Origin of the sequence: Inquilinus sp. (assembly GCF_039594555.1) — a bacterium.
Taxonomy (GTDB): domain Bacteria; phylum Pseudomonadota; class Alphaproteobacteria; order DSM-16000; family Inquilinaceae; genus Inquilinus.
Window position 1 is genome coordinate 1 of record NZ_JBCNNF010000001.1, and the last position, 50,223, is coordinate 50,223.

Annotated in this window: 50 protein-coding genes and 1 pseudogene; 33 read left to right on the forward strand and 18 right to left on the reverse strand. The window is 70.2% G+C overall.

Going from position 1 to position 50,223, the window contains the following annotated elements:
• Both ABDW35_RS00005 and ABDW35_RS00010 read right to left on the reverse strand, forming a co-directional pair.
• The coding region (locus ABDW35_RS00005; RefSeq protein WP_343711780.1) for an endonuclease/exonuclease/phosphatase family protein at positions 1-258 on the reverse strand (258 nt) is incomplete at its 3' end.
• Between the two features lie 57 nt (positions 259-315).
• A complete protein-coding gene (locus tag ABDW35_RS00010) occupies positions 316-1,614 on the reverse strand; it encodes an MFS transporter (protein ID WP_343711781.1) in 1,299 nt (432 codons plus the stop codon).
• A 190-nt stretch (positions 1,615-1,804) separates the two neighbouring features.
• Between ABDW35_RS00010 and ABDW35_RS00015 the strand changes: the two genes are divergently transcribed.
• The 9 genes from ABDW35_RS00015 to ABDW35_RS00055 all read left to right on the forward strand — a co-directional run bounded on the left by ABDW35_RS00015 (position 1,805) and on the right by ABDW35_RS00055 (position 9,479).
• On the forward strand, positions 1,805-2,176 hold the full coding sequence (locus ABDW35_RS00015; RefSeq protein ID WP_343711782.1) for an AtpZ/AtpI family protein: 372 nt from the start codon (positions 1,805-1,807) through the stop codon (positions 2,174-2,176).
• Between the two features lie 3 nt (positions 2,177-2,179).
• Entirely contained in the window at positions 2,180-2,902 is a 723-nt protein-coding gene (locus tag ABDW35_RS00020) for a F0F1 ATP synthase subunit A (protein WP_343711783.1), read from the forward strand.
• Positions 2,903-2,964: 62 nt separating this feature from the next.
• On the forward strand, positions 2,965-3,192 hold the full coding sequence (locus ABDW35_RS00025) for an ATP synthase subunit C family protein (protein WP_034834648.1): 228 nt from the start codon (positions 2,965-2,967) through the stop codon (positions 3,190-3,192).
• 82 nt (positions 3,193-3,274) lie between these two features.
• Complete coding sequence (locus ABDW35_RS00030) at positions 3,275-3,766, forward strand: F0F1 ATP synthase subunit B' (protein ID WP_343711784.1); 492 nt, start codon at positions 3,275-3,277, stop codon at positions 3,764-3,766.
• Positions 3,763-4,335, forward strand: a complete 573-nt coding sequence (locus ABDW35_RS00035) for a F0F1 ATP synthase subunit B (RefSeq protein ID WP_343711785.1) — start codon at positions 3,763-3,765, stop codon at positions 4,333-4,335. The genes ABDW35_RS00030 and ABDW35_RS00035 overlap by 4 nt, the downstream gene beginning before the upstream one ends.
• Positions 4,336-4,439: 104 nt before the next feature.
• Positions 4,440-6,248: a translation elongation factor 4 gene (gene lepA, locus ABDW35_RS00040; RefSeq protein ID WP_343711786.1), complete on the forward strand. Its 1,809-nt coding sequence runs from the start codon at positions 4,440-4,442 to the stop codon at positions 6,246-6,248.
• A 262-nt stretch (positions 6,249-6,510) separates the two neighbouring features.
• Positions 6,511-6,822: a hypothetical protein gene (locus ABDW35_RS00045; RefSeq protein ID WP_343711787.1), complete on the forward strand. Its 312-nt coding sequence runs from the start codon at positions 6,511-6,513 to the stop codon at positions 6,820-6,822.
• Positions 6,823-6,916: 94 nt separating this feature from the next.
• Positions 6,917-7,891 (forward strand): MBL fold metallo-hydrolase, encoded by a 975-nt coding sequence (locus ABDW35_RS00050; protein WP_343711788.1) that lies wholly within the window; start codon positions 6,917-6,919, stop codon positions 7,889-7,891.
• A 160-nt stretch (positions 7,892-8,051) separates the two neighbouring features.
• A complete protein-coding gene (locus ABDW35_RS00055) occupies positions 8,052-9,479 on the forward strand; it encodes an MFS transporter (protein WP_343711789.1) in 1,428 nt (475 codons plus the stop codon).
• Positions 9,480-9,483: 4 nt separating this feature from the next.
• Here the strand turns inward: ABDW35_RS00055 and cysA are convergent, their stop codons facing one another.
• From cysA to ABDW35_RS00075, 4 genes are read right to left on the reverse strand one after another with little or no spacing between them, the layout of a single operon-like run.
• Positions 9,484-10,554 (reverse strand): sulfate ABC transporter ATP-binding protein, encoded by a 1,071-nt coding sequence (cysA, locus tag ABDW35_RS00060; RefSeq protein ID WP_343711790.1) that lies wholly within the window; start codon positions 10,552-10,554, stop codon positions 9,484-9,486.
• Complete coding sequence (cysW, locus tag ABDW35_RS00065) at positions 10,554-11,444, reverse strand: sulfate ABC transporter permease subunit CysW (RefSeq protein WP_343711791.1); 891 nt, start codon at positions 11,442-11,444, stop codon at positions 10,554-10,556. The genes cysA and cysW overlap by 1 nt, the downstream gene beginning before the upstream one ends.
• A complete protein-coding gene (gene cysT, locus ABDW35_RS00070; protein ID WP_343711792.1) occupies positions 11,432-12,235 on the reverse strand; it encodes a sulfate ABC transporter permease subunit CysT in 804 nt (267 codons plus the stop codon). Before cysT ends, cysW begins: the two co-directional genes overlap by 13 nt.
• A gap of 34 nt (positions 12,236-12,269) precedes the next feature.
• Positions 12,270-13,268, reverse strand: coding sequence for a sulfate ABC transporter substrate-binding protein (locus ABDW35_RS00075; RefSeq protein ID WP_343711828.1), 999 nt, complete (start codon positions 13,266-13,268; stop codon positions 12,270-12,272).
• Between the two features lie 310 nt (positions 13,269-13,578).
• Between ABDW35_RS00075 and glpD the strand changes: the two genes are divergently transcribed.
• From glpD to ABDW35_RS00110, 7 genes are all read left to right on the forward strand, one after another.
• Positions 13,579-15,099 (forward strand): glycerol-3-phosphate dehydrogenase, encoded by a 1,521-nt coding sequence (gene glpD, locus ABDW35_RS00080; RefSeq protein ID WP_343711793.1) that lies wholly within the window; start codon positions 13,579-13,581, stop codon positions 15,097-15,099.
• On the forward strand, positions 15,096-16,178 hold the full coding sequence (locus ABDW35_RS00085; RefSeq protein ID WP_343711794.1) for an ABC transporter ATP-binding protein: 1,083 nt from the start codon (positions 15,096-15,098) through the stop codon (positions 16,176-16,178). The genes glpD and ABDW35_RS00085 overlap by 4 nt, the downstream gene beginning before the upstream one ends.
• A 4-nt stretch (positions 16,179-16,182) precedes the next feature.
• On the forward strand, positions 16,183-17,268 hold the full coding sequence (locus ABDW35_RS00090) for an ABC transporter ATP-binding protein (protein WP_343711795.1): 1,086 nt from the start codon (positions 16,183-16,185) through the stop codon (positions 17,266-17,268).
• 3 nt (positions 17,269-17,271) lie between these two features.
• On the forward strand, positions 17,272-18,144 hold the full coding sequence (locus ABDW35_RS00095; RefSeq protein ID WP_343711796.1) for a sugar ABC transporter permease: 873 nt from the start codon (positions 17,272-17,274) through the stop codon (positions 18,142-18,144).
• The gene (locus tag ABDW35_RS00100) at positions 18,141-18,944 is read left to right on the forward strand and encodes a carbohydrate ABC transporter permease (RefSeq protein WP_343711797.1); all 804 of its coding nucleotides are present in this window, start codon (positions 18,141-18,143) and stop codon (positions 18,942-18,944) included. Before ABDW35_RS00095 ends, ABDW35_RS00100 begins: the two co-directional genes overlap by 4 nt.
• Positions 18,945-18,956: 12 nt before the next feature.
• On the forward strand, positions 18,957-19,235 hold the full coding sequence (locus ABDW35_RS00105; RefSeq protein ID WP_343711798.1) for a DUF2160 domain-containing protein: 279 nt from the start codon (positions 18,957-18,959) through the stop codon (positions 19,233-19,235).
• Between the two features lie 78 nt (positions 19,236-19,313).
• Complete coding sequence (locus tag ABDW35_RS00110) at positions 19,314-21,101, forward strand: extracellular solute-binding protein (protein WP_343711799.1); 1,788 nt, start codon at positions 19,314-19,316, stop codon at positions 21,099-21,101.
• Between the two features lie 257 nt (positions 21,102-21,358).
• Here ABDW35_RS00110 and ABDW35_RS00115 read toward each other — a convergent pair whose 3' ends face one another.
• Entirely contained in the window at positions 21,359-22,735 is a 1,377-nt protein-coding gene (locus tag ABDW35_RS00115) for an FAD-dependent oxidoreductase (protein ID WP_343711800.1), read from the reverse strand.
• 161 nt (positions 22,736-22,896) lie between these two features.
• Between ABDW35_RS00115 and ABDW35_RS00120 the strand changes: the two genes are divergently transcribed.
• From ABDW35_RS00120 to folE, 3 genes are all read left to right on the forward strand, one after another.
• Positions 22,897-23,400: an OmpA family protein gene (locus ABDW35_RS00120; protein WP_343711801.1), complete on the forward strand. Its 504-nt coding sequence runs from the start codon at positions 22,897-22,899 to the stop codon at positions 23,398-23,400.
• A 53-nt stretch (positions 23,401-23,453) separates the two neighbouring features.
• A complete protein-coding gene (gene apaG / locus ABDW35_RS00125) occupies positions 23,454-23,846 on the forward strand; it encodes a Co2+/Mg2+ efflux protein ApaG (RefSeq protein WP_343711802.1) in 393 nt (130 codons plus the stop codon).
• Between the two features lie 91 nt (positions 23,847-23,937).
• A complete protein-coding gene (gene folE, locus ABDW35_RS00130) occupies positions 23,938-24,576 on the forward strand; it encodes a GTP cyclohydrolase I FolE (protein ID WP_343711803.1) in 639 nt (212 codons plus the stop codon).
• Between the two features lie 126 nt (positions 24,577-24,702).
• Here folE and ABDW35_RS00135 read toward each other — a convergent pair whose 3' ends face one another.
• Positions 24,703-25,629 (reverse strand): TauD/TfdA family dioxygenase, encoded by a 927-nt coding sequence (locus ABDW35_RS00135; RefSeq protein WP_343711804.1) that lies wholly within the window; start codon positions 25,627-25,629, stop codon positions 24,703-24,705.
• 181 nt (positions 25,630-25,810) lie between these two features.
• On the opposite strand from ABDW35_RS00135, the gene ABDW35_RS00140 reads away from it, so the two are divergent.
• Both ABDW35_RS00140 and ABDW35_RS00145 read left to right on the forward strand, forming a co-directional pair.
• The gene (locus ABDW35_RS00140) at positions 25,811-26,518 is read left to right on the forward strand and encodes a phosphatase PAP2 family protein (protein WP_343711805.1); all 708 of its coding nucleotides are present in this window, start codon (positions 25,811-25,813) and stop codon (positions 26,516-26,518) included.
• Positions 26,515-27,402, forward strand: a complete 888-nt coding sequence (locus ABDW35_RS00145; protein WP_343711806.1) for an AEC family transporter — start codon at positions 26,515-26,517, stop codon at positions 27,400-27,402. Before ABDW35_RS00140 ends, ABDW35_RS00145 begins: the two co-directional genes overlap by 4 nt.
• A gap of 141 nt (positions 27,403-27,543) precedes the next feature.
• Here ABDW35_RS00145 and ABDW35_RS00150 read toward each other — a convergent pair whose 3' ends face one another.
• Positions 27,544-27,717 (reverse strand): hypothetical protein, encoded by a 174-nt coding sequence (locus ABDW35_RS00150; protein ID WP_343711807.1) that lies wholly within the window; start codon positions 27,715-27,717, stop codon positions 27,544-27,546.
• A gap of 72 nt (positions 27,718-27,789) precedes the next feature.
• On the opposite strand from ABDW35_RS00150, the gene ABDW35_RS00155 reads away from it, so the two are divergent.
• From ABDW35_RS00155 to ABDW35_RS00190, 8 genes are all read left to right on the forward strand, one after another.
• The gene (locus tag ABDW35_RS00155) at positions 27,790-28,410 is read left to right on the forward strand and encodes an SCO family protein (RefSeq protein WP_343711808.1); all 621 of its coding nucleotides are present in this window, start codon (positions 27,790-27,792) and stop codon (positions 28,408-28,410) included.
• A 79-nt stretch (positions 28,411-28,489) separates the two neighbouring features.
• Positions 28,490-28,972 (forward strand): hypothetical protein, encoded by a 483-nt coding sequence (locus tag ABDW35_RS00160; RefSeq protein ID WP_343711809.1) that lies wholly within the window; start codon positions 28,490-28,492, stop codon positions 28,970-28,972.
• A gap of 172 nt (positions 28,973-29,144) precedes the next feature.
• Positions 29,145-29,894: an electron transfer flavoprotein subunit beta/FixA family protein gene (locus ABDW35_RS00165; protein ID WP_343711810.1), complete on the forward strand. Its 750-nt coding sequence runs from the start codon at positions 29,145-29,147 to the stop codon at positions 29,892-29,894.
• Between the two features lie 17 nt (positions 29,895-29,911).
• Positions 29,912-30,850: an FAD-binding protein gene (locus ABDW35_RS00170; RefSeq protein WP_343711811.1), complete on the forward strand. Its 939-nt coding sequence runs from the start codon at positions 29,912-29,914 to the stop codon at positions 30,848-30,850.
• A 270-nt stretch (positions 30,851-31,120) separates the two neighbouring features.
• On the forward strand, positions 31,121-31,897 hold the full coding sequence (locus ABDW35_RS00175) for a GNAT family N-acetyltransferase (protein ID WP_343711812.1): 777 nt from the start codon (positions 31,121-31,123) through the stop codon (positions 31,895-31,897).
• A complete protein-coding gene (locus ABDW35_RS00180) occupies positions 31,894-33,123 on the forward strand; it encodes an aldo/keto reductase (RefSeq protein ID WP_343711813.1) in 1,230 nt (409 codons plus the stop codon). The genes ABDW35_RS00175 and ABDW35_RS00180 overlap by 4 nt, the downstream gene beginning before the upstream one ends.
• Positions 33,120-33,887 (forward strand): glycosyltransferase family protein, encoded by a 768-nt coding sequence (locus tag ABDW35_RS00185; RefSeq protein WP_343711814.1) that lies wholly within the window; start codon positions 33,120-33,122, stop codon positions 33,885-33,887. The genes ABDW35_RS00180 and ABDW35_RS00185 overlap by 4 nt, the downstream gene beginning before the upstream one ends.
• An 8-nt stretch (positions 33,888-33,895) precedes the next feature.
• Positions 33,896-35,185 (forward strand): aminotransferase class III-fold pyridoxal phosphate-dependent enzyme, encoded by a 1,290-nt coding sequence (locus tag ABDW35_RS00190; RefSeq protein ID WP_343711815.1) that lies wholly within the window; start codon positions 33,896-33,898, stop codon positions 35,183-35,185.
• A 240-nt stretch (positions 35,186-35,425) separates the two neighbouring features.
• Here ABDW35_RS00190 and ABDW35_RS00195 read toward each other — a convergent pair whose 3' ends face one another.
• The 8 genes from ABDW35_RS00195 to ABDW35_RS00230 all read right to left on the reverse strand — a co-directional run bounded on the left by ABDW35_RS00195 (position 35,426) and on the right by ABDW35_RS00230 (position 45,836).
• Entirely contained in the window at positions 35,426-35,941 is a 516-nt protein-coding gene (locus ABDW35_RS00195; RefSeq protein ID WP_343711816.1) for a PRC-barrel domain-containing protein, read from the reverse strand.
• Between the two features lie 118 nt (positions 35,942-36,059).
• Positions 36,060-37,214, reverse strand: coding sequence for a DUF4167 domain-containing protein (locus ABDW35_RS00200; RefSeq protein ID WP_343711817.1), 1,155 nt, complete (start codon positions 37,212-37,214; stop codon positions 36,060-36,062).
• A gap of 181 nt (positions 37,215-37,395) precedes the next feature.
• Positions 37,396-38,253: a peptide chain release factor N(5)-glutamine methyltransferase gene (prmC, locus tag ABDW35_RS00205; protein WP_343711818.1), complete on the reverse strand. Its 858-nt coding sequence runs from the start codon at positions 38,251-38,253 to the stop codon at positions 37,396-37,398.
• A gap of 304 nt (positions 38,254-38,557) precedes the next feature.
• A complete protein-coding gene (prfA, locus tag ABDW35_RS00210) occupies positions 38,558-39,637 on the reverse strand; it encodes a peptide chain release factor 1 (RefSeq protein ID WP_343711819.1) in 1,080 nt (359 codons plus the stop codon).
• Between the two features lie 73 nt (positions 39,638-39,710).
• Positions 39,711-40,853, reverse strand: coding sequence for a flavodoxin-dependent (E)-4-hydroxy-3-methylbut-2-enyl-diphosphate synthase (gene ispG / locus ABDW35_RS00215; protein ID WP_343711820.1), 1,143 nt, complete (start codon positions 40,851-40,853; stop codon positions 39,711-39,713).
• Between the two features lie 118 nt (positions 40,854-40,971).
• The gene (locus tag ABDW35_RS00220) at positions 40,972-42,063 is read right to left on the reverse strand and encodes a RodZ domain-containing protein (protein ID WP_343711821.1); all 1,092 of its coding nucleotides are present in this window, start codon (positions 42,061-42,063) and stop codon (positions 40,972-40,974) included.
• A gap of 256 nt (positions 42,064-42,319) precedes the next feature.
• Positions 42,320-44,602, reverse strand: coding sequence for a phosphoenolpyruvate--protein phosphotransferase (gene ptsP / locus ABDW35_RS00225; RefSeq protein ID WP_343711822.1), 2,283 nt, complete (start codon positions 44,600-44,602; stop codon positions 42,320-42,322).
• A gap of 13 nt (positions 44,603-44,615) precedes the next feature.
• Positions 44,616-45,836 (reverse strand): aspartate kinase, encoded by a 1,221-nt coding sequence (locus ABDW35_RS00230; RefSeq protein WP_343711823.1) that lies wholly within the window; start codon positions 45,834-45,836, stop codon positions 44,616-44,618.
• A 171-nt stretch (positions 45,837-46,007) separates the two neighbouring features.
• On the opposite strand from ABDW35_RS00230, the gene ubiG reads away from it, so the two are divergent.
• The 4 genes from ubiG (at position 46,008) to ABDW35_RS00250 (ending at position 49,866) form a co-directional block, all read left to right on the forward strand.
• Positions 46,008-46,757: a bifunctional 2-polyprenyl-6-hydroxyphenol methylase/3-demethylubiquinol 3-O-methyltransferase UbiG gene (gene ubiG, locus ABDW35_RS00235; protein ID WP_343711824.1), complete on the forward strand. Its 750-nt coding sequence runs from the start codon at positions 46,008-46,010 to the stop codon at positions 46,755-46,757.
• Entirely contained in the window at positions 46,754-47,656 is a 903-nt protein-coding gene (locus ABDW35_RS00240; RefSeq protein WP_343711825.1) for an NAD(P)-dependent oxidoreductase, read from the forward strand. Before ubiG ends, ABDW35_RS00240 begins: the two co-directional genes overlap by 4 nt.
• Before the next feature lie 120 nt (positions 47,657-47,776).
• Positions 47,777-48,919 (forward strand): glycosyltransferase family 4 protein, encoded by a 1,143-nt coding sequence (locus ABDW35_RS00245; RefSeq protein WP_343711826.1) that lies wholly within the window; start codon positions 47,777-47,779, stop codon positions 48,917-48,919.
• Positions 48,907-49,866 (forward strand): NAD(P)-dependent oxidoreductase, encoded by a 960-nt coding sequence (locus tag ABDW35_RS00250; RefSeq protein ID WP_343711827.1) that lies wholly within the window; start codon positions 48,907-48,909, stop codon positions 49,864-49,866. The genes ABDW35_RS00245 and ABDW35_RS00250 overlap by 13 nt, the downstream gene beginning before the upstream one ends.
• Before the next feature lie 108 nt (positions 49,867-49,974).
• Here the strand turns inward: ABDW35_RS00250 and ABDW35_RS00255 are convergent.
• A pseudogene (locus ABDW35_RS00255) lies at positions 49,975-50,223 on the reverse strand (hypothetical protein); the annotation flags it as partial.

The window sequence follows — 50,223 nt, forward strand, 5'->3', positions numbered from 1 at the left end:
CTCCTTGCCGCACCAGTGGCGGATCTCGTGGCTCTCGAAGGGCAGACGCGAGATCACGGCGACGCCGTTGTAGCCCTTCATCCCGGCGATCGCGATGTGGCGGTAGCCGAGGTCGACGAAGGGCTGGTGCGGGAAGCTGTGGTCCGGGGTCTTGGTCTCCTGCAGGCAGACGATGTCGGGCGCGGCCTCGTCGATCAGGCGCAGCACCAGCTCCTGGCGCAGGCGGACGGAGTTGATGTTCCAGGTGGCGATGCGCATGGGGAGCCCTTCGGGAGACGAGGCCGCGACCCTAGAGCAGTTCCGGCCGGGATGGAATCACCGGCTCTGCTGCGGCCCCGGCACATCCTCGCAGTCGTCGTAGCCAGGCTCGCACTCGGCCTCGTCCTCGGGGCGGATGCGCGGGTCCAGCTCGGCCGGGGCGGGGCTGGAGCCGGCGGCCAGGCCGACGAACTGCTCCGCCTCGCCGGCCGCGACGCGGCCGCGCCGGGCCATGCGCCACAGCACGAAGCCGGCGAAAGCCCCGACCAGCACCGCGACATAGACGAACAGGGCGTCCGGCCCGAACCGCTCCATCGCCACCGTCGCCGCCAAGGGCCCGGCGGAGGAGCCGATCGACCACAGGATCAGCAGCGTCCCGGCCAGCGGCACGTAGTCCTGCGGCTTGGCGTGGTCGTTGGCATGGGCGACCGACAGCGGGTAGATCGCCTCCGCCATGCCGCCCCACAGCGCGAACAGCACGATCAGCAGGGTGAAGCTGCCGGCGCCGGCGGCGATGCTGCCGATCGCGGCGACGATGGTGCACAGCGACGCGCCCAGGATCACCCAGCGCCGGTCGATCCGGTCCGACAGCCAGCCCAGCGGCCATTGGCACAACAGTCCGCCGATCTGGGTCGCCGCCATCAGCGTCGCGATCTCGGCGGTGGAAAAGCCGCGATGCACGCCCCAGACCGGGGCCACGCCCTGTAGCGTCGCCGCCACCAGCCCGACCACGACGCAGCCGACCGCGCCGACCGGGGAGTTGCGGTAGGCCTTGCGCAGGATCGGCCGGATCCGGTGCGGCACGCTGGGGTGGCGCGACCGGGTCAGCGTCACCGGGATCAGCGCCAGGGTGAAGGCGGCCGAGGCCAGGACGAAGGGCAGCACGTCGCGGGTGTCGACGACGGTCAGCAGGGCCTGGCCGGCGCCCAGCGCCAGCATCACCACGACGACATAGCTGGTCAGGATGCGGCCGCGCAGATGCCGCGGCGTCAGCTCGTTCAGCCAGCTCTCGGCCACCATGAAGAGGCCGGCGGAGCAGAAGCCCATGGCCAGGCGCAGCAGGACCCAGCCGGGCAGGCCGACGGTCCAGGGCAAAGCGAGGCCGGCGAGGCAGGACGCGGCGGCGAAGGCGGAGAAAGCGCGGATATGGCCGACCAGCCGGATCAGCCGACCCACCACCAGGCAGCCGGCCAGGAAGCCGACGGCGCTGGCGGCCACCACCAGCCCGACCCGGTCGGCCGGCAGCCCGGCCTCGGTCAGCCGGATCGGCACCAGCGTGGCGAACACCCCCTGGCCGAGCGAGACGATGGTGATGCCGGCGAGGATCGCCGCGACGGCCAGGAGCGGGCTGAGCATGGCCGACTCTAGCCTGCCGGAGCGGGCCGCCGCCAGCGCCGGCGGAGGGCGCCGGGACGGCGGGCGCCATGCCCGGCGCGAATGCCGCGGCGGCGGCCGGTTTTGTCGCCTTGACGGGACCCCGGAGCGTCACTAAGGTGCGCGCCGCTTGAGGTGGGGGTGGCCGCCGCCCGAAAGGGTGTCCGACGAAGTGACCCAGAACGACCAAAACCCGCCGCCGCCGCTTTCGGATTTCGACCGTCGCCTCCAGCAGGCGAAGGCGAAGCTCCCGGGGGCGGGGCGCGAGAAGGGCGGGAATGATGGGCGCGATGTCGGCCGTGCTGGCATGGCCGCCGGCTTCCGTATCGCGGTGGAGCTGCTCGCCGCGATCGTGGTCGGTGCCGGAATCGGCTGGGGTCTCGACCAATGGCTCGGCACACGGCCCTGGTTGTTGATTCTGTTCTTCATCCTGGGTGCGGTGGCCGGCTTGATGAATGTCTACCGGACCGGCGTCGAGCTGGACCGGGCGGCAAAGGCGAAGCGGGCCGCCGACCAGGCGGAGCGAAACCGGGGCGGGAGATAAGGCGTGGCGTCGCCAACCGAGCAATTCCAGATCGAAAAGATCCTGCACGTCGACATCGGCGGCCTGGATCTCTCCTTCACCAACTCGTCGCTCTTCATGGTGATCGCCGCGGGCGTCGCCTCCGCGGTGCTGTTCTTCGGCGGCAGCCGCCGGGCCCTGGTGCCGGGCCGGCTGCAATCCTTCGCGGAGATGCTGTACGAGCTTGTCGCCAACATGATCCGCGACAATGCCGGCAAGGAGGGGATGAAATACTTCCCCTTCATCTTCACGCTCTTCGTCTTCATCCTGTTCGGCAACGTGATCGGGATCATTCCCGGCACCTTCACCTTCACCAGCCACATCATCGTCACCTTCGCCCTGGCCTTCGTGGTCTTCCTGGGCGTGACGGTGATCGGCTTTGCGCGGCACGGCGCCGGCTACCTGCGGATGTTCTTCCCGCATGGCGCGCCGCTGTGGACCGCGGTGATCCTGGTGCCGGTCGAGCTGATCTCCTACCTGTCGCGGCCGATCAGCCTCTCCGTCCGTCTGTTCGCCAACATGACGGTCGGCCACGTGCTGCTGAAGGTCATCGGCGGCTTCGTCGTCGCGCTCGGGATCGGCGGCATCGTGCCGTTCGCCTTCCTGGTGCCGCTGACGCTGCTCGAGCTCTTCATCGCCGTGCTGCAGGCCTACATCTTCGCCATTCTCAGCTGCGTCTATCTGCACGACGCGCTGCACCTTCACTGACGGATCGCAAGCCCGCGACCGTTGCGTTCCACCAACAACCCATCCATCCAAAGGAAAAGACCATGGAACTCGTTGCTGCTGCCAAGTTCATCGGCGCGGGCCTCGCTGCGATCGGCATGATTGGCGCCGGCATCGGCGTGGGCAATGTGTGGGCCAGCTACATCGGCGCGCTCGCCCGCAACCCGGCCGCCAAGGAAGAGATCGGCGCCAGCATCTGGATCGGCTTCGCCGTGACGGAAGCCATCGCGCTGTTCGCGCTGATCGTCGCGCTGATCTCGCTGTTCGCCTGACGGTCTCGCTGCCTAACGTCATGGGCCGGCCGCAGCTCTAGAGCTCTAGCGGCCCCGGGGCCGGCCCGGCAGGGGGAGTCAGATGCCACAGTTCAATCCCGAGTGGTTCGCGTCGCAGATCTTCTGGCTCGCGATCGTCTTCATCGCGCTGTACTGGCTACTGTCGCGCCGGCTGCTGCCGCGGCTGGCCGAGACGATCGACCAGCGCGCCGCGAAGATCGCCGGCGACCTGGAGCGTGCCGAGGCTGCGCGCGGCGAGACCGAGGCGGTCAGCCAGGCCTATGAGGCCGCGCTGGCCAAGGCCCGCGGCGAGGCCCAGGCGGCCATGGCCGCGGCGAACCAGGAGATCGCGGAACTGACGGCGCGCCGCCAGGCCGCCTTCGCCGCCGAGCTCGCGTCGCGGACCGCCGAGGCCGAGGCCCGGATCGGCAAGATCCGCGCCGACCTCAAGGCCGATGCCCGCGACATCGCCGCCGAGGTGGCCGGTGTCCTGGCCGCCAAGCTGACCGGTGCCGCGCCGGACCAGGCCGCGGTGACCGCCGCGGTTGACGGCGCGCTGGGAGGCGCCCGATGAGCGTTCTCGACACCATCGCCAGCCACCTGTTCATCGGCGCGGCCTATGCGGCCGAAGGCGCCGAGGGCGGGGACCATGGCGGCTCCGAGACGGTCGAGCTGATCCTCGCCGCGGCGCTGCTGGTGCTGCTGATCCTGCTCGCGGTCAAGGCCCGCGCCTCGATCCTCGGCGTGCTGGACAAGCGCACCGAGAAGATCCGCGAGGATCTGGCCGAGGCCGAGCGGCTGCGCAGCGAGGCGGAGGGTCATCTCGCCCAGGCGCAGGCGCGCCAGCGCGAGGCGGCCGCCGAGGCCGCGGCGATCATCGAGCGGGCCAAGCACGATGCCCAGCGCCATCGCGAGAAGGCGGCCGTGGACATCGAGGAGGCCATGAAGCGGCGCGAGGCCATGGCGCTAGAGCGCATCGCCCAGGCCGAGGCCCAGGCGCTGGCCGAGGTGCGGTCGACCGCCGTCAACGTCGCCGTCTCGGCGGCGCGCGACCTGGTCGGCCGGCAGATCTCGTCCGACCCGGCCAAGGGCTCGGCGCTGCTCGACGAGGCGATCGCGGATCTCGGCGGCAAGCTGCACTGATCCCTGCCGTATCCTGACACGGACGGGCCCGGCATCAGCCGGGCCCTTTCGCTTTGGGCCCGCTGCCCTTATGGTCCGGGCCGATCACGTCTCCAGGGCATCCGATGAGCACTCCCCAGGACCATATCCGCAACTTCTCGATCATCGCCCATATCGACCACGGCAAATCGACCCTGGCGGACCGGCTGATCGAGCGGTGCGGCGGCATCGAGCAGCGCGAGATGAAGGCGCAGCTGCTGGATTCGATGGATATCGAGCGGGAGCGCGGCATCACCATCAAGGCGCAGACCGTGCGCCTGACCTATGCCGCCCGTGACGGCGAGACCTATCAGCTGAACCTGATGGACACGCCCGGCCATGTCGACTTCGCCTATGAGGTCAGCCGGTCGCTCGCCGCCTGCGAGGGCTCGCTGCTGGTGGTCGACGCCTCGCAGGGCGTCGAGGCGCAGACCCTGGCCAATGTCTACCAGGCGATCGACGCCAACCACGAGGTGGTGCCGGTCCTCAACAAGATCGACCTCCCGGCCGCCGAGCCCGATCGGGTGAAGCAGCAGATCGAGGATGTGATCGGCCTCGACGCGTCGGACGCGGTGCCGATCTCGGCCAAGACCGGCCTCGGCATCGACGACGTGCTGGAGGCGATCGTCCATCGCCTGCCGCCGCCGAAGCAGGCCGACCCGGACGCGCCGCTCAAGGCGCTGCTGATCGACAGCTGGTACGACCCCTATCTCGGCGTCGTCATCCTGGTGCGGGTGGTCGAGGGCACGCTGAAGGTCGGCCAGAAGGTCCGCTTCATGGCGACGGGTGCGGCGCGCGAGCTGGATCGTGTCGGCTACTTCACGCCGAAGGCGGTGCAGGTGCGCGAGCTGGGGCCGGGCGAGGTCGGCTTCGTCACCGCCGGCATCAAGGAGATCGTCGAGACCAAGGTCGGCGACACCATCACCGAGGATCGCCGGCCGGCTGCCGCGCCGCTGCCGGGCTTCAAGCCCTCGGTCCCGGTGGTGTGGTGCGGCCTGTTCCCGACCGATTCGGGCGATTTCGAGCGGCTGCGCGACAGCCTGGGCAAGCTCGCCCTCAACGACGCCAGCTTCCATTTCGAGGCCGAGACCTCGGCCGCGCTGGGCTTCGGCTTCCGCTGCGGCTTCCTGGGCCTCTTGCATCTCGAGATCATTCAGGAGCGGCTGGAGCGCGAATTCGACCTCGACCTGATCACCACCGCGCCGTCGGTGGTGTACAAGCTGCATTTGACCAACGGGTCGGTGATGGACCTGCACAACCCGGCCGACATGCCGGAGGTGATGCAGATCGACCGGATCGACGAGCCCTGGATCAAGGCCACGATCATGCTGCCGGACGAGTATCTCGGCGGCATCCTGCAGCTGTGCACCGAGCGGCGCGGCGAGCAGGTGGAGATGACCTATGTCGGCGGCCGGGCCATGCTGGTCTACCGCCTGCCGCTGAACGAGGTGGTGTTCGACTTCTACGACCGCCTGAAGTCGATCAGCCGCGGCTATGCCAGCTTCGACTACCAGATCGACAGCTACCGCGAGGGCGACCTGGTGAAGCTGTCGATCCTGGTGAACCAGGAGCCGGTGGACGCGCTGGCGATGATCGTCCACCGCAGCCAGGCCGACCGGCGCGGCCGGCACCTGTGCGAGCGGCTGAAGGAGCTGATCCCGAAGCAGCTGTTCAAGATCGCCATCCAGGCGGCGATCGGCGGCAAGGTGATCGCCCGCGAATCGATCTCCGCCCTGCGCAAGGACGTGCTGGCCAAGTGCTATGGCGGCGACGTCAGCCGCAAGCGCAAGCTGCTGGACAAGCAGAAGGAAGGCAAGAAGCGGATGCGCCAGTTCGGCGAGGTCGAGATCCCGCAGAGCGCCTTCATCGCCGCGTTGAAGATGGGCGACCAGTAAGGGCGACGCCCGGTTTTCGCTCTGCTGTTGCCGCCATACCCGTCATCGCGAGCCCCGCAGGGGCGTGGCGATCCAGTGGCACCGGCCTATGGATCGCCACGCCCCTGCGGGCTCGCGATGACGATTCGAGAATATCGGGAGCCGTGCCTGGTGGGTTGTTGCCGGGTCCCATAGTCCCTCTGCGACGGAACCGTTCTCCCGCTCCGCTGTTGCATTCAGGCATCCTCGTGATGCGCGCCGCAACTCCCGGGAGGGCCCCGTCATGGCGACCGAGATCGAGCCGGTGATCGTCTATGAGGAGGACGGGCGGCAGAAGCTGTTCAGCCGCGCCGACGAGCTGGTGGACTGGCTTGGCTCCCTGTTCCAGACCGTTTCCGACGACCACAGCGTCGAGCATGAGCGGGCCGGGCTGAAGCGCGAAGAGGTGCTCGGCCGCATCGACGCCCTGCTCAGGGACCTCAAGGGCGACATCGCCGCCGGCAAGCCGCGGATCAGCTTGGCCACCCGCAGCGAGGCCGCCGGCCTCGTCGCCGCCTTCCGCACCGTGCATCCGCCCACCGGCAAGCTGCCTTAGCCGGCGGCGCTCCCGATTCGTTTCCGCTGCGTTCGCGCTGCGTTTCGGTTAGCCTTCCGGGGTCGGTCCATCGCGACTCACCCGGAGACCTGCCATGCCGCTCGACCGCCGCCATTTCCTGGCCTCGGCCCTTGCCGCCGTTCCGGCGCTGCCGCTGCTCGGCGCCCTGCCGCACCCCGCCCTGGCCCGGGCCGTGCCCGCCGCCGGGCCGGTGCCCGGCCTCTACCGCTTCAAGGTGGGGGCCTTCGAGGTGACCAGTATCAATGACGGGATGCTGACCATCGCGCTCGACCAGTTCCCCGCCGCCGACCGCGCGGGGGCGGAGGCGCTGCTGCAGCGCGCCTTCCAGCAGCCCGCGGCGATCCCGACCGCGGTCAACGCCTATCTGGTCAACACCGGCGACCGGCTGGTGCTGATCGACACCGGCACCGCCACGGCAATGGGGCCTGCGCTCGGCAAGGTCGGCGCCAACCTCAAGGCTGCCGGTATCGACCCGGCCGATATCGACCTGGTGGTGCTGACCCACATGCATCCGGACCATGCCAACGGCCTGGTCGACCCCGCCGGCGCCGCCGTGTTCGGCAAGGCCCATCTGGCGGTGGCCGAGGCGGAATACGCCTTCTGGACCGATGACGGCATCCTGTCCCAGGCCCCGGCCGGGGTGCAGCCCTTCTTCCACATGGCCCGGGCGGCGGTGAAGCCCTATGCCGGGCCGGACCGCGTCACCCGCTTCGGCAAGGAGGCTGAGATCATCCCCGGCATCCGCGTCCTGGCGGCGCCGGGCCACACCCCCGGCCACAGCATGGTCGAGGTCACGTCCGGCACCGACCGGCTGCTGATCTGGGGCGACATCGTCCACGCCGCGTCGCTGCAATTCGCCAGGCCGGACTGGGCGATCAACTTCGATGTCGACCAGCAGACGGCGATCGCCAGCCGCAAGCGGGTGCTGGACCAGGTCGCTTCCGACCGGGTGCTGATCGCCGGCGCGCATCTGGCCTTCCCGGGCATCGGCCATGTCGGCCGGGCCGGCGAGGGCTATGAGTTCGTGCCCGCCTTCTGGCAGTCCTGACGCCGGGAGCGGGAGCCGAGCCGTCCGATCGCACCGAGCCCCATTGCATCGTCCCGGCTGATACGCCGTGACGGCATTGGTCGGTGCCGCCCCCGATGGCGATGATGCGCCCGCCGGAGGGGGCTGCCGCCGATCCGGAAAGGTGCGATCGATGGATGCGATGACGACGAAGCCCGCGCGCGCCGCGCCGGTGGTGCATGCGGACGGGCTGCCGGTGCCGCGCCGCTACGGCGCGATGCTGACGATGTCGATCGCCATCGCCATGTCGGTGCTGGACATCGCCATCGCCAACACCGCGCTGCCGACCATCGCCGCTGACCTGCAGGCCAGCCCGGCGGCCTCGGTCTGGGTGGTCAACGCCTACCAGCTGGCGCTGGTGGTGTCGCTGCTGCCGCTGGCGGCGCTGGGCGAGATCATCGGCTACCGCACCATCTATATCGGCGGGCTGGTGCTGTTCACCATCGCCTCGGTGGTCTGCGCCATGGCCTGGTCGCTGCCCAGCCTGACCGCGGCGCGGGTGCTGCAGGGCTTCGGCGCCAGCGGCATCATGAGCGTGAACGCGGCGCTGATCCGCTTCATCTATCCGAACCGGCTGCTGGGCCGCGGCATCGGCTTCAACACGCTGATCGTCGCCATCTTCTCCGCCCTCGGCCCCACCGTCGCGGCCGGCATCCTGGCTGTCGCCTCCTGGCAATGGCTGTTCGCGATCAACCTGCCGCTGGGCCTGATCGCCCTGGCCGTGGCGGTGCCGACCCTGCCGCACACCAACCGCTCGGGCCACCGCTTCGACGCGGTCAGCGCCCTGCTGAACGCCGCCGCCTTCGGCCTGCTGATCATCGCCATCGGCGAGGCCGCACATGAGGCGTCGCCGCTGGAGGTCGGGCTGGAGCTGGCGGCCGCCCTGGTCTTCGGCGGGCTGCTGCTGCGCCGGCAGGCGGCGCATCCGGCGCCGATGCTGCCGCTGGACCTGTTCCGGCGGCCGATCTTCGCCCTGTCGGCAGTCACGGCCGCCTGCTCCTTCGCCACCCAGGGCCTGGCCTTCGTGGCGCTGCCCTTCTACTTCCAGACCGTGCTGGGCCGCAGCGAGGTCGAGACCGGCCTGCTGATGACGCCCTGGCCGCTGGTGGTGGCGGTGATGGCGCCGATCGCCGGCCGGCTGTCCGACCGCTACGCCGCCGGCATCCTGGGCGGCATCGGCCTGGCCATCCTGTGCGCCGGCATGGTGCTGATGGCCCTGATGCCGACGCAGCCGAGCGTGTTCGACATCTGCTGGCGCATGGCGCTGTGCGGCTGGGGCTTCGGCTTCTTCCAGGCGCCGAACCAGAAGGCGCTGCTGGCGGCCGCGCCGCCGCACCGCGCCGGCGGCGCCAGCGGCATCGTCGCCCAGGCCCGCCTGCTGGGCCAGACCGTCGGCGCCGCGCTGGTGGCGCTGTGCTTCAGCCTGGCCGGCACCCAGGGCGGCCCGGCGTTGGGCTTGGCGGTGGGGGCGGGCTTCGCCGGCCTGGCCAGCATCGCCAGCTTCCTGCGCCTGATGCATGACGACCCGAGCCGCCGGCCGCATCCGGTCGAGTCCATGGACCTGGAATGAGGCCCTACCGCTCCGCCGGGAAGACGAAGGGCGGGGGCAGGCGCAGGGTCAGCGCGTCGCCGACCGACACCGCCGGCAGGTCCGGGGTGTAGCGGTCGGCCTCGATCCGGATCGGGTCGGGCGACAGCGGCGTCTCCGCCTCCACCGTCACCGTGGTGGCGCTGTGCAGCACCCGCCGTGCGGTGCCGGCCACCAGCCGGTCGCCTGCCGCGCCCGCCGGCAGCAGCCGGATGGCACGCGGCCGGATGTCGGCGATGGCCCGGCTGCCGGCGGCTAGGCCACGGGTGTCGGCCGGCAGGCGCAGCCCCGCCACCTCCACCGTGTTCGTCTCGGCCACCGTGCAGGGCAGGCGGTTGACGTCGCCGAGGAAGCTGGAGACGAAGGCCGTGGCCGGGGCGTCGACCAGCGCCGCCGGGCTGCCCTGCTGCTCGATCCGCCCGTCGCGCATCACCACCACCTGGTCGGCCAGCTCCAGCGCCTCCTCCTGGTCATGGGTGACGAACAGGCTGGTCAGGCCGGTGCGGTCATGCAGCTCGCGCAGCCACACCCGCAGCTCCTTCCGCACCTTGGCGTCGAGCGCGCCGAACGGCTCATCGAGCAGCAGCAGCTTCGGCTCGATCGCCAGCGCCCGGGCCAGCGCGACCCTCTGGCGCTGGCCGCCGGACAGCTGGCGCGGGAAGCGTCGGCCGAGGCCGGGCAGGTGCACCAGGGTCAGCAGCTCCTCGACCCTTCTCTGGATCTCCGCCTTCGCCGGCCGGGTGGCACCGGGCCGCACCTGCAGGCCGAAGGCGATGTTGCCGAACACCGTCATGTGCCGGAACAGGGCGTAGTGCTGGAACACGAAGCCGATGCGGCGGCGGCGCGGCGGCACGGCGGCGATGTCGGCGCCGTCGACCAGGATCTGCCCGGCATCCGCCCGCTCCAGCCCCGCGACGATGCGCAAGAGGGTGGTCTTGCCCGAGCCAGAAGGGCCGAGCAGGGCGACGAAGGCGCGGTCCGGCACCTCCAGCTCGATGCCGTCGAGTGCGAAAACCGGGCCGAAGCGCTTGGTCAGGCCATGGATGGCGATCGGCATCAGCTCTCCGCGGACTCAGTGCGGTCCGACCGGAACCGCCATTCGAGCAGGGTCTTCAGCACCAGCGTCACCAGCGCCAGCCCGGCCAGCAGCGAGGCGACGGCGAAGGCGCCGACGAAATTGTACTCGTTGTAGAGGATCTCGACCTGCAGCGGCATGGTGTTGGTCTGGCCCCGGATATGGCCGGAAACGACGGAGACCGCTCCGAACTCGCCCATCGCCCGGGCGTTGCAGAGGAGGACGCCGTAGAGGAGGGCCCATTTGACGTTGGGCAGCGTCACCCGGAAGAAGGTCTGCCAGCCGCTGGCGCCCAGCAGCACCGCTGCCTCCTCCTCATCCGTTCCCTGCTCCTGCATCAGCGGGATCAGCTCGCGCGCCACGAAGGGCAGGGTGACGAAGATGGTGGCGATCACCAGCCCGGCGACGGTGAAGATCACCCGGATGCCGTGTGCCTCCAAGAAGGGCCCGAACCAGCCATTGGCGCCGAACAGCAGCACATAGATCAGACCCGAGATCACCGGCGAGACCGAGAAGGGCAGGTCGACGAAGGTGGTCAGCAGGCTCTTGCCCGGGAATTCGAACTTGGCGATGGCCCAGGCGGTGGCCAGGCCGAACACGGTGTTCAGCGGCACGGCGATGGCCGCGACCGTCAGGGTCAGGCGGATCGCCGCCAGCGATTCGTCGCTGCCAATGCCCTCGAGATAGGCGTCGACACCCTTGCGCAGCGCCTCGGTCAGCACCACCGCCAGTGGCAGCACCAGGAACAGGACGAGGAAGACCACGGCGATGGCGATCAGGGCCAGGCGGATGCCCAGCGGCTCCTCCCACGGCCTGTCGGCGGGCTTCAGCCGGGTGCGCGCGGCCGCCAGGGTGCGGGTCAGTCCGCCCATTTGCGGCTCCAGCGCTGCAGCAGGTTGACCACCAGGATGATGACGAAGGCCGCCAGCAGCATCACCGACCCGATGGTGGCGGCGCCGGCATAGTCGTACTCCTCCAGCCGGATCACGATCAGCAGCGGCGCGATCTCCGACACGCCCGGGATGTTGCCGGCGATGAAGATGACCGAGCCGTATTCGCCGACCGCGCGGGCGAAGGCCAGGATGAAGCCGGTCAGGATCGCTGGCGACAAGAGCGGCAGCACCACCCGTCCCACCACCTGCCAGCGCCGCGCGCCGAGGGTGGCCGCCGCCTCCTCGATCTCGCGATCCAGGTCCTCCAGCACCGGCTCCACCGTCCGCACCACGAAGGGCAGGCCGATGAAGACCAGGGCGATGAAGATGCCGGGCGGGCCGAAGGCGGCCTTGATGCCGATGTCCATCAGCGGCCCGCCGAGCCAGCCTTTCGGAGAATACAGCGACGCCAGCGCGATGCCGGCCACCGCCGTCGGCAGGGCGAAGGGCAGGTCGATCAGCGCGTTCATCAGCGGCCGGCCCCAGAAGCGGTAGCGCGTCACCACCCAGGCCACCAGCGTGCCGAACACGACGTTGACGGCCGCGGCCGCCAGGGCCAGGCCGAAGCTGATCTTCAGCGCCGCCAGGGTGCGCGGCGAGGACACCACCCGCCAGACGCCCTCGACCCCCAGCTCCCAGGGCCGGATGACCAGCGCCGCCAGCGGCAGCAGGACCAGCAGCGCCAGATAGGTGAGCGAGAAGCCCAGGGTCAGCCCGAATCCCGGCAGCACGCCGACATGGCGCGCCGCCGGGGGCGGGCTTTCCCTAGCTCTTTCGGTAGATCTGATCGAAGGTGCCGCCATCCGAGAAATGCGTCTTCTGTGCTTTCTGCCAACCGCCGAAGATCGGGTCGTCGACGGTGAACAGGTTAACAGCGGGGAAGGCGTCCTTGTACTTCGCCGCGACCTCGGCCGAGCGCGGGCGGTAGAAGTTCTTGGCCGCCAGCTCCTGCCCCTCGGGCGAGTACAGGAATTCGAGATAGGCCTGCGCCACGGCGCGGGTGCCGCGGGCGTCGACCACCTTGTCGACCACCGCCACCGACGGCTCGGCCAGGATCGAGACCGACGGCACGACGATGTCGAACTCGTCCGGCCCCAGCTCCTTCACCGCCAGGAAGGCCTCGTTCTCCCAGGCGATCAGCACGTCGCCGATGCCGCGCTGGACGAAGGTGGTGGTGGAGCCGCGGGCGCCGGTGTCCAGCACCGGGACGTTGGCATAGATCTTCTGCACGAAGTCCTTGGCCGTCTGTTCGCTGCCGCCGGGCTGCTTCAGCGCATAGCCCCAGGCGGCGAGGTAGTTCCAGCGCGCCCCGCCCGAGGTCTTCGGGTTCGGGGTGATCACCTGGACCCCCTCCTTGGCCAGGTCCGGCCAGTCCTTGATGCCCTTCGGGTTGCCCTTGCGCACCAGGAACACGATGGTCGAGGTGTAGGGGGCGCTGTTGTCCGGCAGGCGCTTGATCCAGTCCTTGTCGATCAGCCCCTTGGCGGCGATGGCGTCGACGTCATAGGCCAGCGCCAGGGTGACGACATCGGCCTGCAGCCCGTCGATCACCGAGCGCGCCTGGGCGCCGGAGCCGCCATGCGAGGCCTCGATGGTGAGATTGTCGCCGGTCTTCGCCTTCCATTGCTCGGCGAAGGCGGCGTTGACCTGCTTGTACAGCTCGCGCGTCGGGTCGTAGGAGACGTTGAGCAGCTTGACGTCGGCCGCATGCGCCGTGGCCGAAGCCAGTGCGATGGCCGCCGCGGCCAGCAGCCGAGTGGTCATGATCCGCATGACTCGACCTCCGATATTCCTTGGGTTGGAGCATATGGCGGCGTTCGCGCACAGTAAGGCGGGGAACTGTGGCGAACGCAATCTCTATTTCACATCAAATGTCACTGATAAGATCGAAAAATTAACAGAATGAATATGATGTTTGAATGTTCGCTTCATTCGTTTTCGCACATGCGAAGCCCGTTGCAGATGAAATCCTGCGCATTCGCAGCGAATTCCGATTGCATCGCACCCGGACCGCAGGCAGATTTTCGTTTACGAAGATCGAAAGCGGCGCGGCCGCGGGCAGAGGCGGGGAAACGTGGCAGAGGTGTACGACCTCCTGGTCATCGGCGGCGGCGTCAACGGCGTCGGCATCGCGCGCGACGCGGTGGGGCGCGGCCTGTCCGTCCTGCTCTGCGAGAAGGCCGACCTGGCCGGGGCCACCTCCTCGGCCTCGACCAAGCTGATCCATGGCGGGCTGCGCTATCTCGAATATTACGAGTTCCGGCTGGTGCGCGAGGCGCTGATGGAGCGCGAGGTGCTGCTGCGCGCGGCGCCGCACATCATCCGCCCGCTGCGATTCGTGCTGCCGCACGACCGGTCGATGCGCCCGGCCTGGATGGTGCGCATCGGCCTGTTCCTCTACGACCATCTCGGCGGCCGCAAGATCCTGCCGCCAAGCCGCGGCCTGCGGCTGCGCGGCGGCCCCATCGGCCGGGTGCTGAAGCCGCATCTGACGCGTGGTTTCGAATATTCCGACTGCTGGGTCGACGACGCCCGCATGGTGGCGCTGGCGGCGCTGGACGCGAAGGAGCGCGGGGCCGAGATCCTGACCCGCACCGCCTGCGTCGCCGCCCGGCGCGAGAACGGGCTGTGGGTGGCGACGCTGCGCGGCGCCGACGGCAGCGAGCGGCAGGTCACGGCCCGCGGCCTGGTCAATGCCGGCGGCCCCTGGGTCAAGCATGTGCTGAACGACACGGTCGGCCTGCCCGGCGCCTCCAGCGTGCGGCTGGTCAAGGGCAGCCACATCGTCGTGCCGAAGCTCTACGATGGGCCCGAGGCCTTCATCCTGCAGAATGACGACCGGCGCATCGTCTTCGTCATCCCCTATGAGGGGAAATTCTCGCTGATCGGCACCACCGACCTCGACTACCAGGGCGACCCGGCCGGCGTCGGCATCACGGCGGAGGAGACGGTCTATCTGTGCGAGGCGGTCGGCCGCTGCTTCGCCGCCGGCCCGACCCCGGACGACGTGGTCTGGAGCTATGCCGGCGTGCGGCCGCTCTACGATGACGGGTCGTCCAGCGCGTCGGAGGCGACGCGGGACTATGTGCTGGAGCTGGACGCGCCGCAGGGCCAGCCGCCGGCCCTGTCGGTGTTCGGCGGCAAGATCACCACCTTCCGCCGCCTGTCCGAGCATGCGCTGGAGAAGCTGGCGCCGGTCATGGGCATCAAGGGCGCGCCCTGGACCGCTTCGGCGCCTCTCCCCGGCGGCGACATTCCGGACGCCGATTTCGAGGGCTTCCTGGTCAAGCTGCGCGCCGCCCGGCCCTGGCTGCCGGAGCCGCTGGCCCGCCGCCTGGCCCGTGCCTACGGCACCCGGATCGACCGGCTGCTGGGATCGGCGCAGAGCCTGGAGGATCTCGGCCGCGACTTCGGCGCCGGCCTGACCGAGGCGGAACTGGACTACCTGGTCGATCAGGAATGGGCGCGCACCGCCGAGGACGTGCTGTGGCGCCGGTCGAAGCTGGGGCTGCACATCCCGGCCGAGGCGCACGGCGCGATCGATGACTGGCTCAGGGCCCGCAACTCCCGTCCCGTGGAAAGGGCCGCGTCGTGACGCTCGTTCTCGAAGGCGTGACCAAGGATGTCGGGGCGGAGACCCATATCCATCCGCTCGACCTCGTGCTGGAGCCGGGCACGCTGACTGTGCTGCTGGGCCGCACCCAGGCCGGCAAGACCACGCTGATGCGGCTGATGGCGGGGCTGGAGCGGCCGAGCCGCGGCCGGGTGCTGGCCGATGGCCGTGACGTCACCGGCACCTCGGTGCGCAGCCGCGACGTCGCCATGGTCTACCAGCAGTTCATCAACTATCCGTCCAAGACGGTCTACGACAACATCGCGTCGCCGCTGCGCCTCAAGGGCCTGGGCCGGGCCGAGATCGACCGCAAGGTGCGCGAGACCGCGGCGATGCTGCGCATCGACCGGTTCCTGGAGCGGCTGCCGGGCGAGCTGTCGGGCGGCCAGCAGCAGCGCACCGCCATCGCCCGCGCCCTGGTCAAGGATGCCGGGCTGCTGCTGCTGGACGAGCCGCTGGTCAATCTCGACTACAAGCTGCGTGAGGAGCTGCGGGCCGAGCTGTCGGAGATCTTCCGCCGCGGCCGGTCGGTCGTGGTCTACGCCACCACCGAGCCGGCCGAGGCGCTGATCCTGGGCGGCCGCACCGTCGTGCTGGACGAGGGAAGGCTGCTGCAGCAGGGTCCGACCGTGGAGGTGTTCCAGCACCCGGCCTCGACCAAGGTGGCCGAGGTGTTCAGCGACCCGCCGATGAACATCGGCCCGGCCGAGGTCAGCGGCAATGTCTTGCTGCTGGGCGATGGCGTCGCCGTGCCGCTGGCCGGGCACCTGGCCGGCCTGGCCGCCGGGCCCTGCACCGTCGGCGTGCGGCCGGGCCATCTCCGCCTCGGCGCGGCCGGGCCGGGCGAGGCCTCGATGACCGCGCCGGTCGAGCTGGCGGAGATCAGCGGGTCGGAGACCTATGTCCATTTCCATTTCGGCGGCCGGCCCTGGGTGGCGCAGCAGCCCGGCGTGCAGAAGTATCCTCTGGGCGAGCCGGTGACGGTCGCGCTCGACCCCGCCCGGATCTACGTCTTCGACCCGGCCGGGCGGCTCGCCGCCGCGCCGGCCCGGACCAGGTGACAGCATGGCGCGCATCGACCTCAAGGCCCTGGCGCACAGCTACAGGCCAAACCCGACGGATCCGGCCGACTACGCGCTGCGGCCGATGGACATGGTCTGGCAGAGCGGCCGCGCCTATGCGCTGCTCGGGCCCTCCGGCTGCGGCAAGACCACGCTGCTGAACATCATCTCCGGCCTGGTGACGCCCAGCCAGGGGCAGATCCTGTTCGACGGCCGCGACGTCACCCAGGCGTCGCCGGAACAGCGCAACATCGCCCAGGTGTTCCAGTTCCCGGTGGTCTACGACACCATGACGGTGGCCGAGAACCTGGCCTTCCCGCTGCGCAACCGCAAGCTGCCGAAGCCGGAGATCGAGGCCCGCGTGGCCGAGGTTGCCGAGATGCTGGAGCTGACCTCGGTGCTGAAGCGCCGGGCCCGCGGCCTGGACGCCGACCAGAAGCAGAAGATCTCGCTCGGCCGGGGCCTGGTGCGCAAGGACGTCGCCGCCATCCTGTTCGACGAGCCGCTGACCGTCATCGACCCGCATCTGAAATGGCAACTCCGGCGCAAGCTGAAGGAGGTGCACGAGCAGGTGCGGACCAGCCTGATCTACGTCACCCACGACCAGCTCGAGGCGCTGACCTTCGCCGACGAGGTGATCGTGATGTATGACGGCCAGGTGGTGCAGCTGGGCACCCCGCAGGAGCTGTTCGAGCGGCCGGCCCACACCTTCGTCGGCTATTTCATCGGCAGCCCCGGCATCAACCTGCTGCCCTGCGTCGTCGACCAGGGCGACGCGGTGATCGAGGGTGGCCGCATCCCGCTGTCGGCCCCGGCGCGGCAGGGCGTGGAGGCCTTCCTGGCCGGCGGCGCCGGCACGCTGGAGCTGGGCATCCGGCCGGAGTTCCTGGAGGTCGCGGACAGCGGCGTGCCGGCCACGGTGGCCGGGGTCGAGGACCTGGGAACCCACCTTATCGTGACGCTGCGGCTGGGCCCGGCGACGGTGAAGGCCAAGCTGGCCGAGGGCCGCAGCCTCGGCGGCGACACCGTGTTCCTGCGCTTCCCGCCGGAGCGCACCCTTCTCTATGCCGACGGCAGGCTGGTGGGCTGAGCGATGGACAAGACCCGCAACAACGCCGCCTGGTTCCTGGTCGTCCCGGTCGTGCTGCTGGTGGCGTTCAGCGCCATCATCCCGCTGATGACGGTCGTGAACTATTCGGTGCAGGACATCTTCGGCCCCGGCCAGGGCGTGTTCGTCGGCACCGAATGGTTCGAGCAGGTGCTGCAGGACGACCGGCTGCAGGCGGCGCTGGGCCGGCAGATGATCTTCAGCCTGTGCGTGCTGCTGATCGAGATCCCGCTCGGCGTGCTCGTCGCGCTGTGCATGCCGGCGCGGGGCTGGGCGGTGTCGGTCACGCTGGTCGTGCTGGCGCTGCCGCTGCTGATTCCCTGGAACGTGGTCGGCACGATCTGGCAGATCTTCGCCCGGCCCGACATCGGCCTGGCCGGCGTGCTGATCAACCGCCTGGGCATCGACTACAACTACACCGGCGACCCGTTCGACGCCTGGATCACCGTGCTGGTGATGGATGTCTGGCACTGGACGTCGCTGGTCGCGCTGCTGGGCTATGCCGGGCTGCGCTCGATCCCCGACGCGTTCTACCAGGCGGCGCGGATCGACGGCGCCTCGCGCTGGGCGGTGTTCCGCTACATCCAGCTGCCGAAGATGATGGGTGTGCTGCTGATCGCGGTGCTGCTGCGCTTCATGGACAGCTTCATGATCTACACCGAGCCCTTCGTGCTGACCGGGGGCGGGCCCGGCAACGCGACGACGTTCCTGAGCCAGGAGCTGACCAAGATGGCGGTCGGCCAGTTCGACCTGGGGCCGGCGGCGGCGTTCTCGATCATCTACTTCCTGATCATCCTGCTGTTCTCCTGGCTGTTCTACACGGTCATCACCAATCTCGGGAAAGCCGACGCGTCATGAACCGCCGCACCCGTGCCGTCATCCTGATCGCGTACATGGTCTTCCTGGCCCTGCCGATCTACTGGCTGGTCAGCATGTCGCTGAAGCAGAACCAGGAGATCCTGTCCGGCTTCACGCTGTTCCCGCAGAGCATCACCTTCGCCAACTACGCCACCATCTTCACCGACCGGTCCTGGTATTCGGGCTACATCCATTCGATCACCTACGTGCTGATGAACATGGTGATCTCGGTGCTGGTGGCGCTGCCGGCGGCCTATGCCTTCAGCCGGTACCGCTTCGTCGGCGACACCCACATGTTCTTCTGGCTGCTGTCGAACCGGATGTCGCCGCCGGCGGTGTTCCTGCTGCCCTTCTTCCAGCTCTATTCCGCCTTCGGGCTGGTCGACACGCCCTATGCCGTGGCGCTGGCGCATTGCCTGTTCAACGTGCCGCTGGCGGTGTGGATCCTGGAAGGCTTCATGTCCGGCGTGCCGAAGGAGATCGACGAGACCGCCTATATCGACGGCTACTCCTTCCCGCGCTTCTTCCTGACCATCTTCGTGCCGCTGATCCGCGGCGGCATCGGCGTCACCGCCTTCTTCTGCTTCATGTTCTCCTGGGTCGAGCTGCTGCTGGCGCGGACCCTGACCTCGGTCGAGGCCAAGCCGATCGCCGCCACCATGACCCGCACGGTCAGCGCCGCCGGCATGGACTGGTCGCTCTTGGCCGCCGCCGGCGTGCTGACCATCGTGCCCGGCGCGATCGTGATCTGGTTCGTCCGCAACTACATCGCCAAGGGCTTCGCCCTGGGCCGGGTGTGAGGAGGAGGCGCCATGACCCTCGACTGGATGGCCTGGACGCCGCCCACCGCCTGGTTCTTCTGCGGCATCGCGGCGCTCTTGGCGGCAATGACGGTGTGGCAGCTGGTGTCGCCTTCGGTGCCTCGGCGCGGCTTCCTGCCGCTGACGACCACCCGCGGCGACCGGCTGTTCATCGGCCTGCTGGGCGCCGCCTACATCCATCTCGCCTGGATCGGGCTGGCCTCGGGCAGCCTCTGGTACGGCTTCGCGATCGCCGTGGCGTGGATGATCGCGGTGATGCGGTTCGGATGAGCTGACGCGGGTTCCGGACCGGCCCCGACAAGGGGCAGGAAAGTGATGGTTCAACATCTGTCTAGACGGGGAGAGATCATGACCAAGATGCTGCACGGGCCGGGCGGGTTCCCGGTCCACCGCCGTGACCTGCTGCGCGGCGCCTCCGCCCTCGGCGCCGCGGTGGCCCTGCCGGGCTTCGCCTGCCGCGCCTTCGCCGCCACGGTGGAGGAGCTGACCGCCAACGCCAAGAAGTGGATCGACACCGAGTTCCAGCCTTCGACGCTGACCAAGGATCAGCAGATGAAGGAGATGGAGTTCTTCATCAAGGCAGCCGAGCCGTTCCGCGGCATGGACATCAACGTGGTGTCCGAGACGCTGACCACCCATGAATACGAGTCGAAGACGCTGGCCCGCGCCTTCTCCGAGATCACCGGCATCAACCTGAAGCACGACCTGCTTCAGGAAGGCGACGTGATCGAGAAGCTGCAGACGCAGATGCAGTCGGGCCAGAACATCTACGACGCCTTCGTCAACGACAGCGACCTGATCGGCACGCATTTCCGCTACGGCGACGCTGTCCCGCTGTCCGACTACATGGGCGGCGAGGGCAAGGACGTGACCCTGCCGACGCTCGACGTCGACGACTTCATGGGCAAGAGCTTCACCACAGGCCCGGACGGGAAGCTGTACCAGATCCCGGACCAGCAGTTCGCCAACCTGTACTGGTTCCGCTACGACTGGTTCACCGACCCGAAGCTGCAGGAGCAGTTCAAGGCGGCGTACGGCTACGACCTCGGCGTGCCGGTCAACTGGTCGGCCTATGAGGACATCGCCGACTTCTTCACCAACAAGGTGAAGGAGATCAACGGCGTCCGCGTCTGGGGTCACATGGATTACGGCAAGAAGGACCCGTCGCTGGGCTGGCGCTTCACCGACGCCTGGCTGTCGATGGCCGGCGCCGGCGACAAGGGCATCCCGAACGGCCTGCCGGTCGACGAATGGGGCATCCGGGTCGAGGGCTGCCGCCCCGCCGGCTCCAGCGTCACCCGCGGCGGCGACACCAATGGCCCGGCCGCGGTGTACGCGCTGACCAAGTACATCGAGTGGCTGAAGAAGTACGCCCCGCCCGAGGCGGCCGGCATGACCTTCTCCGAGGCCGGGCCGGTGCCGGGCCAGGGCAACATCGCCCAGCAGATCTTCTGGTACAGCGCCTTCACCGCCGACCTGACCAAGCCGGGCCTGCCGGTGGTGAACGAGGACGGCACGCCGAAATGGCGCATGGCGCCGTCGCCGCACGGCCCGTACTGGGAGGAGGGGATGAAGCTGGGCTACCAGGATTGCGGCTCCTGGACCCTGATGAAGAGCACCCCGCCCGACCGGCGCAAGGCGGCCTGGCTGTACGGCCAGTTCTGCATCTGCAAGTCGACCACGCTGAAGAAGCTGCAGGTCGGCCTGACCCCGATCCGCGACAGCGACATCCGCTCCAAGGCGATGGACGAGATGGCGCCGAAGCTGGGCGGGCTGGTCGAGTTCTACCGCAGCCCCGCGCGGGTGGCGTGGACCCCGACCGGAACCAACGTTCCCGACTATCCGCGGCTGGCGCAGCTGTGGTGGCAGAACGTGGCCGAGGCGGTGACCGGCGAGGTCACGCCGCAGCAGGCGATGGACAACCTGGCCAAGCAGCAGGACCAGGTGCTGGCGCGGCTGGAGCGGGCCGGCAATCTCGGCGATTGCGGGCCGAAGCTGAACGAGGAGAAGGACGCCAAAGAGTGGTTCGACGCCCCCGGCGCGCCGAAGCCGAAGCTGGAGAACGAGAAGGAGAAGGGCCAGACCGTGGCCTATGACAGCCTGCTGCAGGCCTGGAAGGAAGGGAAGGTCCGGTAGAGATCATTTGTAAACGCTACTGGTGCGGCCGCCTGGCGGCGGTTCCTCCGCTTCCGGTGCTCATGGGCCAACCCCCGCTGCGCTCCGGCTCTCGGAACCACCGCCAGTCGACTCGCACCAGCGCATTTCCAAATGATCTCTGAGGCCCCTCCATTGTCATTGCCGGGCTTGACCCGGCAATCCAGAGAGCGTCGAGACCTTCTGGATGCCCGGGTCAAAAGCCCGGGCATGACATTTTTGGGGGATAGGTTGGCCCCTCAAATCCCCGGGTCGAAGCCCGGCTTGGCCGGGGGCGGGACGGTTTCGCTCTTCAGCATCGCCTCGGCCACTTCGGCGCATTGCCGGCGGATGTCCGGCACCGCCGTGATCTCCCAGAAGGCGCCGCGGGTCGGCGGCCCCAGCGCGTAGAGCCGGGGTGAGGGCTGGCCGTCATGGCCGATCAGCCGGCCCCCGGCATCGACGTCCAGGCCCAGGCGCAGCCGGTCCGGCCGCACAGCACCACCGGCCAGCAGCGACCGCAGCAGCGGGTCGTCGGTCCGCGCCGGGTCGGTCTCCGGCCCGCTGGCCAGCACCAGGCGGCAGATCGCCCGGGTCTCATCCTGCGCCGCGCCGCGCCGGCGCCAGGTCACCGACAGCCCGTCCTCCACCGCCGCCACACTGCGCAGCCGGCCCGCCAGGACCTGCAGCTGGCCCGAGGCGATCATCGCCCCGACCCGGTCGGCGATGGCCGGCGCCACCCGGTGCCGGTGCACGTCCCACCACGGCCGCAGATGGCGCAGGAAGCGCCCGGCCTGGGTCTCGTCCCAGGCCTGCCACAGCTTCTGGGTGAAGGGGCGCAGCCCGTCGATCACCGCCCGCCAGTCGCCGCCCCCCGCCTCGGCCTCGCGGCACAAGGCGCGGACCCGGCGCAGCACCGCCAGGGCGGGCCGGCCGACGAACTCCGCCGGGTCTAGCGCCGCCGGCTTGCTGGCGATGTCGCGATGCGGCCGGGGCAAGAGGCCGCGGCGCGAGAGCGCCAGGACGCGGCCGCGATGCTCCTGCGCCGCCAGCCCGGCGGCGATGTCGATCATGGTCAGGCCGGTGCCGAGGATCAGTACCGTCTCGTCCGGCAGGATCGAGGGCAGGCACGCATCCTCCGGCCCGACCAGGATCCGCCCCGGCGCGTCCGGCAGCGCCACCGGCGAAGAGGGCGGCGCGTTGCCGGTGCACAAGGCCGCGATGTCGGCCCGCTCGGTCCGGCCGGAGGCCAGGCGCACCGTCACGCCGTCGGCGTCGCGGTCCAGCCCGACCGCGCCGTCGGCCAGCATGGTCAGCCCGCCGGGGAAGTCGCGGCCCGCCGCCGCCAGGGTCTCGCCGATATAGTCGCCATAGAAGCGGCGCGGCAGATACGGCTCCTCGCCGCCATGGGCCCGGGCCCAGCGCAGGAAATCCTCCGGCTCGTCCGGGAACGCGCTCATGTTGGCGGTGCGGACATTCAGCAGATGCGCCGGGTGCGGCGTGCCATAGGCCATGCCGCGGCCGGGGGGGCCGCCCCGCTCGATCAGCACGACCTGCGCCGCCCCGGCCGAGCGGCGCAGGAGCTGGACCGCGAGCAAGCAGCCGGTGAACCCGGCCCCGATGATGGCGATGCGCATGATCCTCCCGGCGCTGCGTCGACCGGCGGCATCGTAGCCACCTCCTTCCGCTGGGGCCAACCTCGGGATGGCGACAGCCGCAGCATGCGCTATCCCGCCTCGCCGCCGCCATCGTGCCGCCCTATGCTGCGGGCGGGATCGAAGACGGGACAACGGGGACGATGCGGATCGTTGCGGTGCTGGCGGTGATGGCCCTCGCGGGCCTGGCGGCGGGGTGCGTGCCGTCGCGCGACAAGGTCGAACTGCCCGATTCGGTGCCGGTGGACCGGGCGCTGTCGGCCGATATCCGCTACGTCTTCTTCCTGCCGGGCAAGGTTGCGATGGCGCCGGACGGCACCGCCGCCATCGCCGCAGCGGTGGTCGAGGATGCGCGGCGGCGCGCCAAGGGGCCGGCGCCGCGGCTGGTGGTGACCGGCCACGCCGATGCCGGCGGCGACCCGGCGGCGGCCCAGCGCCTGTCGCTGCGGCGGGCCCGGCTGGTGGCGGCCCGGCTGCGCGCCGCCGGCATCGCGCCGGACCGGATCACGGTGGCCGGCATCGGCGCGGCCGACCCGCTGCTGCCGGCCCCGGCGGGACAGGCGGAGCCGGCGAATGACCGGGTCGAGATCGGATTCGAATCCTCGGCCGTGTCGCGATTGGACGCGACACCGGGGCGTCCCATATAGTCTGTTGGGGAGACACGGGCGCCGCGCGGTGCCCCCGCCAGCGGAACGAGGTCATGTACACTGCGGAAACCCGGGCGATCGAGGTGTCGGTCGAGCCGGTCTATCTCGAGGACCAGTCCTCGCCGGACGAGAACCACTACGTCTGGGCGTACCACGTCCGCATCGTCAACCACGGGCGGGAGCGGGTGCAGCTGCGCAGCCGCTATTGGCGGATCACCGATGAATTCGGCCGGGTGCAGGAGGTGCGCGGCCCCGGCGTGGTCGGGGTCGAGCCGGTGATCGAACCCGGCAAGGCGTTCCAGTACACCAGCGGCGCGCCGATCGCGACGCCCTCGGGCATCATGGTCGGCACCTATCAGATGGAGACCCCGGCCGGCGAGCGCTTCGACGTCGCGATCCCCGCCTTCTCGCTGGACAGCCCGAACCGAACGATCCGATTGAACTGACGTGACCAAGATAACCCCAGGATCCCGCACGGCCCCGGCCGAAGCGACGGACGCCACCGCCATCGACAACCGCCCGGGAGAGGCCGGTACCATGACCCGCAACCCGTTCACCCCCGTGGTGGCCAATGCCGCGGCACAGCCCGCGCCCGCCTCCGTGCAGCGCCCGAGCCGCTCCGAGGCCGAGGAGGCGGTGCGCGTGCTGCTGCGCTGGGCCGGCGAGGATATCGGGCGCGAGGGGCTGCGCGACACGCCGAAGCGCGTGGTGAAGTCGTATGAGGAATTCTTCCGCGGCTACGATCAGGATCCGGTCGAGCTGCTGTCCCGCACCTTCGACGAGGTCGAAGGCTATGACGAGATGGTGCTGCTGCGCGACATCGACTTCGAGTCGCATTGCGAGCACCACATGGTGCCGATCATCGGCAAGGCGCATGTCGCCTATCTGCCGGACCGGCGCGTGGTCGGCATCTCCAAGCTGGCGCGGGTGGTCGACGCCTATGCCAAGCGGCTGCAGATCCAGGAGCGGCTGACCGCCCAGATCGCCGGCGCCATCGACCAGGTGCTGAAGCCGCGCGGCGTGGCGGTGATGGTGTCGTCGCAGCATCACTGCATGACCACCCGCGGCGTGCACAAGCACGGCACCCAGATGGTCACCAGCTACATGATCGGCGCCTTCCGCGACGAGCCGCAGCTGCGCCGCGAATTCCAGATGATGATCGGGATGCCGGTCTGACCGGGCTTGGGATCGGACGATTTGTCCCGCCGCGATCCCAGAGATCCCGCGCTCGCATGAGGGGTTGGACGGTCCGCAGGCGGGAGAGCGTCGGGACTGGTTCGAGCAGGCTGGGCCGAGGGGCTGTCAGGCAGCGGTGGCTTCGGGTCTCGGCTGCCGCACCGCCTTCACCCGCGTCACGCTGCGGCGGCCGTCGATCGCGGCCGGGATGTCGCCGGCGATGGTGGCGCGGCGCACCACGCGGCGCCGGTCGCCATAGTCGTTGACCGCGTAGTGCTGGGTGGCACGGTTGTCCCAGATCGCCACGTCCCCGGCCCGCCACTGCCAGCGCACCGTGTTCTCCGGCCGCGTCACATAGGCCTGCAGCGTGGCGAGGAGCTGCGCCGATTCATTCGCCGAGAGGCCGAGGAAGCGGCGCACGAAATGGCCCAGTACCAGCGTGCGCTCGCCGGTTACCGGATGCACCCGCACCACCGGATGCTCGGTCTCGTACACGGTCGAGGTGAACACCTCGCGGTGGTGGCGCAGCCGCTCGGGCGTCGCCTCCGGATGCGCGGCGGCATAGTCGTAATCGTTGCTGTGCAGGGCCCAGAGCTGGTCGGCCAGGCCGCGCAGCGGCGCCGGCAGGTCGAAATAGGCGGTGGCGGTGTTGGCCCAGATGGTGTCGCCGCCGAACTCCGGCACCGTCACCGCGCGCAGAATCGAGGCTTGGGGGTACGCGTCGACGAAGGTGACGTCGGTGTGCCAGGAGTTGGCGCGCTGGCCGCGGGCGGAATCGAGCTCGAGCAGGAAGTCGGCGCCGACCGCCACCGGCTGGGTCGGATGCGCCACCGGGTCGCCCAGCGCGCGGGCGAAGGCCTCCTGCCCGGCATCGTCGAGGTCCTGGTCGCGCAGGAACACCACCTTGTGCCGATGCAGCGCCGCGCGGAGGCCGTCCAGGGTCGCGGCATCGAGGCTGCCGGAGAGGCGGAGGCCGCGGATCTCGGCGCCGATGCGGCCGGCGACCGGGCGCAGGTCGAGGCCGGCCACGGCGTCGGGGTGAAGGTCGGCCATGCAGTGCTCCTGTTCATTCACATCGCGGCGTCGGCCATATCTTAGATATACATTTTTATTGAGATCAATGTCTGTAATTCACATTTCCTATAGAGATTACAGATCCGGGACCCTTGGATGCCATGAACGCCGTTCCGCGCCGGCGCGGTCCGTCGTACAGGACGGACATATCGGAGGGGCAGTGGATCGATCGGACATCATCGCGGCGGAGCGCGCCGGCTCGGGGAGGCATCATGGCCTGCCCGACCGCCCGGTCCTGGCCAGCTTCCTGGCCGTCGCCGTGCTGTGCGCCCTGCTGGTCGCCTTCGCCGACCGCCCGGCGGCGCTGTGGTTCGAGGCGCATCGCGGCTCGCCCGTCATCGCCGCGGTCAAGGTCTTCACCGATCTCGGCCTCGGCGTGTGGTGGTACGCACTGGCGATCCTGGGCTGGCTGGGCTTCCGCCTGGCCGCCTTCCTCGCCGCCTATGGCGATGTCCGGGCCCGGCGGCTGAAGCGGGCCCGCGGCTTCAGCTTCATGCTCGCCGCGCTGTTGGCCACCACCGTGACCAACTGGCTGCTGAAGGCGGCGATCGGCCGGCCGCGGCCGCGCCATCTGTTCCGCCAGGACGCCTTCGCGCCGCATCCCTTCGGCTGGGACCTGTTCTCGAACAGCTTCCCGTCCGGCCACGCCCAGACGATGGCCACGGCGATGACGGCGCTGTGGATCCTGTTCCCGCGCTGGGGCTGGGCCTTCGGCCTGCTGGGCGGGCTGGTGGCTCTGAGCCGCGTCGTCGTCACTTCGCACTACCCGGCCGACATCGTCGCCGGCGCCTGGCTGGGCGTGGTCGTGGCCCTGGCCGTGCGCCGCTGCCTGGAGGCGACCGGCGGGCCGGTGACGATCGCGCGATGATCGAGCTGATCACCGCCCTGGTCCCGGTGCTGGCGCCGGTGATCGCCTCCGCCGCCGTCGGCTATGTCTGGGCCCGGTCGCGCCACCCCTTCGACCTCGGCTTCGTCACCCGGCTGGTGACCTATGTCGGGTCGCCCTGCCTGGTGTTCTCGACCCTCACCAAGTTCCACGTCCCGGCCGGCGAGATCGTCGGCCAGGCCGGCCTCGCCATGCTGTCGGTCTTCGCCTGCGGCCTGGTCGGCGGGCTGGCGCTCTACGCCACCGGCCGGGCGGTGCGGCCGCTGCTGCCGACGGTGATGCTGCCCAATGCCGGCAATCTCGGCCTGCCGATCGCCTATTTCGCCTTCGGCGACGAGGGGCTGGCGCTGGCCCTGCCCTTTTCCGCCGCGATGACGCTGCTGCAGTTCACCGTCGGCGTCTCCTGCGCCTCGGGCCACAGCCGGTGGACCGAGATCCTCAAGACGCCGACGATCTACGCTATCCTCCTGGCCATCGCCTTCGCCGCCGGCGGCATCGACACGCCGCGCTGGCTGGGCAACGCGACCGAACTCCTGGGCGGCGTCACCCTACCCCTGATGCTGATCGCGCTGGGCGTGTCGCTGGCCAGCCTGCGCATCGCCAATCTCGGCCGCGCCTTGTGGCTGGCGGCGCTGCGCCTGGGCCTCGGCCTCGCCGCCGGATATGGGGTGGTGTGGCTGGCCGATATCCCGCAGCCGGCCGCGGCGATCCTGATCCTGCAGTCGGCGATGCCGCCGGCGGTGTTCAACTACCTGTTCGCCGCCCGCTATGGCGGCCCGGTGGAGGAGGTGGCCGGCGCCGTCGTCGTCGGCACCATCATCAGCCTGCTGACCCTGCCGGTGCTGCTGGCTGTGCTGATGGGATAGGTCGGGCGATGGAAGGCCTCCCCTTGGTGTCATTGCCGGGCTTGACCCGGCAATCCAGGGGCCACCCAGTGCGGCATCAACAGTCTCTGGATGCCCGGGTCAAGCCCGGGCATGACAGTGTGGGACCAAGGCAAGGCAAACCTACCCCTGCTCGATCTCCTTCCGCCGCGCCTCGTAGGTCGCCGGATCGATCAGGCCGCGGCGGCGCATGATCTCCAGCGCCACCAGGGCCCGGCCGCGATTGTCGTCGCCGACCGAGCCGCTCTCGGCATCCGTATCGCCGCCGGCCGCGCCGGGCCGCGCCTTCTCCGCCATGATACCATCCGTCCGTTCTGCGACGCCGCGCGCGCTTCCGTCCGGAAGCCGCAGCGCCTATGACGGCTGACCATGACTCACGCGAGAAGGCCGGTCGAGATGTGGAGGAAGCGGATCCTGCGGTCCCTGGCGCTGGCGGTGCCGGCCATCGCCATCGCGGCGGCCGTGGCCTTCTGGCTCGGCCCCCCCGGCGGCCGCGGCGTCGTCGGCCAGTTCGGGTCGGTCGGCGGGCCGATCGCGCTGGTCGACCAGGCCGGCAAGCCGGTGACCGAGAAGGACTTCGCCGGCAAGGACGCGCTGATCTTCTTCGGCTTCACCAACTGCCCGGATGTCTGCCCGACCGAGCTGTCGACCATGGCGGCGGCGCTGGACACGCTGGGCGTGAAGGCCGAAGGCGTGGTGCCCGTGTTCATCACCGTGGACCCGGAGCGCGACACGCCCGAGGTGGTGGGCCAATACGCCCAGGCCTTCTATCCCGGCATGGTCGGGCTGACCGGATCGGCCGAGCAGATCGCGGCGGCGGCCAAGGCCTTCCGCGTCTACTACAAGAAGGCGCCGCAGCCGGACGGCTCCTACTCCATGGACCACACCGCCTTCACCTATCTGATGGGGCCGGACTGGCAGGTGCTGGACGTGCTGCCGCCGCAGCTGTCGCCCCAGCAGATGGCGGAACGGATCGGCAAACAGCTCTGACCGGCCACGAAGCGGGTTGCGTTCCCGTCCGCCGTGCTATCGTGGCCCCGACCTGATCTTCGCTCTCGGAGTTGCCCCCATGACCCTTCGCCATGCCGTCCTGGCCGGGATCGCCTTCCTCGTCCTCAACGGCTGCTCCGAGCGCGAGGCGCGGCAGCAGCAGGCGCTGACGGCCCAGAATGACCTGGTCGGGCTGAGCGAGGCACGGCTGTTGTCCTGCGCCGGCACGCCGTCGCGCACCCGCGCCGACGGCAACACCCATTACCTGACCTATCAGAGCGCCGGCATGTCCGCGGACGAGGCGGCGGGCGTCGGCGGCTTCGGCGGCACGGGCGGCACCGACATGGGCATCAGCCCGGTCAATGCCGGCATCGGCCAGAAGATCGGCACCAGCGCGCTGGACCCGAATTACTGCGAGGCCACCTTCACCCTGGTCGACGGCCGCGTCACCGAGGTCCGCTACCGCACCTCCGGCGGCTATCTCCGCACCGCCCAGTGCTCCGACATCGTCGCGCCCTGCATGGGCGGGCCGACATTCGACCCCGGCCAGCCGAAGCCCTAACCGCATCGCCGTCGGCGGCGGGCCACAAACCGTCGCGGATCGGATGGACCCGGGCCGCGGAATCCGGGCCTCTGGTCGCTATCTGCCCGGGGCGGTTGCCGATCCCGCCCTTGGGCACTAAAAGCGTCATACTGCAGCGCGAAAAGCGCGCCGTCCCATGGAGTGCGAGGCGATGAAGATCCTGGTCCCGGTGAAACGGGTGATCGACTTCAACGTGAAGGTCCGGGTCAAGGCCGACGGGTCCGGCGTCGACATGGCCAACGTCAAGATGTCGATGAACCCCTTCGACGAGATCTCGGTCGAGGAGGCGATCCGCGCCAAGGAAGCCGGCAAGGCGACCGAGGTGGTGGCCGTGTCGGTCGGCCCGGCCCAGGCGCAGGAGACGATCCGCACCGCCCTGGCGATGGGCGCCGACCGCGGCATCCTGGTGCAGACCGATGTCGAGCTGCAGCCCCTGGCCGTGGCCAAGATCCTGAAGGCGCTGGTCGACAAGGAGCAGCCGCAGCTGGTGATCCTGGGCAAGCAGGCGATCGACGACGACGCCAACCAGACCGGCCAGGCGCTGGCCGCCCTCTTGGGCTGGGGCCAGGCGACCTTCGCCTCGAAGCTGGTGCTGGAGGACGGCGCCGCGCTGGTGACCCGCGAGGTCGACGGGGGCCTCGAGACCATCCGGGTCAAGCTGCCGGCGATCATCACCACCGACCTGCGCCTGAACGAGCCGCGCTACGCCTCGCTGCCGAACATCATGAAGGCGAAGAAGAAGCCGCTCGACACCGTCAGCCCGGCCGATCTGGGCGTCGACCCGGCCCCGCGGCTGAAGACGCTGAAGGTGGCCGAGCCGCCGAAGCGCAAAGGCGGCGTCAAGGTCGCCAGCGTGCAGGAGCTGGTGGCCAAGCTGAAGACCGAAGCGCGCGTGATCTGAGGGCGGGGGACCAAGACATGTCGATCCTGATCGTTGCCGACCACGACAACGCCACCCTGAAGCCCGCCACGCTGCACGCCGTCACCGCGGCGCAGAAGATCGGCGGCGACATCCATGTGCTGGTCGCCGGTGCCGGCGCCCGCCCGGCGGCCGACGCCGCGGCCAAGGTGGCCGGCGTGGCGAAGGTGCTGCTGGCCGAGGCCCCGGCGCTGGAGCACCAGCTGGCCGAGGCCGTGGCGCCGCTGGTCGTCGACCTGGCCAAGGGCTACAGCCATGTGCTGGCCACCGCGACCAGCGCCGGCAAGAACCTGCTGCCGCGCGTCGCCGCCCTGCTCGACGTGCAGCAGATCTCCGAGATCACCGCCGTCGATTCGCCCGACACCTTCGAGCGGCCGATCTATGCCGGCAACGCCATCGCCACGGTGCAATCCTCCGACCCGATCAAGGTGATCACCGTGCGCGGCACCGCCTTCGAGGCGGCGGCGGCCGAGGGCGGCTCCGCTTCGGTCGAGGCGGTCGAGGCCAAGGCCGATGCCGGGCTGTCGAGCTTCGTCGGCCAGGAGCTGAGCAAGTCCGAGCGGCCAGAGCTGACCTCGGCCCGGATCATCATCTCCGGCGGACGCGCCCTCGGCTCCTCCGAGAACTTCAAGATCCTCGAGGGCATCGCCGACCATCTCGGCGCCGCGATCGGCGCCAGCCGCGCCGCGGTGGACGCCGGCTACGTGCCGAATGACTACCAAGTCGGCCAGACCGGCAAGGTGGTGGCGCCGGACCTGTACATCGCCGTCGGCATCTCCGGCGCGATCCAGCACCTGGCCGGCATGAAGGACAGCAAGGTCATCGTCGCCATCAACAAGGACGAGGAGGCGCCGATCTTCCAGGTCGCCGATTACGGCCTGGTCGGTGACCTGTTCAAGGTGATCCCGGAGCTGGAGGCCGAGCTGAAGAAGGCCTGATCCGGCCCTTCGGACCACCATTCGCGACGCTGGAAGGCGCATCCCCCGGGATGCGCCTTTTTGCTGCCGGCCGGCGCATAGCGGGATAGGGTCGCCGGCCCTGCGGTTCCGCTTGACAGGACCGGCCGGTTGTCCGCCGATAGGGCGTTTTCGACCATCGATTGCGGATCGCCGATTTGCACACCGTGCTGCGCCACAGCGAAGGGACCTCCGGCCGGCGCCGGGCAGAATCGCTCGCGCGACCGCAGAGCCCCGGAAGGATTCGCCCGCATGGCGGATGAGACGCAGCGCTACTCCGTCTTCATCGAGGGCGAGACCCTCGACCTCTGCGTCCCGTCCGAGGCGGCGATCACCGATGGCTGGGCCGACTGGTTCAATGACGCGAAGACGACGCGCTGGCTGGCCCAGGGCATCTATCCGAACCATATCGAGGACCAGCGCGGCTTCCTCGAATCGATCCGCAAGCGCGACCGCTTCGCCGCGCTGATCTGCGGCAAGGGCGGCGGGCCGCTCTACGGCATCATCTCGCTGTCGGCGATCGACTGGGTCGCCCGCTCGGCCCAGATCTCGCTGGTGGTCGGCAAGCCGCTGCCGGGGCGCCAGCTGGTGCAGCTGGAGGCGATGGCCCGGGTGACCGATCATGCCTTCCAGCGCATGGGGCTGGACCGGGTGTGGGCCGGCCAGGCCCATCCCGGCCTGGCGCGCTGGAACCAGTGGCTGGAGCTGCTGGGCTACTACACCGACGGCATCATGCGACGCGGCTTCGTCAAGGGGCGCGAGACGGTCAGCAACGCCGTCATGATCTGCTGCCTTTATGAGGACTACGCGGCGCTGAAGGCCCGGCGCGGCGGGCAGCTCTGGCCCGGCAACGACGCCATGCTGAAGCTGGTCGCCGCGCTGCCGCGCCAGGGCTTCGCCACCCGGCTGGGCGACTTCCTCGACCGCGAGCTGCCGCTGTACAAGGCGGAGATCGAGGCGCTGGAGCGCCGCGTCCTGGAGGATGAGGGCACCGACGCCGCGCCGAAACGCCGCCTGGCCGGATCTTGAGCGCAGCCCCTACCCCCTGGCGCGGCGCGGCGGCGCTGGGTCTCGGCACCGCCCAGTTCGGGCTCGACTACGGCATCGCCAATGACCGCGGCATCTGCCCGCCCGAGGATGTGGCGGCGATCCTGGAGACCGCCGCGGCGGCCGGCATCGGCGTGCTGGACACCGCCCCGGCCTATGGCACGGCCGAGCAGGTGCTGGGCCAGGTGCTGCCGGCGGCGCATCGCTTCCGCATCGTCACCAAGACGCCGCATCTGGGCGGGCTGCGCCACGCCGATGAGATCGGGCAGGCGGTGCGCGACGCCTACGCCGCGTCGCGGGTGAAGCTGCGCCGCGACCGGCTGGCCGGCCTGCTGACCCACAACGCCAACGACCTGCTGCGCCCCGGCGGCCCGGCGCTGTGGGCGGCGATGGCGGCGCTGCAGCGGGCCGGCGAAGTCGAGCGCATCGGCGCCTCCGTCTACAGCGCCGGGCAGCTCGCCGCCGTGCTGGAGCGCTATCCGCTGGACCTGGTGCAGCTGCCCTGGAACGCGGTCGACGGCCGCATCGGCCCTGGCCTGCTGGCGGCGCTGGCCGAGCGGGGCATCGAGCTGCACGCCCGGTCGGTGTTCCTGCAGGGGCTGCTGCTGGCGCCGCCGGCCCAGGCCGCCCGCGTCTCGCCCGCGGCCGAGGCGCTGGTCGGGCGCTGGCGCGACGCGGTCGGCACCGCCGACCCGCTGGCCGCGGCGCTGGGCGCGGTGATCGGCCGGCCGGAGATCGGCACCGCCCTGGTCGGTGTCACCCGGCCGGAGGAGCTGGCCGGCATCCTGCGCGCCGTCGCCGCCGCGCCGCCGCCAATGGCGCCAGTTCAATCGACCGACGACCTGGTGCTGAACCCCGCCCTGTGGCCGTCCGGCGGCCGCCCCGCCGCGATCCTGACCGGCACCGCCGTGGCGCTGCGGCCGGCCGCGTCCGGCACGACGGCGATGCTGGCGGTGCAGCCGAAGGCGGGCGGCGATGCCCGCGGCGCCGTCCGTCTCGGTCCCATCGACCGCGCCGCCGGCGAGGCCGCGGTCGCCCTGGAGGGCGTCCCCGACGCCTGGCGGGAGGAGGCGGCGGCGCTGGTCGCGCGGATAGCCTTCGAGCAGATCGGGCTGCGCCGCCTGGTGGCTGCGGAGCCCTTCGCCGGCTGGACCGCGGCCGCGGGGCGCTTCATCCTGGACGACAAGAGCTATTGGGAGCGGACATGACGGTGCTGGCGATCCTGCAGGCGCGGATGTCCTCGTCGCGGCTGCCCGGCAAGGTGATGGCCGACCTGCTGGGCGAGCCGATGCTGGCGCGCCAGGTCGAGCGGCTGCGCCGCTGCCGGACGCTGGACCGGCTGGTGCTGGCCACCAGCACCGAGCCGGCTGACGACGCGCTCGCATCCTTGGCCGCCCGGATCGGCGTCGACTGCTTCCGCGGCAGCCTGAATGACGTGCTGGACCGCTTCCACGCCGCCGCGGCGGGCAGCGGCGCCGACCAGATCGTGCGCCTGACCGCCGACTGCCCGCTGGCCGACCCTGCGGTGATCGACCGGCTGATCGGGCTGCATCTCGACGGCGGCTACGACTATTCCTGCAACACGCTGACGCCGCGCTGGCCCGACGGGCTGGACGCCGAGGTGATGCGCGCGGAGGTGCTGGAGGCAGCGTGGCGCGAGGCGACGCTGCCGTCGGAGCGCGAGCACGTCACCCGCTTCATCTATACCCGGCCGGAGCGGTTCCGCCTGGGCAGCCTGGTCGGCGACGCCGACCTGTCGGACCAGCGCTGGACCGTCGACACGCCGGAGGACCTGGCCCTGGTGCGGGCGGTCTATGCCGGGCTGTACCCGGCCAACCCGGCCTTCGGCACCGACGACATCGTGCAGTTCCTGGCGGCGCATCCGGAGATCGCCGCGCTCAACCGCGTCCACCGGCGGAACGAGGGCCTGGAGCGCTCGCTCGCCCAGGACGCCGCCCTGACCAAGTCGTGAGGATCAAAGTGTCAGAACGCTATGCGGCATCCGAGGCGATGCTCGACCGGGCCCGGCAGACCATTCCGCTGGGCGCCCAGACCTTCAGCAAGAGCATCACGCAATATCCGCTCGGCGTGTCGCCCTATTTCGCCGCCCGCGGCCAGGGCAGCAAGCTGTGGGACGTCGACGGCAACGAATACATCGACTTCATCAACAGCCTGGCCTCGGTGACGCTGGGCTACAACGATCCGGACGTCACCGCCGCGGTCAAGGCGCAGGTCGATCACGGCACCATCTTCAGCCTGTCGAGCCCGCTGGAGGCCGAGGTGGCGGAGCGGCTGGTGGCGATCGTGCCGTCGGCCGAGATGGTGCGCTTCGGCAAGAACGGGTCGGACGCCACCGCCGGCGCGGTCCGCGTCGCCCGCGCCTATACCGGCCGCGACCATGTGCTGGTCAGCGGCTATCACGGCTGGCAGGACTGGTATATCGGCGCCACCGCCCGCAACCGCGGCGTGCCGGAATGGACCCGGGCCCTGACCCACAGCTTCCCCTACAACGACCTGGCGGCGCTGGACCGGCTGCTGGACGAGCATGCCGGCCAGGTGGCCGCGATCGTCATGGAGCCGATGAACGTCGCCTACCCGGCCGAGGGGTATCTCGAAGGCGTGCGCGAGCGGGCGACGAAGCACGGCGCGGTGCTGGTGTTCGACGAGACCATCACCGGCTTCCGCGTCGCCAATGGCGGGGCGCAGGAGCTGTTCGGCGTCACCCCCGACCTGACCACGCTGGGCAAGGGCATCGCCAACGGCTATCCGCTGTCGGCGGTGTGCGGCCGGCGCGAGCTGATGATGGAGATGGAGGAGATCTTCTTCTCCTTCACCATGGGCGGCGAGACGCTGTCGCTGGCCGCGGCCCGGGCGACGCTGGACAAGGTCGTGCGCGAGCCGGTGACCCGGCACATGGCCTCGCTGGGCACGGCGCTGCGTGACGGCACCGCGGCGCTGGTCGAGCGGCACCGGCTGGGCGAGGTGCTGTCCCTGTCCGGCCATCCGTCCTGGACCTTCCTGCTGATCAAGGACCAGCCGGACACCAGCGCCTTCGAGATCAAGACGCTGTGGCTGCAGGAGATCTTCGCCCGCGGCCTGCTCTCGCTGGGCAGCCACAATATGAGCTATGCCCACAGCCAGGCCGATGTCGACCGGGTGCTGACCATCTATGACGAGGTCTTCGCCCTGCTCTCGGCCGCGATCGGCCAGAAGCGCGTCCGCGCCGAGCTGCGCTGCGAGCCGCTGGTGCCGCTGTTCAAGGTGCGCTGAGAGCCGCTCCAGAATTCCAACATCGTCATTGCGAGCGCAGCGAAGCAATCCAGGGGCCAGCGCGAACCGGCCCCTGGATTGCTTCGTCGGCTTCGCCTCCTCACAATGACGGCGGAGACATGGCGCCAAGTCTCCGCGTCAGTGCCCAAAACGAGACCACCCCGCCGGCCGGGATCGCTCCCGGGCCGACGGGGTGGCTCTTTCGTCGCCCCTGCCGGCGACGACTCAGTCGGGCATATGTCAGTTGCCCGTACCGGTGCTGGTGGTGCCCGTGGTCCCGCCCGTCGTGCCGGCGGCCGGCGCCGCGGGCGTCTCGGCCTTGTGGCCTTCGAAGGCGGGCAGCGCTTCCAGCTGCTCCTTGGTCATGGCGGTCTTCACGCCCTCATCGGGCCGGGCGCCGATGGTCAGCTTGTCGAGCGGGATCGCCACGGATTTCGAGCCGATGCCGAGGAAGCCCCCGACATCGATGACCACGGCATCCACGGTCTTGCTGCCCTTGTCGACCAGGACATCCGAGGTCTTGCCGATGGAATCGCCATTGGCGTTGGTGACGCTGGCGCCGATCAGGTCGGAGCCGAGGATATGCGAATCGGGGAGCTGCTGCTGCCCCTCAGGGACCGTGCTGCCCGTCGTCGCCGCGGGCGCGGTCGTCGAGGGGGTGGTCGTCGTGGTGGACGGCTGGGTCGTCGTCTGCGCCATCGCCGGCAGGGCCAGCAGGGCGACGGCGGAAACAGCTGAAATCAGGGTCTTGCGCATGATCGGTCCTCCTTGAGGATCGCCTGGAGATATCCGAGCAACAGGAGGGGTCGGGACACGGTTCCCCGAAACGACGAAAGCCCGGCGCGGAGCCGGGCTTTCGCTGGAGTCTGGGTGGTTACTCGCCGCTCGGCGGCTCGGTGGCCGGAGCGTCCTCCGCTGCCTTCACCTTGCGCGGCCGGCCGGGCCGGCGCTTCGGCGCGGCCGGAGCCTCTTCCGCCGCGACGCCGGGCAGGCCCGGCTGGGCCGAGGCCTCGGGCTGGGCGGCCGGCGGCACCGGCGCCTCGACCGGAGCGGCGGGAGCCGCCGGCTGCTCCGATGACGCCGCCTCGACCGCGGGAGCGGCCGCGCGCGGCGGACGGCCCCGGCGCGGCCGGGCGATGATCGAGGCCGGCAGCGCCAGCTCGGTGTCGATGCCGCTGTCCTCCTGGTCGCGCGGATCGGCGCCGAAGCTGGCCGAGGACGCGGCCATGTCGACCGGCGCCGGATCGAGCGGGCTGGGGATGTGCGGCTGCGGCGCGTTCAGCTCCACCGCTGGCTGCGGCCGGTCGCCGCGATAATCCTGGCGGTTGTCGCGCGGCTGGCCGCCGAAGCGGTCGCGCTGGCCCTGATCGCGATTCTGGTCGCGGAAGTTCTGGTCACGCGGCGGGCGGTTGTCGCGGTAGCCCTGGTCGCGGTCGCGGAAGCCCTGGTTCTGGCGGTCGCCGCCCTCGCCCCGGCCCTCGAACTCCCGGCGCTGCGGGCGATCGCCGCGGTCACCGCGATCGCCGCCTTCGCGCTGGTCGTATTCACGCCGCTGCGGCCGGTCGCCGCCCTCGCGCGGCTCGAAGTCCCGGCGCTGCTGGCGGTCGCCGCCATCGTTGCGCTGGTCGAATTCGCGGCGCTGCGGCGGCGGGCTGGTCAGCGGATCGTAGTCGGCATCGACGCCCGGCTGCTCGCGGCTGCTGTCCTGGCCGCCCTGCGGCTGGTGCGGCTGGCCGCCATAGGCCTCGTTCATGGCGTTGATGATGCGGACGTAATGCTCCGCATGCTGCTGGTAGTTCTCGGCCATGACGCGGTCGCCCGACGCCTGGGCGTCGCGCGCCAGCCCCATATACTTGTCGTAGACCTGGAAGACGTTGCCGCGGATGCGGATATCCGGCCCGTTGCTGTCGATGGTCTGGTTGCGGTTGGGCAGTGCGTTCGGCCGGCGCTGCTGGCCGCCGCCACCGCCGCCGCCTCCACCACCGCCGTTCCTGCCGCGCGCACGCCGCGAATTCGGTCCTGGTCTCATCAGCCTTGCTTCTGCAGATCGCTGTTTCCGCGCTGCCGTCCCTCGCCGCCGCCTGATGCGGCCGGGCCCAGCGTCATCGTCGCTTCCAGCGCCGGAATGGCGGCCGCCTCAAGCGGTCAAGCCCGGAAATGACGGAATAAGGGGACCCTAACGGCAATCAGGCGTCGGGCCAATGCTTTTTTTACCGCGACGTCGCGATCACGCAACGCGCTATGCCTGCCAGATCGTGCGGCGTGCCGACGATGTCAAGGCCGGCGCCACGGAAGAGTGCCGACACATCCGCTGCCTGGCCGATGCCGAGCTCGACCACCGCAGTGCCGCCCGGCGCCAGCAGGGCCGGCAGCGCCGCCGTCAGGGCGCGATAAGCGTCGAGCCCGTCGGCACCGCCGGACAGGGCTAGGCGTGGGTCGTGCTCGCGCACCTCTGGCTCCAGCGCCGCGATGTCGGAATCCGGGATATAGGGCGGGTTGGACAGGACCAGGTCGAAGCGGCCGGACAGCGCCGTGGCCCAGTCGCCGACGGCGAAGGCGGCGCGGCCGGAGAGTCCAAGCGCCCGGGCGTTGTCGCGCGCCACCCGCGCCGCGTCCTCGCTGCGGTCGACGCCGATGCCGAAGGCCGCCGGCCGGTCGTGCAGCACGGCCAGCAGCAGGCAGCCGGTGCCGGTGCCGAGATCGAGCACGCGCAGGGGCCGGTCCGCGGGCATGGCGGCCAGCGCCGCCTCGACCAGGGTCTCGCTGTCCGGCCGTGGGTCGAGCGTCGCCGGGCCGAGGGCGAAATCGAGGCTCCAGAACTCGCGACGGCCGAGGATGCGCGACACCGGCTCATGCGCGGCGCGGCGGTCGAGGTATCCGGCGTAACGCGCCACGGCCTCCGCCGGCATCGCCTCGCCGGCGCGGGACAGGAGACCGGTGCGGTCGATGCCGAGCGCGTGCATCAGCAGGATGCGGGCATCGGAGGCGGCACCGTCGATCCCGGACGCGGCCAGCCGGGCGGTGCCGTCGCGCAGGGCTTCGGCGAGTTTGGGAGGGCGGGGGGTCACTGCCCGACCATCCCGCAGCGAAGAGAGATCTCGAACGAGAGAACGCGTTGCCTCTCCCGCTTGCGGGAGAGGTCGGGCGTCCGCAGGGCGACCGGGTGAGGGCCAAGCGATGCCGCCACCCTCGCAGAACTCGCCGGAAGAGAGCGTGCGCCCAGCCCCATCCTGACGCGATCATTCCGGGCCCGAGGCCGGCTGGCCCTCACCCGGAGTCGCTTCGCGCCTCCGACCTCTCCCGCAAGCGGGAGAGGCCACGCGATCTGACGGCCATGCGATGCACGTGCCGGCAGAGCGAGGCGGGCGGGAATCACGGCTGGTCGGCGAGGGCGGCGAGGCGGGCGGCCTCGTCCTCGGCGATCAGCGCCTCGATCAGCTCGTCCAGCGCCTCGCCCGCCATCACCCGCTCGATCTTGTAGAGGGTCAGGTTGATGCGATGGTCGGTCACCCGGCCCTGCGGGAAGTTGTAGGTGCGGATCCGCTCCGACCGGTCGCCGGAGCCGACCTGGCTTTTGCGGTCGGCGGCCCGCACCGCGTCCTTGGCCGCGCGCTCCGCCTCGTACAGCCGGGCGCGCAGGATCTTCATCGCCTTGGCGCGGTTCTTGTGCTGCGATTTCTCGTCCTGCATCACCACCACGATGCCGGTCGGCAGATGGGTGATGCGCACCGCGCTTTCGGTCTTGTTGACGTGCTGGCCGCCGGCGCCCTGGGCCCGGAACACGTCGACCCGCAGGTCCTTGTCGTCGATCTGGACGTCGACCTCCTCCGCCTCCGGCAGCACCGCCACGGTGGCGGCGGAGGTGTGGATGCGGCCCTGGGCCTCGGTCTCCGGCACCCGCTGGACGCGGTGGGCGCCGCTCTCGAACTTCAGCCGGGCGAAGACGCCGCGGCCGCTGATCTCGGCCGACGCCTCCTTGTAGCCGCCCAGCGGCGTGTCGGCGATGTCCATCACCTCGAAGCGCCAGCCGCGGATGGCGGCGTAGCGCTGATACATCCGGAACAGGTCGGCGGCGAACAGCGCCGCCTCGTCGCCGCCGGTGCCGGCGCGGACCTCGAGGATGGCGTTGCGGTCATCGGCCTCGTCCTTCGGCAGCAGCAGCACCTGCACTCGCCGCTCCAGCGCCGGCAGGCTGTCGCGCAGGGCGAACAGCTCCTCCTGCGCCAGGGCCTTCATCTCCGGGTCGGTCTCAGCCGCGGCCATGGCCTCGAGCTGGGCCAGCTCGGCCCGGCCCTTGTGCAGCGCCGCGATCTCCTCGGCGATCGGCTCGAGCTCGGAATATTCCTTGGAATAGGCGGTGAACTGGTCCGGCGACAGCTTGCCGGAGCCCATGCCGTCGCGCAGCTCGGCCACGCGGGACAGGACGCGGTTCAGATTTTCGTCGAGTTGCACGGAAGGCTCAAATCAGGGGAACGGGGCCGGTCGGTCAACAGTCGACGGGCCCGCTAGCGGCCGTGCAGGCGGCTCATTCAGCCGCCTGGGCCGCAGCCGCCTCGGCGGCGGCGCGATCGGCCTCGATCTGCTTGGCCTTGTCCTCGACCAGCGACACCAGATGGTCGACGATGCCCTCATCCTTCAGCCGGTGATTCGGCAGGCCGTTGATGTAGACCTGATGCGTGCCCTTGCCGCCGCCGGTGAAGCCGATATCGGTCATCGTCGCCTCGCCCGGGCCGTTGACCACGCAGCCGATCACCGAGACAGTCATCGGCGTGGTGATGTGGGCCAGGCGCTGCTCCAGCACCTCGACAGTCTTGATCACGTCGAACTGCTGCCGGGCGCAGGACGGGCAGGAGATGATGTTGACGCCGCGATGGCGCAGGCCGAGCGACTTCAGCATGTCGAAGCCGACCTTCACCTCCTCCACCGGATCGGCGGAGAGGGAGACGCGGATGGTGTCGCCGATGCCGGACCACAGCAGCATGCCGAGGCCGATCGACGACTTCACCGTGCCGGTGCGCAGGCCGCCGGCCTCGGTGACGCCGATATGCAGCGGGTAGTCGCAGGCCTCGGCCAGCGCCTGATAGGCCGCCACGGCCAGGAACACGTCCGACGCCTTGCACGAGATCTTGAAGTTGAAGAAGTCGTGGTCCTCGAGGATGCGGATGTGGTTGAGCGCCGACTCGACCATCGCCTCCGGGCAGGGCTCGCCGTACTTCTCCAGCAGCTCGCGCTCCAGCGACCCGGCATTGACGCCGATCCGCATCGAGCAGTTGTGGTCCTTCGCCGCCTTCACCACCTCGGCCACCCGCTCCTTCGAGCCGATGTTGCCGGGGTTGATGCGCAGGCAGGCGGCGCCGTTCTGGGCCGCCTCGATGCCGCGCTTGTAGTGGAAATGGATGTCCGCGACGATCGGCACGGTCACTTCCGGCACGATGTGCTTCAGCGCCGCGCTCGACTCCTCGTCCGGGCAGGACACGCGGACGATGTCGGCCCCGGCGATCTCGAGCTGCCGGATCTGGTCGATCGTCGCCTGGATGTCCGTGGTCCGGGTGTTGGTCATCGACTGCACGGTGATCGGCGAATCGCCGCCCACCGGAACCTTGCCGACATGGATCAGGCGGGACTTCCGGCGTTGGATCTGGCGATAGGCGCGGACAGCGGCGCTCATGACGGAACCTTAGGTGATGCGGCGTTCGTTGCGCGACACCATGGCCCTTTCGCGCCGATCCCGCAATCCGGGAGGCGGCATTGCGACCATGTGCGACGGCGTCCCCTCAGCGCCCGTCTCAGTTCACCGACGCCCGGTCGCGCAGCTTCTGCGGGTCGAGCTGGATGTTGCGCACCACCTGGCCGGGGCCGCCGAGCGACGCCACCGGCTGGCCGTCGACCTCGACCTGCAGTCCGCCGGCATTGCCGGTGGTCAGGCGCTGGCCGTCCTGCGGCAGCACGGCATAGGTCTCGCCTGCGCCCATCACCCGGGTCATCACCAGGCCGCCCTGACGGTCGCGGATCTGGACCCAACTGTCGGCGCTGGCGCGCAGCGTGATGCGGCTGTCATTGGGGCCGGGCACAGGCGCGGCCGGCGGCTCGCTGGCCAGGGCGGCGCCGAGCGGGCGGTCCAGCGCCGCAACGGCCGGGAGCTGCGTCTGGGCGGCCGGCGCCGGGGCGGGCTGGGCCGCCTGGGGCGCCGCCGCGACCTGGGGCGCGGTGCCGGCCGGGGCGGCGGGCGGCACCGTCGCCATCTGCGACGGCGCGGCCGGGGGCACCAGCGACGGCAGGGCCGGGGTGCCGGCCGGGGCGGTCGGGCCCGGCACGTTCGGGCCGGGGGTCATGCGCTCGCCCGGCCCGGGCTCGGCCGGCGGGGCCGCGGCCTGCAGGCTGGGGCCGCTGTTCGGGGCGGCCGGCTGCACCACCGGACCCGGCGTCGCATCCGGCTGGGCGTTGCCGTCGAGCAGGGCGGCGAAGCGCGCGGGCAGGCCCGCGATCTCGTTCGCCATGTCGCGATTGGCCGAGGAGAGATAGTACCAGCCGGCATAGGCCAGGCCGCCGATCAGGACTGCGATCATCAGGATCGCGCCGCCCGGAACGCGGCTGCCTTCCGGCACCGGCGCCGGGAAGATCAGATCGGGCTTCTTCTCGACCGCGGTGGATTCGCGCTTGAACCGCGCCACCACCTGGTCACCGTCGAAGCCGAGGAATTCGGCATAGGTGCGGACGAAGCCGATGGCGTAGACCGGACCGGGCAGGTCCTGGTGGCGCCCCTCCTCGATCGCCTGCAACAGGCCGTGGCGGATCCGCAGCGTGGCGGCCACGTCGTACAGGCTGTAGCCGGCGATCTCCCGCGCCTGGGCGAGGATGCGGCCGACGGGGGCGTTCATGTCGATCACAGCTTCCGCCGCCCCCGCATCGTGAGGGTTGTCCGGGGAGTCCGCGGTCTCATGCACCACGGCAAGGTGTTTGCGATTGCTCTGGGCCATGTCGTTCGAGCCGCTTTGTGCTGACCGAGGTGTTACAGATGAAAGCCGGCACGCCGCCCTGTCATGATGTCGAGGCCCACTCCCCCACGACCGAGACGACTGTCTTTATTTATGACGATTCCGGCGGCACAGCAAAACGAATCCGAGTTTGAACCCACTATATTGCAATGTCATGATCACGGGCATAGGCGCGGATGGCGGGGCGCAGCGAGCCGCGAGCATTGGCCCGGATCTGTGACAACCAGCGCGAGAAATCGCCGAGATCCAGGCTGCGGACCATAGTCCTGACCGCGCCGATCGACGTCGCCGGCATCGACAGGGTGCGGAATCCCAGCCCCAGCAGGGTCATCGCCTCGATCGGCCGCGACGCCATCTCGCCGCACAGGCTGATGCGCCGGCCGGCGGAGTCGCAGCGGGCCACCGCCTCGGCCAGGGCGCCGATCAGGCCGGGCGACAGCGTGTCGTAGCGCTGCGCCACCCGGGTGTTGGTGCGGTCGGCGGCGTAGAGATACTGCATCAGGTCGTTCGAGCCGACGGCGACGAAATCGGCGGTGCGCAGCACCTGGTCGAGCTGCCAGAGCAGCGACGGCACCTCGAGCATCACGCCGACGCGGATCTCGCCCGACACCGGCATCCCCTGGGCCGCGGCGCGCGCTACCTCGCGGTCGAACAGGTCGCGGGCGGCATCCAGCTCGGTCACCTCGGACACCATCGGGAACATCACCCCGAAGGGCCGCCCGGCGGCGCCCTGGATCAGCGCCCGCAGCTGCTGCCGCAGCATCGCCGGCCGGTCGAGGCCGATGCGCACGGCGCGCCAGCCCAGCGCCGGGTTGTCCTCGTCGATCTCGGCGAAATAGGGCAGCCGCTTGTCCCCGCCGACATCGAGGGTGCGGAACACCACCGGCCGGCCCTCGGCCAGGTCGATCACCCGGGAATAGAGGTCGGTCTGGGTGGCGACGCTGGGATATTCCGACCGCACCATGAACGGGATCTCGGTGCGGTAGAGGCCGATGCCGTCGGCGCCGACCGCGTCGAGATGCGGCATGTCGGACAGCAGGCCGGCATTCAGCATCAGCGAGACGGAGGTGCCGTCGCGCGTCACGGCCGGCAGCCGCGCCTCCTCGGCATACAGCTTGCGCTGCCCGGCCTGGACCTGGATCGCCTTGGTGATGGTCTCGATCACGTCCTCGGACGGGCGGACGAAGACGTTGCCGTGATCGCCGTCGACCACGATCGGGTCCAGCGGCTCGATCAGCCGCATCGCCTCGACGCAGCGGCCGACCACCGGGATGTCCAGCGCCCGGGCGATGATCGCGACATGGCTGGTCGCCGATCCCTCCTCCAGCACCAGGCCGCGCAGCTTTCGCCGGTCGTAGTCGAGCAGCTCGGCCGGGCCGATGGCGCGGGCGATCAGCACCATGTCGTCCGGCAGCGTGCCCAGCGCCGCGGCCGAGGTGCGGCCGGCCAGGTGCAGCAGCAGGCGGTTGGCGAGGTCGTCGAAATCGACCAGGCGCTCGCGCAGATAGGGGTCGGTGACCCGGGCCATGCGCGCCGCCATGTCGTTCTGCACGCGCTGCACCGCCGCCTCGGCCGACAGGCCGGTGTCGATCGCCTCGTGGATCCGGCTGAGCCAGCCGCGATCCTCGGCGAACATGCGGTAGGTCTCGAGGATCTCGCCGCCCTCGCCGATGCCGCCGGCGCGGTGGTCGGCCACCAAGTCGTCGATCGAACGGTGCATGTGCTCGACCGCCTGGCGGAACCGCTCCGCCTCCACCGCCGGGTCGTCGGCCACCATCTGGCGCACGGTGATCTGGGTCCGGTGCAGCACCGCCAGGCCCTGGGCCAGGCCGCCGCTGAGGGCGATGCCGTGCAGCCGGGCCGGCAGCGACACCGCCGTCGGGCTCGCCACCTCACCCGGCCGGGCGATCTCGCCACCGACGATCAGCTCGGCCACCACCATGGCGATGGTCTCGAGCGTCTCGACCTCGTCCTCGGAGTAGCTGCGCTTCATCTGGTTCTGGATGATCAGCACGCCGCGCACCTTGCCGCCGCGCAGGATCGGCACGCCCATCCAGGATTCGTATGGGTCCTCGCCCGTCTCCGGCCGGTAGGCGAATTTCGGATGCTGGGGCGCGTTGGCGATGGCCAGCGGCCGCGCCGTCGCCGCGACCTCGCCGACCAGGCCCTCGCCGACCCGCAGGCGGGTGCGGTGCACCGCGTCCGGGTTCAGGCCGATGGTGGCGAACAGCTCCAGCACGTCGCCCGGGCGGGAGACGTAACAGGAGCAGACCTCGGCCACCATCTCGGCCGCGATCAGGGTGACGATCTTGTCGAGGCGCGACTGCGCCGTGCCCGACCCCGCCATGACGTCGCGCAGGCGGGCGAGGAGGCGACGCGACGGCCCGATGCCCGGGGCGGGCCCGCCCGCCGGCCGGGTCATCAGGCCCGCTCCATCAGGCCTTGTCCAGGCCGTAGGCGGTGTGCAGGGCCCGGACCGCCAGCTCGGTATACTGCTCGGCCACCAGGACGCTGATCTTGATCTCCGAGGTCGAGATCACCTGGATGTTGATGCCGTTCTCGGCCAGCGCCTTGAACATGCGCTGGGCGACGCCGGCATGGCTGCGCATGCCGACGCCGATCACCGAGATCTTGACCACGTTCTCGTCCGGGATCAGGTGGCTGTAGCCCAGCGTCTCCTTGTGCTGGGACAGCACCTTGACCGCGCGCTCCAGGTCCGCCTTGCCGACGGTAAAGGTCAGGTCCGTCGCCTGGCCGTCCTCGGAGATGTTCTGGACGATCATGTCGACATTGATGTTCGCGTCGGTCAGCGGCCCGAAGATCGACGCGGCCACGCCCGGCCGGTCCGGCACGCGCACCACGGTGATCTTCGCCTCGTCCCGGCTGTACGCGATCCCGCTGACGACCTCTTTCTCCACGATCTCGTCCTCGTCCACCACCAGGGTCCCTGGCACATCCTCGAAGCTGGACAGCACCTGCACCCGCACCCGATGGTTCATCGCCATCTCGACCGAGCGGGTCTGCAGCACCTTGGCGCCGAGCGACGCCATCTCCAGCATCTCTTCGTAAGTGATCTTATCGAGCTTGCGCGCCTTGCGCACGATCCGCGGATCGCAGGTGTAGACGCCGTCGACATCGGTGTAGATGTCGCAGCGGTCCGCCTTCAGCGCGGCGGCCAGCGCCACCGCCGAGGTGTCGGACCCGCCGCGGCCCAGCGTGGTGATGCGGCCGGCATCGGAGACGCCCTGGAAGCCGGCGATCACCGCGACCTCGCCACGGGCCATCGAGTCCTCGAGCTTCTGCGCGTCGATGCCGAGGATGCGGGCCTTGGCGTGCGCGCCGTCGGTGTGCACCGCCACCTGCCAGCCCTGGAACGATCGGGCGGGCAGCCCGATCTCCTGCAGCGCCAGCGCCAGCAGGCCGGAGGTGACCTGCTCGCCCGAGGCGACCACCGCATCGTATTCGCGCGGATCATGCAGCGGCGCGATGTCGTTGCAGTACTTCACCAGCTGGTTGGTGACGCCGGACATCGCCGACACCACGACCGAGACCTGGTTGCCGCGCGCGACCTCCGCCTGCACCCGACGGGCGACGTTCTTGATCCGCTCGACATCGGCGACCGACGTGCCGCCAAACTTCTGAACAATGCGCGCCATCGGCCGCCGCGGGTTTGAAGTGACAGGAGCGCCGCGGGCCGGAATGCCGGCATTGCGGCCGTGAGGCCCGCTACCCATACTGCGTCGCCGAGAGCGACGCAACGTCCCCTGTGCTGCGTCGCTCTCACGACGCCAAGGTTTGGCGCAACCGAAACACGAGGACTGTTCTTCATGGCGCAAAGCCCGGCGGCGACAATCGATTCCGCCGAGATCGCCCGCTTCGAATCGATGGCGGCGGACTGGTGGGACCCGGACGGCAAGTTCCGGCCGCTGCATCGCATGAATCCGCTGCGCATCGGCTATATCCGGGACCGGATCTGCGCCCGGCTGGGCCGCGACCCGCTGGCGCCGAAGCCGCTGGCCGGCCTCTCCGTCCTCGACATCGGCTGCGGCGGCGGCCTGCTGTCCGAGCCGATGGCCCGGCTGGGCGCCGCGGTCACCGGCGTCGATGCCGGGGCCGAGGCGGTCGGCGTCGCCCGCGCCCATGCCGCCGAATCCGGCTTGGCCATCGACTATCGCTGCAGCAGCGCCGAGGACCTCGCCGCATCCGGCGCCCGCTTCGACGCGGTGCTGGCGCTGGAGATCGTCGAGCATGTCGCCGATGTCGACGCCTTCTGCGCCGCGCTGGCGGCGCTGCTGCGGCCGGGCGGCACGCTGGTGATGTCGACCCTGAACCGCACCCGCCGCAGCTGGGCCGTCGCCATCCTCGGCGCCGAGCACCTGCTGCGCATCATCCCGCGCGGCACGCATGAGTGGCGCAAGTTCCTGAAGCCGCACGAGCTGGCCGCGGCGCTGCGCCGCGCCGGCCTCGAGGTCGGCGACATCGCCGGCATGGTGCCCGACCTGCGCGGCGGCGGCTGGCGGCTGGCGCCGCAGCATCTGGCGGTGAACTACATCGTGACGGCGGCCAAGCCGGGATGATCGTCGTCACCGGCGCCGCCGGCTATCTCGGCTCCCGCATCGTCACCTCGCTGCTCTGCGGGTCGATGGCAGGAGGGGGCCCAGTGGCCGGGGTCGACCGGGCCGAGGCGCCGACCGTGACCCACCGCGCCGACATCCTGGACGGGGTGATGCTGCGCCGGGCCTTCCGCGGCGCCCGCGCCGTGATCCACACGGCGGGGTTGAACGGCGGGCCTGGCGCCCCGGCCCTGACCGGGGAGATCCGGCGGATCAATGTCGGCGGCACCGAGGCGGTGATCGCCGCGGCGCGCGACGCCGGGGTGCCGCGGTTGGTGCTGCCCAGCACCACTGCGCTGTATGGCGGCGCGATCCACGGCGCCGAGGCCGCGGTCTGGGTGACCGAGGCGCTGCCGCCGACGCCGGAGACGGCCTATGAGGAGAGCAAGCGCGACGCCGAGGCGCTGGTGCTGGCCGCCGCCGGGTCGTTCCCCGAGGGCTGCCTGATCCTGCGCTGCGGCCGGTTCTTCCCGGCGCCGCCGAACGAGACGGTGAACGACCGGCTGTATCGCGGCGTCGACCCGCGCGACGTCGCCGCCGCCCATATTCTGGCGGCGGAACGGCCGGGCGGCGGCACCGCGGTGCTGAACATCGCCGCCGCCAGCCCGTTCGCGCCGGAGGACTGCGCCGAGCTGCGCCGCGATGCCCGGCCGGTGCTGCGCCGCCGCCACCCCTTCGTCGAGGGCGCCTACCGGCAGCTGGGCTGGCGGCTGCCGGCCACGATCGACCGCGTCACCGCCATCGACGCCGCGCGGCGGGCCATCGGCTATGTCCCGCAACATAATTTCCGCGAGGCTCTGGCCGAGCAACTGTGGCTGGACGCATGGCCACGCCGATCCGAGGCGGCGCCGGAACCCTCCTGACCCGGCCTTTTCGGCGGAATTTTGTTTTTGCCGCCACTCTCCCGCGTGCTATCTAATTTTCGCTATCGAGCCAAGAACATTGGCGCATAATATATTGTGCGATCCCGTTGGTGAGGCCGCATGAACATCGGAATTTTTACCGAATTGTATCCTCCGAGCATTGGCGGCCAGGAGATTCGCTTTGCCGAACTGGCGCAAGTGTTTCGAGACCGCGGTCACAATGTCTCGGTATATTGCATCGCACACAAGAGAGATTTGCCGAAGCGCGAATCCCTGGGTGGTATTGAGGTCAATCGCTATCCGGTGGATGAGCACTATCAGAGGCCGCAGTCCCGCCTGCTGCCTCGGAATCCGATTACCATACTGAAGTATGCAACCTGGGTGCGAGGTGTGCTCAAGGCCCGCAGCTTCGACCTCGGTCTGTACAACCAATGGCCCCTGGCCCATATCGCCTTCGCGCCGCGCAGCGCCCGGCAGCGTGCGATTCTCGACTGGTGCGAGGTGCGGGACGCCGGCTTCTACCGCGTGATGCAGCGGATGCTGCCGCGGCTGAGCGGGCAGAACATGGGCGTCGGCCCGGCGGTGTGCGACCGGATCGGCGCCGCCTCCGGCCGGCCGGTCTTCTACCTGCCGAGCGGCATCCGCCGGTCCGCCTATCGCAGCCTGCCGGCGGCCGAGCGCCGCGACATCCTCTATCTCGGCCGCATCACCGCCCACAAGAACCTGACCTTCCTGGTCGATGCTTTCGCCCGGCTGAAGGCCACCGGCCACAACCGCCTGGGTCCGTTGGGCGACGACCAGCTGGTGATCGCCGGCGACGGGCCGGAGCTGCCGGCGCTGCGCGCCCACGCCGCCGCCTCGCCCGCCGCGGACCAGATCCGGATCCTGGGGCCGGTCAGCGAGCAGCAGAAGATCGAATTGCTGGGCGGCGCCCGGCTGCTGGCGATCTCGAGCCGGCGCGAGGGCTTTCCCCGCATCGTTGCCGAGGCGATGGCGAGCGGCCTGCCGACCGTGACCGCCCGCTTCCTCGAGAACGGCACCAGCGACGTCATCGACCATTATGGCTGTGGCGTGGTGACTGAGCCGGAGCTGGAGGCCTTCACCGGCGGGCTGGTCGCCGCGGCCGACCGGTGGGAGGAGCTGTCACGCCGTGGCCTGGACCGGGCCGACGAGCTGGACTGGCAGGCGCTGGCCCAGGAGATTGAGAGCCGGGCCGTGACTGGAATTTCGAAGATGAAGGTTCAGGATTCATGCGCATTTTGATCACGGGCGCTGCCGGGTTCATCGGCAGCCAAATCACCCGCCGCCTGGCCCGGGACGGCCACGAGATCCTGGCCATCGACAACCTCTCCTTCGGCCGAGAGAGCTCGCTGCCCGAGGAGGCGGTGTTCAAGCGCCTGAACCTCGGCACCTGCAGCAGCCCCGAGCTCCTCGACGTGGTCGAGGAATTCCAGCCGGACGGCGCCATCCATTTCGCCGCCATCCATTTCATTCCCTATTGCATGAGCCATCCGGACGAGACCTTCGCCACCAATGTCCGGGGCACCGAGCTGGTGCTGCGGGCGCTGGAGCGGACGCCGGCGCGCAAGGTCGTGTTCGCCTCGACCATGGATGTCTACGCCCCGGTCGACCGGGTGCATCGCGAGAGCGACCAGGCCGCCCCGGTCAACGCCTATGGCCTGTCCAAGCTGCTGGGCGAGGACCTGCTGGCCTATGCCACCCGCACCAATGACCGGCTGTCCGGCGTGGCGCTGCGCTTCGCCAACGCCTTCGGGCCGGGCGAGACCAACCCGCATCTGATTCCCGACGCGCTGAAGCGGATGAGCGACCGGTCGCAGCCGGAGATCCGGATGGGCTATATGGGCGCCACTCGCGACTTCATCCACGTCTCCGACATCGCCGACGCCGCCATCGCCGCGCTGTTCCAGGACACCGGGCGGTACGAGGTGTTCAACGTCGCCTCCTCGGTGCCGACGCCGGTGCGCGACGTGGTCGAGACCATCCGCCGACTGGTCGGCGACCCGCGGCCGGTGGTCGAGGACCAGAAGCAGTTCCGCAAGTTCGACCGGCCGTCGCTGTCGGCCGACACCACCAAGATCCGCGCGGCCCTCGGCTGGGCCCCGAAATGGTCGCTGGAGGAGGGGCTGCGCGACCTGGTGCGGCGGACCTTCGCCGCCGAACCCCGCCCTCTGGTCAGCAAGATCGCCTAAGCCGAACGATCGCAGGTCTCCTTTCGCGTAGCCTCTCCCGTAAGCGGGAGAGGCTACGCGTTACACCACTCGCCACCGCACAGGACGAGGGGACGGAGTGATCCGGCCTCAGCCCCGGCGACGGCGGCTGCGGTCGAGGCGGTGGGCGATGACCATGCCGGCCAGCAGGCCCAGCAGCCCGGCCAAGGCAAGGATGCGGGCCTTCTTCGGCGAGCTCGGCTCCGACAGGATCTCCGGCTGCTCCAGCGCCTCGGCGGCGAAGGGCAGGTTCGGCTGGATCAGCATCAGGATCTTCTCCTGGTCCAGGATCAGGCCGATCAGGGTCTGGCGGTAGTCGTTGACGGTGACGTTCTGCAG

Coding starts and splice junctions, on each gene's coding strand:
- ABDW35_RS00230 (WP_343711823.1), bottom strand. CDS start 45,836: ATGGCGCGCATTGTTCAGAAGTTTGGCGGCACGTCGGTCGCCGATGTC.
- lepA (WP_343711786.1), top strand. CDS start 4,440: ATGAGCACTCCCCAGGACCATATCCGCAACTTCTCGATCATCGCCCAT.
- ABDW35_RS00110 (WP_343711799.1), top strand. CDS start 19,314: ATGACCAAGATGCTGCACGGGCCGGGCGGGTTCCCGGTCCACCGCCGT.
- ABDW35_RS00120 (WP_343711801.1), top strand. CDS start 22,897: ATGCGGATCGTTGCGGTGCTGGCGGTGATGGCCCTCGCGGGCCTGGCG.
- cysA (WP_343711790.1), bottom strand. CDS start 10,554: ATGCCGATCGCCATCCATGGCCTGACCAAGCGCTTCGGCCCGGTTTTC.
- ABDW35_RS00150 (WP_343711807.1), bottom strand. CDS start 27,717: ATGGCGGAGAAGGCGCGGCCCGGCGCGGCCGGCGGCGATACGGATGCC.
- ispG (WP_343711820.1), bottom strand. CDS start 40,853: ATGAGCGCCGCTGTCCGCGCCTATCGCCAGATCCAACGCCGGAAGTCC.
- ABDW35_RS00045 (WP_343711787.1), top strand. CDS start 6,511: ATGGCGACCGAGATCGAGCCGGTGATCGTCTATGAGGAGGACGGGCGG.
- ABDW35_RS00170 (WP_343711811.1), top strand. CDS start 29,912: ATGTCGATCCTGATCGTTGCCGACCACGACAACGCCACCCTGAAGCCC.
- ABDW35_RS00075 (WP_343711828.1), bottom strand. CDS start 13,268: ATGACCACTCGGCTGCTGGCCGCGGCGGCCATCGCACTGGCTTCGGCC.
- ABDW35_RS00055 (WP_343711789.1), top strand. CDS start 8,052: ATGACGACGAAGCCCGCGCGCGCCGCGCCGGTGGTGCATGCGGACGGG.
- ABDW35_RS00010 (WP_343711781.1), bottom strand. CDS start 1,614: ATGCTCAGCCCGCTCCTGGCCGTCGCGGCGATCCTCGCCGGCATCACC.
- ABDW35_RS00155 (WP_343711808.1), top strand. CDS start 27,790: ATGACTCACGCGAGAAGGCCGGTCGAGATGTGGAGGAAGCGGATCCTG.
- folE (WP_343711803.1), top strand. CDS start 23,938: ATGACCCGCAACCCGTTCACCCCCGTGGTGGCCAATGCCGCGGCACAG.
- ABDW35_RS00160 (WP_343711809.1), top strand. CDS start 28,490: ATGACCCTTCGCCATGCCGTCCTGGCCGGGATCGCCTTCCTCGTCCTC.
- cysW (WP_343711791.1), bottom strand. CDS start 11,444: ATGGGCGGACTGACCCGCACCCTGGCGGCCGCGCGCACCCGGCTGAAG.
- ABDW35_RS00195 (WP_343711816.1), bottom strand. CDS start 35,941: ATGCGCAAGACCCTGATTTCAGCTGTTTCCGCCGTCGCCCTGCTGGCC.
- ABDW35_RS00135 (WP_343711804.1), bottom strand. CDS start 25,629: ATGGCCGACCTTCACCCCGACGCCGTGGCCGGCCTCGACCTGCGCCCG.
- ABDW35_RS00185 (WP_343711814.1), top strand. CDS start 33,120: ATGACGGTGCTGGCGATCCTGCAGGCGCGGATGTCCTCGTCGCGGCTG.
- ABDW35_RS00115 (WP_343711800.1), bottom strand. CDS start 22,735: ATGCGCATCGCCATCATCGGGGCCGGGTTCACCGGCTGCTTGCTCGCG.
- ABDW35_RS00200 (WP_343711817.1), bottom strand. CDS start 37,214: ATGAGACCAGGACCGAATTCGCGGCGTGCGCGCGGCAGGAACGGCGGT.
- ABDW35_RS00175 (WP_343711812.1), top strand. CDS start 31,121: ATGGCGGATGAGACGCAGCGCTACTCCGTCTTCATCGAGGGCGAGACC.
- ABDW35_RS00035 (WP_343711785.1), top strand. CDS start 3,763: ATGAGCGTTCTCGACACCATCGCCAGCCACCTGTTCATCGGCGCGGCC.
- ABDW35_RS00165 (WP_343711810.1), top strand. CDS start 29,145: ATGAAGATCCTGGTCCCGGTGAAACGGGTGATCGACTTCAACGTGAAG.
- apaG (WP_343711802.1), top strand. CDS start 23,454: ATGTACACTGCGGAAACCCGGGCGATCGAGGTGTCGGTCGAGCCGGTC.
- ABDW35_RS00050 (WP_343711788.1), top strand. CDS start 6,917: ATGCCGCTCGACCGCCGCCATTTCCTGGCCTCGGCCCTTGCCGCCGTT.
- ABDW35_RS00220 (WP_343711821.1), bottom strand. CDS start 42,063: ATGAACGCCCCCGTCGGCCGCATCCTCGCCCAGGCGCGGGAGATCGCC.
- ABDW35_RS00245 (WP_343711826.1), top strand. CDS start 47,777: ATGAACATCGGAATTTTTACCGAATTGTATCCTCCGAGCATTGGCGGC.
- ABDW35_RS00030 (WP_343711784.1), top strand. CDS start 3,275: ATGCCACAGTTCAATCCCGAGTGGTTCGCGTCGCAGATCTTCTGGCTC.
- ABDW35_RS00090 (WP_343711795.1), top strand. CDS start 16,183: ATGGCGCGCATCGACCTCAAGGCCCTGGCGCACAGCTACAGGCCAAAC.
- ABDW35_RS00025 (WP_034834648.1), top strand. CDS start 2,965: ATGGAACTCGTTGCTGCTGCCAAGTTCATCGGCGCGGGCCTCGCTGCG.
- ABDW35_RS00105 (WP_343711798.1), top strand. CDS start 18,957: ATGACCCTCGACTGGATGGCCTGGACGCCGCCCACCGCCTGGTTCTTC.
- ABDW35_RS00100 (WP_343711797.1), top strand. CDS start 18,141: ATGAACCGCCGCACCCGTGCCGTCATCCTGATCGCGTACATGGTCTTC.
- ABDW35_RS00145 (WP_343711806.1), top strand. CDS start 26,515: ATGATCGAGCTGATCACCGCCCTGGTCCCGGTGCTGGCGCCGGTGATC.
- ABDW35_RS00095 (WP_343711796.1), top strand. CDS start 17,272: ATGGACAAGACCCGCAACAACGCCGCCTGGTTCCTGGTCGTCCCGGTC.
- ABDW35_RS00250 (WP_343711827.1), top strand. CDS start 48,907: ATGCGCATTTTGATCACGGGCGCTGCCGGGTTCATCGGCAGCCAAATC.
- ptsP (WP_343711822.1), bottom strand. CDS start 44,602: ATGACCCGGCCGGCGGGCGGGCCCGCCCCGGGCATCGGGCCGTCGCGT.
- ubiG (WP_343711824.1), top strand. CDS start 46,008: ATGGCGCAAAGCCCGGCGGCGACAATCGATTCCGCCGAGATCGCCCGC.
- ABDW35_RS00240 (WP_343711825.1), top strand. CDS start 46,754: ATGATCGTCGTCACCGGCGCCGCCGGCTATCTCGGCTCCCGCATCGTC.